The sequence below is a fragment of the Thermoplasmata archaeon genome (assembly GCA_015063285.1).
In the GTDB taxonomy this organism is placed as follows: Archaea; Thermoplasmatota; Thermoplasmata; order Methanomassiliicoccales; family Methanomethylophilaceae; genus Methanoprimaticola.
In genome coordinates this window covers 12,006-69,042 of the sequence record SUST01000007.1, presented here as the reverse complement: position 1 = coordinate 69,042, position 57,037 = coordinate 12,006, and the positions used below count along the sequence as shown (strand labels likewise).

Annotated in this window: 61 protein-coding genes, 1 tRNA gene and 2 pseudogenes (2 of these 64 only partly in view); 28 read left to right on the top strand and 36 right to left on the bottom strand. The window is 52.6% G+C overall.

Features of this window, described 5'->3' with window-relative positions:
• From E7Z62_05705 to larC, 4 genes are all read left to right on the top strand, one after another.
• Positions 1-919, top strand: the 3' portion of a protein-coding gene (locus tag E7Z62_05705) for a leucine-rich repeat domain-containing protein (protein ID MBE6522603.1). 71 nt of this gene lie to the left of the window's left edge; 919 of the gene's 990 nt are visible here — the last part of the coding sequence; its start codon lies beyond the left edge, outside the window; its stop codon occupies positions 917-919.
• A gap of 170 nt (positions 920-1,089) precedes the next feature.
• Positions 1,090-1,851 carry an ATP-dependent sacrificial sulfur transferase LarE gene (gene larE, locus E7Z62_05700; protein MBE6522602.1) on the top strand — a complete coding sequence of 254 codons (762 nt, stop codon included), beginning with the start codon at positions 1,090-1,092 and terminating at the stop codon, positions 1,849-1,851.
• Positions 1,848-2,597 (top strand): nickel pincer cofactor biosynthesis protein LarB, encoded by a 750-nt coding sequence (gene larB, locus E7Z62_05695; GenBank protein ID MBE6522601.1) that lies wholly within the window; start codon positions 1,848-1,850, stop codon positions 2,595-2,597. Before larE ends, larB begins: the two co-directional genes overlap by 4 nt.
• The gene (gene larC, locus E7Z62_05690) at positions 2,597-3,781 is read left to right on the top strand and encodes a nickel pincer cofactor biosynthesis protein LarC (GenBank protein MBE6522600.1); all 1,185 of its coding nucleotides are present in this window, start codon (positions 2,597-2,599) and stop codon (positions 3,779-3,781) included. The genes larB and larC overlap by 1 nt, the downstream gene beginning before the upstream one ends.
• 37 nt (positions 3,782-3,818) lie before the next feature.
• On the opposite strand, the gene E7Z62_05685 is transcribed toward larC, so the two are convergent.
• Positions 3,819-4,244 (bottom strand): hypothetical protein, encoded by a 426-nt coding sequence (locus E7Z62_05685; protein ID MBE6522599.1) that lies wholly within the window; start codon positions 4,242-4,244, stop codon positions 3,819-3,821.
• A 60-nt stretch (positions 4,245-4,304) separates the two neighbouring features.
• Between E7Z62_05685 and E7Z62_05680 the strand changes: the two genes are divergently transcribed.
• A complete protein-coding gene (locus E7Z62_05680; protein ID MBE6522598.1) occupies positions 4,305-5,090 on the top strand; it encodes a hypothetical protein in 786 nt (261 codons plus the stop codon).
• Here E7Z62_05680 and E7Z62_05675 read toward each other — a convergent pair whose 3' ends face one another.
• Together E7Z62_05675 and ychF are read right to left on the bottom strand one after the other, a co-directional pair.
• Entirely contained in the window at positions 5,091-7,493 is a 2,403-nt protein-coding gene (locus E7Z62_05675; GenBank protein MBE6522597.1) for a DNA polymerase II, read from the bottom strand.
• Positions 7,494-7,497: 4 nt separating this feature from the next.
• Positions 7,498-8,685, bottom strand: a complete 1,188-nt coding sequence (gene ychF / locus E7Z62_05670) for a redox-regulated ATPase YchF (protein MBE6522596.1) — start codon at positions 8,683-8,685, stop codon at positions 7,498-7,500.
• A gap of 31 nt (positions 8,686-8,716) precedes the next feature.
• Here ychF and E7Z62_05665 point away from each other — a divergent pair, with 31 nt between their 5' ends.
• Positions 8,717-9,844 (top strand): haloacid dehalogenase-like hydrolase, encoded by a 1,128-nt coding sequence (locus tag E7Z62_05665; protein ID MBE6522595.1) that lies wholly within the window; start codon positions 8,717-8,719, stop codon positions 9,842-9,844.
• A 4-nt stretch (positions 9,845-9,848) separates the two neighbouring features.
• Here E7Z62_05665 and rsmA read toward each other — a convergent pair whose 3' ends face one another.
• The 8 genes from rsmA to eif1A are packed head-to-tail and all read right to left on the bottom strand — an operon-like array spanning position 9,849 to position 14,779.
• Positions 9,849-10,631 (bottom strand): ribosomal RNA small subunit methyltransferase A, encoded by a 783-nt coding sequence (rsmA, locus tag E7Z62_05660; GenBank protein MBE6522594.1) that lies wholly within the window; start codon positions 10,629-10,631, stop codon positions 9,849-9,851.
• Positions 10,628-11,179 (bottom strand): DUF655 domain-containing protein, encoded by a 552-nt coding sequence (locus E7Z62_05655; protein MBE6522593.1) that lies wholly within the window; start codon positions 11,177-11,179, stop codon positions 10,628-10,630. The genes rsmA and E7Z62_05655 overlap by 4 nt, the downstream gene beginning before the upstream one ends.
• Before the next feature lie 16 nt (positions 11,180-11,195).
• Entirely contained in the window at positions 11,196-11,546 is a 351-nt protein-coding gene (locus E7Z62_05650; protein ID MBE6522592.1) for an RNA polymerase, read from the bottom strand.
• Positions 11,547-11,556: 10 nt separating this feature from the next.
• Entirely contained in the window at positions 11,557-11,853 is a 297-nt protein-coding gene (locus E7Z62_05645; GenBank protein MBE6522591.1) for a 50S ribosomal protein L21e, read from the bottom strand.
• Positions 11,854-11,864: 11 nt separating this feature from the next.
• A complete protein-coding gene (locus tag E7Z62_05640) occupies positions 11,865-13,091 on the bottom strand; it encodes a tRNA pseudouridine(54/55) synthase Pus10 (GenBank protein ID MBE6522590.1) in 1,227 nt (408 codons plus the stop codon).
• 9 nt (positions 13,092-13,100) lie between these two features.
• The gene (locus E7Z62_05635; GenBank protein ID MBE6522589.1) at positions 13,101-13,649 is read right to left on the bottom strand and encodes an RNA-processing protein; all 549 of its coding nucleotides are present in this window, start codon (positions 13,647-13,649) and stop codon (positions 13,101-13,103) included.
• On the bottom strand, positions 13,646-14,434 hold the full coding sequence (locus E7Z62_05630; protein MBE6522588.1) for a serine protein kinase RIO: 789 nt from the start codon (positions 14,432-14,434) through the stop codon (positions 13,646-13,648). The genes E7Z62_05635 and E7Z62_05630 overlap by 4 nt, the downstream gene beginning before the upstream one ends.
• Positions 14,435-14,449: 15 nt before the next feature.
• Positions 14,450-14,779 (bottom strand): translation initiation factor eIF-1A, encoded by a 330-nt coding sequence (eif1A, locus tag E7Z62_05625; protein MBE6522587.1) that lies wholly within the window; start codon positions 14,777-14,779, stop codon positions 14,450-14,452.
• A gap of 121 nt (positions 14,780-14,900) precedes the next feature.
• On the opposite strand from eif1A, the gene E7Z62_05620 reads away from it, so the two are divergent.
• A tRNA-Glu gene (locus E7Z62_05620) sits at positions 14,901-14,973 on the top strand.
• Between the two features lie 276 nt (positions 14,974-15,249).
• Here the strand turns inward: E7Z62_05620 and E7Z62_05615 are convergent.
• Positions 15,250-16,188 carry a hypothetical protein gene (locus E7Z62_05615; protein ID MBE6522586.1) on the bottom strand — a complete coding sequence of 313 codons (939 nt, stop codon included), beginning with the start codon at positions 16,186-16,188 and terminating at the stop codon, positions 15,250-15,252.
• Between the two features lie 225 nt (positions 16,189-16,413).
• Between E7Z62_05615 and E7Z62_05610 the strand changes: the two genes are divergently transcribed.
• The 4 genes from E7Z62_05610 to E7Z62_05595 all read left to right on the top strand — a co-directional run bounded on the left by E7Z62_05610 (position 16,414) and on the right by E7Z62_05595 (position 18,803).
• A complete protein-coding gene (locus tag E7Z62_05610; GenBank protein ID MBE6522585.1) occupies positions 16,414-16,731 on the top strand; it encodes a hypothetical protein in 318 nt (105 codons plus the stop codon).
• A 199-nt stretch (positions 16,732-16,930) separates the two neighbouring features.
• On the top strand, positions 16,931-17,443 hold the full coding sequence (locus tag E7Z62_05605; protein ID MBE6522584.1) for a hypothetical protein: 513 nt from the start codon (positions 16,931-16,933) through the stop codon (positions 17,441-17,443).
• Between the two features lie 433 nt (positions 17,444-17,876).
• Complete coding sequence (locus E7Z62_05600; GenBank protein MBE6522583.1) at positions 17,877-18,431, top strand: hypothetical protein; 555 nt, start codon at positions 17,877-17,879, stop codon at positions 18,429-18,431.
• 171 nt (positions 18,432-18,602) lie between these two features.
• A complete protein-coding gene (locus E7Z62_05595) occupies positions 18,603-18,803 on the top strand; it encodes a hypothetical protein (GenBank protein ID MBE6522582.1) in 201 nt (66 codons plus the stop codon).
• Between the two features lie 181 nt (positions 18,804-18,984).
• Here the strand turns inward: E7Z62_05595 and E7Z62_05590 are convergent, their stop codons facing one another.
• On the bottom strand, positions 18,985-20,595 hold the full coding sequence (locus E7Z62_05590) for a hypothetical protein (GenBank protein MBE6522581.1): 1,611 nt from the start codon (positions 20,593-20,595) through the stop codon (positions 18,985-18,987).
• 494 nt (positions 20,596-21,089) lie between these two features.
• On the opposite strand from E7Z62_05590, the gene E7Z62_05585 reads away from it, so the two are divergent.
• The 13 genes and pseudogenes from E7Z62_05585 to E7Z62_05525 all read left to right on the top strand — a co-directional run bounded on the left by E7Z62_05585 (position 21,090) and on the right by E7Z62_05525 (position 34,025).
• Complete coding sequence (locus tag E7Z62_05585; GenBank protein ID MBE6522580.1) at positions 21,090-21,398, top strand: hypothetical protein; 309 nt, start codon at positions 21,090-21,092, stop codon at positions 21,396-21,398.
• Complete coding sequence (locus E7Z62_05580; GenBank protein ID MBE6522579.1) at positions 21,398-21,694, top strand: hypothetical protein; 297 nt, start codon at positions 21,398-21,400, stop codon at positions 21,692-21,694. The genes E7Z62_05585 and E7Z62_05580 overlap by 1 nt, the downstream gene beginning before the upstream one ends.
• Positions 21,695-21,991, top strand: coding sequence for a hypothetical protein (locus E7Z62_05575; GenBank protein MBE6522578.1), 297 nt, complete (start codon positions 21,695-21,697; stop codon positions 21,989-21,991).
• Entirely contained in the window at positions 21,991-22,698 is a 708-nt protein-coding gene (locus E7Z62_05570; protein ID MBE6522577.1) for a hypothetical protein, read from the top strand. The genes E7Z62_05575 and E7Z62_05570 overlap by 1 nt, the downstream gene beginning before the upstream one ends.
• A 23-nt stretch (positions 22,699-22,721) precedes the next feature.
• Positions 22,722-22,991: pseudogene (locus tag E7Z62_05565) on the top strand (plasmid related protein).
• A gap of 768 nt (positions 22,992-23,759) precedes the next feature.
• A complete protein-coding gene (locus E7Z62_05560) occupies positions 23,760-24,806 on the top strand; it encodes a hypothetical protein (GenBank protein MBE6522576.1) in 1,047 nt (348 codons plus the stop codon).
• Between the two features lie 2 nt (positions 24,807-24,808).
• Positions 24,809-27,424, top strand: a complete 2,616-nt coding sequence (locus E7Z62_05555; GenBank protein ID MBE6522575.1) for a hypothetical protein — start codon at positions 24,809-24,811, stop codon at positions 27,422-27,424.
• A gap of 77 nt (positions 27,425-27,501) precedes the next feature.
• Positions 27,502-29,070, top strand: coding sequence for a hypothetical protein (locus tag E7Z62_05550; protein MBE6522574.1), 1,569 nt, complete (start codon positions 27,502-27,504; stop codon positions 29,068-29,070).
• A 9-nt stretch (positions 29,071-29,079) separates the two neighbouring features.
• Entirely contained in the window at positions 29,080-29,970 is an 891-nt protein-coding gene (locus E7Z62_05545) for a hypothetical protein (GenBank protein ID MBE6522573.1), read from the top strand.
• A gap of 31 nt (positions 29,971-30,001) precedes the next feature.
• The gene (locus tag E7Z62_05540) at positions 30,002-32,476 is read left to right on the top strand and encodes a hypothetical protein (protein MBE6522572.1); all 2,475 of its coding nucleotides are present in this window, start codon (positions 30,002-30,004) and stop codon (positions 32,474-32,476) included.
• A 5-nt stretch (positions 32,477-32,481) separates the two neighbouring features.
• On the top strand, positions 32,482-33,138 hold the full coding sequence (locus E7Z62_05535) for a hypothetical protein (protein MBE6522571.1): 657 nt from the start codon (positions 32,482-32,484) through the stop codon (positions 33,136-33,138).
• 147 nt (positions 33,139-33,285) lie between these two features.
• The gene (locus E7Z62_05530; protein MBE6522570.1) at positions 33,286-33,696 is read left to right on the top strand and encodes a hypothetical protein; all 411 of its coding nucleotides are present in this window, start codon (positions 33,286-33,288) and stop codon (positions 33,694-33,696) included.
• Complete coding sequence (locus tag E7Z62_05525) at positions 33,693-34,025, top strand: hypothetical protein (protein ID MBE6522569.1); 333 nt, start codon at positions 33,693-33,695, stop codon at positions 34,023-34,025. The genes E7Z62_05530 and E7Z62_05525 overlap by 4 nt, the downstream gene beginning before the upstream one ends.
• A 257-nt stretch (positions 34,026-34,282) precedes the next feature.
• On the opposite strand, the gene E7Z62_05520 is transcribed toward E7Z62_05525, so the two are convergent.
• Together E7Z62_05520 and E7Z62_05515 are read right to left on the bottom strand one after the other, a co-directional pair.
• The gene (locus E7Z62_05520) at positions 34,283-34,534 is read right to left on the bottom strand and encodes a hypothetical protein (GenBank protein ID MBE6522568.1); all 252 of its coding nucleotides are present in this window, start codon (positions 34,532-34,534) and stop codon (positions 34,283-34,285) included.
• Positions 34,477-35,583 (bottom strand): hypothetical protein, encoded by a 1,107-nt coding sequence (locus E7Z62_05515; protein MBE6522567.1) that lies wholly within the window; start codon positions 35,581-35,583, stop codon positions 34,477-34,479. Before E7Z62_05515 ends, E7Z62_05520 begins: the two co-directional genes overlap by 58 nt.
• Positions 35,584-35,850: 267 nt before the next feature.
• Here E7Z62_05515 and E7Z62_05510 point away from each other — a divergent pair, with 267 nt between their 5' ends.
• The 3 genes from E7Z62_05510 (at position 35,851) to E7Z62_05500 (ending at position 38,624) form a co-directional block, all read left to right on the top strand.
• The gene (locus tag E7Z62_05510) at positions 35,851-36,528 is read left to right on the top strand and encodes a hypothetical protein (GenBank protein MBE6522566.1); all 678 of its coding nucleotides are present in this window, start codon (positions 35,851-35,853) and stop codon (positions 36,526-36,528) included.
• Between the two features lie 237 nt (positions 36,529-36,765).
• Positions 36,766-38,061, top strand: coding sequence for a hypothetical protein (locus tag E7Z62_05505; protein ID MBE6522565.1), 1,296 nt, complete (start codon positions 36,766-36,768; stop codon positions 38,059-38,061).
• Complete coding sequence (locus E7Z62_05500) at positions 38,058-38,624, top strand: hypothetical protein (protein MBE6522564.1); 567 nt, start codon at positions 38,058-38,060, stop codon at positions 38,622-38,624. Before E7Z62_05505 ends, E7Z62_05500 begins: the two co-directional genes overlap by 4 nt.
• A 51-nt stretch (positions 38,625-38,675) precedes the next feature.
• Here the strand turns inward: E7Z62_05500 and E7Z62_05495 are convergent, their stop codons facing one another.
• The 4 genes from E7Z62_05495 to E7Z62_05480 form a co-directional block, all read right to left on the bottom strand.
• Positions 38,676-39,488 (bottom strand): hypothetical protein, encoded by an 813-nt coding sequence (locus E7Z62_05495; protein ID MBE6522563.1) that lies wholly within the window; start codon positions 39,486-39,488, stop codon positions 38,676-38,678.
• A gap of 368 nt (positions 39,489-39,856) precedes the next feature.
• Positions 39,857-40,129: an AbrB/MazE/SpoVT family DNA-binding domain-containing protein gene (locus tag E7Z62_05490; protein MBE6522562.1), complete on the bottom strand. Its 273-nt coding sequence runs from the start codon at positions 40,127-40,129 to the stop codon at positions 39,857-39,859.
• Positions 40,116-40,559 carry an AbrB/MazE/SpoVT family DNA-binding domain-containing protein gene (locus E7Z62_05485; GenBank protein ID MBE6522561.1) on the bottom strand — a complete coding sequence of 148 codons (444 nt, stop codon included), beginning with the start codon at positions 40,557-40,559 and terminating at the stop codon, positions 40,116-40,118. The genes E7Z62_05490 and E7Z62_05485 overlap by 14 nt, the downstream gene beginning before the upstream one ends.
• 13 nt (positions 40,560-40,572) lie before the next feature.
• Complete coding sequence (locus E7Z62_05480; GenBank protein MBE6522560.1) at positions 40,573-40,962, bottom strand: hypothetical protein; 390 nt, start codon at positions 40,960-40,962, stop codon at positions 40,573-40,575.
• Here E7Z62_05480 and E7Z62_05475 point away from each other — a divergent pair.
• Positions 40,940-41,698: a hypothetical protein gene (locus E7Z62_05475; protein MBE6522559.1), complete on the top strand. Its 759-nt coding sequence runs from the start codon at positions 40,940-40,942 to the stop codon at positions 41,696-41,698. The genes E7Z62_05480 and E7Z62_05475 overlap by 23 nt on opposite strands.
• A 353-nt stretch (positions 41,699-42,051) precedes the next feature.
• On the opposite strand, the gene E7Z62_05470 is transcribed toward E7Z62_05475, so the two are convergent.
• The 17 genes and pseudogenes from E7Z62_05470 to E7Z62_05390 all read right to left on the bottom strand — a co-directional run.
• On the bottom strand, positions 42,052-42,771 hold the full coding sequence (locus E7Z62_05470; GenBank protein ID MBE6522558.1) for a hypothetical protein: 720 nt from the start codon (positions 42,769-42,771) through the stop codon (positions 42,052-42,054).
• A gap of 63 nt (positions 42,772-42,834) precedes the next feature.
• Entirely contained in the window at positions 42,835-44,340 is a 1,506-nt protein-coding gene (locus E7Z62_05465) for a hypothetical protein (GenBank protein MBE6522557.1), read from the bottom strand.
• Between the two features lie 262 nt (positions 44,341-44,602).
• Positions 44,603-44,989 carry a hypothetical protein gene (locus E7Z62_05460; protein ID MBE6522556.1) on the bottom strand — a complete coding sequence of 129 codons (387 nt, stop codon included), beginning with the start codon at positions 44,987-44,989 and terminating at the stop codon, positions 44,603-44,605.
• Positions 44,986-45,600: a hypothetical protein gene (locus E7Z62_05455; protein MBE6522555.1), complete on the bottom strand. Its 615-nt coding sequence runs from the start codon at positions 45,598-45,600 to the stop codon at positions 44,986-44,988. The genes E7Z62_05460 and E7Z62_05455 overlap by 4 nt, the downstream gene beginning before the upstream one ends.
• Positions 45,533-46,351: a hypothetical protein gene (locus E7Z62_05450; GenBank protein ID MBE6522554.1), complete on the bottom strand. Its 819-nt coding sequence runs from the start codon at positions 46,349-46,351 to the stop codon at positions 45,533-45,535. The genes E7Z62_05455 and E7Z62_05450 overlap by 68 nt, the downstream gene beginning before the upstream one ends.
• 75 nt (positions 46,352-46,426) lie before the next feature.
• On the bottom strand, positions 46,427-46,618 hold the full coding sequence (locus E7Z62_05445; GenBank protein ID MBE6522553.1) for a hypothetical protein: 192 nt from the start codon (positions 46,616-46,618) through the stop codon (positions 46,427-46,429).
• A 1-nt stretch (position 46,619) separates the two neighbouring features.
• Positions 46,620-46,958: a hypothetical protein gene (locus E7Z62_05440; protein ID MBE6522552.1), complete on the bottom strand. Its 339-nt coding sequence runs from the start codon at positions 46,956-46,958 to the stop codon at positions 46,620-46,622.
• Entirely contained in the window at positions 46,943-47,347 is a 405-nt protein-coding gene (locus E7Z62_05435; protein ID MBE6522551.1) for a hypothetical protein, read from the bottom strand. The genes E7Z62_05440 and E7Z62_05435 overlap by 16 nt, the downstream gene beginning before the upstream one ends.
• Positions 47,348-47,349: 2 nt before the next feature.
• A complete protein-coding gene (locus E7Z62_05430) occupies positions 47,350-48,696 on the bottom strand; it encodes a PKD domain-containing protein (GenBank protein ID MBE6522550.1) in 1,347 nt (448 codons plus the stop codon).
• A complete protein-coding gene (locus tag E7Z62_05425; GenBank protein MBE6522549.1) occupies positions 48,686-50,467 on the bottom strand; it encodes a hypothetical protein in 1,782 nt (593 codons plus the stop codon). Before E7Z62_05425 ends, E7Z62_05430 begins: the two co-directional genes overlap by 11 nt.
• 4 nt (positions 50,468-50,471) lie before the next feature.
• Positions 50,472-51,932 (bottom strand): hypothetical protein, encoded by a 1,461-nt coding sequence (locus tag E7Z62_05420; GenBank protein MBE6522548.1) that lies wholly within the window; start codon positions 51,930-51,932, stop codon positions 50,472-50,474.
• Between the two features lie 26 nt (positions 51,933-51,958).
• Positions 51,959-52,198 carry a hypothetical protein gene (locus E7Z62_05415; protein ID MBE6522547.1) on the bottom strand — a complete coding sequence of 80 codons (240 nt, stop codon included), beginning with the start codon at positions 52,196-52,198 and terminating at the stop codon, positions 51,959-51,961.
• Positions 52,199-52,340: 142 nt separating this feature from the next.
• The gene (locus E7Z62_05410) at positions 52,341-54,614 is read right to left on the bottom strand and encodes a hypothetical protein (GenBank protein MBE6522546.1); all 2,274 of its coding nucleotides are present in this window, start codon (positions 54,612-54,614) and stop codon (positions 52,341-52,343) included.
• Between the two features lie 4 nt (positions 54,615-54,618).
• A complete protein-coding gene (locus E7Z62_05405) occupies positions 54,619-55,809 on the bottom strand; it encodes a hypothetical protein (protein MBE6522545.1) in 1,191 nt (396 codons plus the stop codon).
• Positions 55,810-55,937: 128 nt separating this feature from the next.
• Entirely contained in the window at positions 55,938-56,156 is a 219-nt protein-coding gene (locus tag E7Z62_05400; protein MBE6522544.1) for a hypothetical protein, read from the bottom strand.
• Complete coding sequence (locus E7Z62_05395) at positions 56,153-56,539, bottom strand: hypothetical protein (protein MBE6522543.1); 387 nt, start codon at positions 56,537-56,539, stop codon at positions 56,153-56,155. The genes E7Z62_05400 and E7Z62_05395 overlap by 4 nt, the downstream gene beginning before the upstream one ends.
• Positions 56,540-56,839: 300 nt before the next feature.
• Positions 56,840-57,037: pseudogene (locus E7Z62_05390) on the bottom strand (hypothetical protein) (it continues 1,086 nt past the right edge of the window).

Here is a 57,037-nt window from a genome sequence, read left to right as displayed (position 1 = left end):
AGCTGTCATGATGGTGGTTGCGTTGGTACCTCTTTTTGCAGACGGCCTTATTGCTGAGGAGACGGTCGAAGAGGGCAATGATGGTGACGTCCATTGGGTGATCTCAGGCGACACAATGACGATCACTCCGAAGGAAGGCAAAGACAAAGCGGATATGGATGACTACGATGACGCCGGCGAGGAACCGAATTGGAGGAAGGCTGCAGGATGGCCCAACGTGAAGAATCTCGAGATCAAGGACGGAGTAACCTGTGTCGGTAAGAGGGCATTTGCTTGGGTCGATGATGAGGAAGGAGCAAAACTTGAAACGGTGACCTTCGATGGTTCCGTCAAGAAGATCAAGGAGTGCGCATTTATCAACCAGTACATTCAAACAATCAATTTCTCGGAGGGTCTGGAAGAAATCGGTCCTACCGCATTCGGCTATTGCTCTCCAGCTTCCCTCACCTTACCTGCCTCTTTGAAGGAAATAGGGGACAATGGATTCTTTTTGAGCGGGGCTTTGCACGATCTAGTTCTCCCCGAGACTTTGGAATACGTGGGGTGGGAGTCATTCGGAGGCATTGGATCATTGAAGAAACTGACTATTTCATGCAAAGAGGTGGGCGGAGAAGCCTTCGCGATGGTCGGTCCCGAGTATTTGGAGATCAGCAGCAATGTGAAAAAAATCGGTGAAAATGCATTCACATGCATATTCGTCGTCGACGGACAAGAACACGACTTCAACGACCTTGATATTGACCAATTGAGAGGGACTGTATGGACGGGCAACGGGGATTATTACCTGTATCTCCAGAACAGTGCCGGGGATCAATCAAACGATAATCTCCTGCTTTATGTCGCGATAGGGGTTTGCGCCGTCATAGCCATCGCGGCCATAGCTTACTACCTCCATAAGAAACAGCAAAGCTCTGTCTGATTTCAGATAAAACGGAAGAGGGGCCACCCCTCTTCCACCTTGTTCCTTGATTATGATATCCGCACCCTAAGAGCAGCAATAGGATTGCGATTCTATCAATCTGCGGTCAGTCTAGTTTCGCACGCGATGTCTAAAATAAGAGAGGTAGCGATACAAGTGAGAGTGCTAGAATGGAAACGATACCTGACAATTTGGTGAAATTCTTCGAGGACAACCCCAAGCCAGCCTTGGCATTCTCCGGCGGGGTGGATTCGACTTACCTGATGTACGTCTGCAGGAGGCTGGACGTGGACATGATCCCCGTATTCTACACTGGAGGATTCCAGACCGTCGCCCAGCTGGTCAATGTCGAGAATCTCTGCCAGCGCTTCAATTTCAATCCTGAGTTCATTGAGGACGACATATTCGAATGCAAGGATATCGCTGCGAATGGGCCAGATAGATGCTATCTCTGCAAGAAGAGGATGGCTACCATCATGTGGAAGAGGGTGAAGAAGTTCGGATCCAAGTACATGATGGACGGGACCAATGCATCGGACGATCCCGCCACCAGACCCGGCATGAAGGTTCTGGACGAACTAGGTATACGTTCTCCCCTCAGGGAATGCGGTCTGACGAAGGAAGACATCCGCAGGCTGTCTAAAGAGGCTGGACTCCCAACCTGGGATCTGCCTTCGGATTCATGTTTGGCCACCCGTATCCCTACAGGAACTCCGGTCACAAGGGAGAACACACAGCGTGTGAACTATGTCGAGAAGGAGATCAGGGTCATGGGCTTCAAGGACATTAGGGTCCGCGACATAGACGGCTGTGCCCATTTGGAAACGCTGCCTTCACAGAAGGACCTTCTGGAGGAGATGAAACCCGAAATCGAGGAAGTCCTTCTCAAGCAGTACAAGTCAGTTACATACGGAGAGAGGAAGCCGCAATGACCGGAAGGGAGATCCTGGAGGCTGTCAGGGACGGCAAGATGTCGGTGGAGGATGCAGAGCGTATGCTTCGCTCCAGACCTTTCGTGGATCTCGGTTTCGCCAAAGTGGATACTCAGAGGAAGTCGAGGCAGGGTGCTTCAGAGGTCATATACGGCGCCAGCAAGACTCCTGAGCAGTCGATCAAAATTGCGGAGACGCTATTGGAGAACGGTTCCGAATGCGTCATGGTGACGAGATGCGGTAAGGAGACCTGCGATCTTGCCGTATCCAAAGGTCTGAAGGCCGAATACAGGCAGGATGCCAGGATATGCATCGTAGGAGATATTCCCGAAAAGAAGAGGGCCAGTTATATCTGTGTGGTGTGTGCAGGAACGAGCGACATCCCGGTCGCTGAGGAGGCTGCGGTCACGGCAGAGGTGCTGGGTTGCAACGTGAAGCGGTCGTATGATGCTGGAGTGGCAGGTATACATCGTCTGCTTTCAGATGCCGATACAATCATGGGTGCGACCGCAGTCGTCGTTGCCGCAGGAATGGAAGGCGCTCTGCCCAGTGTCGTTGGCGGATTGGTCAGCGTACCAGTCATAGCGGTCCCGACATCAGTCGGTTATGGGGCATCATTCGAAGGATTGACGGCATTGCTGGCCATGATGAATTCATGTGCGTCCACAGTTAGTGTTGTAAACATTGACAACGGCTTCGGCGCAGGTTATATCGCATCGCTCATCGATAAGAGAGGAGAGATCTAATGAGGACGCTTTATTTGGAATGCAACGCAGGGGTCTCCGGCGATATGCTACTCGGAGCATTATCGGGTCTCTTGGACGATCCTTCGAAGATCAAGATCATGCTCGAATCGGCGGGCATACCAGATGTCGAGATCATGGTGCACCCCAAGGAGATAAACCATATCCAAGGTAACAAGGTAGAGGTCCTGGTCCATGGTCAGCCTGAAGGCCATCACCACGACCATTCTCATCCCCATAGGACTCTGGTGGAAGTACTTGACATAATCAACGGGCTGAAGATCCCTGATCCAGTCAAGCATCATGCGATGAAGATCTACGAGGATATCGCAAAGGCCGAATCAGAGGTGCACGGAACATCTGTAGGAGAGGTCCATTTTCATGAGGTGGGCATGTTAGACGCTATTGCGGATATCGTAGGGGCTTGTTTGCTTATTCATGAATTGGCTCCGGATACGATAGTGTCTTCACCGTTGCGTACTGGATACGGTTACGTGGACTGTGCCCACGGAAAGCTTCCAATACCTGCTCCCGCCACCGCATTGCTGCTCAGGAATGTTCCCAATTATGCTGGCGATCTAGAGGGAGAGTTCACCACCCCCACAGGTGCTGCCATCATCGGACATTTTGCGGAGGATTTCGGGCAGCGTCCCCGCATGACCATTCAGAGGATAGGCATGGGTATGGGTGACCGTGAATTCTCCATACCGAACATGGTCAGGGCATTCATCGGTGATTCTAGCGAAGGGCTATTCGAGATCTATGAGATTAATTGTAACATCGACGATATGACGCCCGAAGACCTTGGCCCCATGATCGACCGGCTTCTTGAAGAGGGCGCGCGCGATGCCACCCTTACGCCTATGATTATGAAGAAGGGCAGACCGGGTTACAGGCTCACCTGCCTGTGCCGTCAGGCGGACAAGGAGAAGCTGGCGAAGCTCATACTTGCGAACACCTCTACCATCGGTCTTAGGATCTGGAAGGCGGAAAGGTTCGAGATGTCCTCTCGTATCGAGAATTGTCACACTGAATACGGTGACGTCCGTATTAAGGTCTCGGAAGGATACGGCATCACGAAATGGAAACCCGAGCATGATGACCTTGTGAAGGCATCAGAGAAACACGGTGTTTCAATCAGAAAAGTCAGGGAATCGATACGCTTCGAACCCAAATCAAAAGAATGAACCGACCGCCCTTTTGGGCAGTCGGTCAGAAAACAGATCAGTATCTGAACTTTCCGTCGACGAATTCGACTTCGGCCCTCACGCCGTCAGGCCAAGTGTGGTATCCTACGCCCTGTGCCTTTCCGTACTTGAAATCTGCCTCGTCCTTCTCGCCGTTGGCGTATGTGATGACGCCCTTCCCGTGATACATGTTCTCTCTGAACTGTCCCTCGTACTTGTCGCCAGTTGCTTTGATGTAGATCCCGTATCCTTCGAACATGTTGTTCACGAACTCACCGGTGTAACGGTCACCGTCCGCACAGACGTAGACCCCTTTGCCGTTGAACATACCGTTCCTGAATTGGCCTTCGTATCTGGCTCCGGACGCGAATGTGTAGATCCCATGTCCTTCGAAGTTACCGTATGCGACCTCTCCCGCATAGGTATCGCCATTGGGCATGTTGATTTGCTTCAATTCTCCCATTCTTATTCCTCTGAGGATTGAACCTCATTCATGATATAAACAATGTCGATGCAAATATGAATGGATTATATGTCCAAAATGATGTTCGATAATTGTGATGTTATGGGCGACCTAGTCAAATTGCTGAAACTGAAGTACAATCCGATTGCCATCTACCATCTCGATGAGATCCCGGACTACGCTGGAGAACCCGGAGAAGGGGGATGCATCGTCAGAAGTCTACTCCTTCCGGCCATGGAAGGAAAAACTGTCGCTGCCAAGAAGGAGCGCATCGGATGCAAGGGCGCATGGGACGGACTCGGAATGGGTGGTGAGGATTCGGAATGTAGGAAGGCAATGGCCAACAGATACTCTTCGGGGATGGACGGTAAGGAGGGAAGACACTATTTTTGCTGTCCGGAGATGGCTGAGAATAATTATCTGAGTAAGGTGCCCGTTTATGGTAAAGGGAATGATTGCGTTGTATTCCAGCCTATCGACGAAGCTGAGGGTATCAGGGCACCGATCGAGACTGTCGTATTGATGGTGGATGCAGTCGAGTATTCAGCCATGATCACATTGGCCAGTTTCTCCCGTAAGGTCGAAGATTCCGTAATACGTTCAGCTTTCGGACTTGGATGTGAACAGCTGTATGCGATGCCTAGGCAGGAAGGTGAAAGAGAGGTACCTCGCATGGTCCTCGGACTGACGGAGTTCTTCACCAGGCGTTTCATCGATCCCGGGAGAATGGCATTGTCCATGCCATATAAACTGTACAAGCAGCTCGATGAGGACAGCGGATTCTCATTCCTCAAGGACAATGCTTGGAGGGAATCGACAAAACCAAAGTGCGAGCATTGCTGCTGATCAGAAGAAGTCGTCAAGGCTCTTCATTTTGGCCTTAGGCTTCTCGTCGGCGGGTTTCTTCTTCTTGGGAGCGTCGCCGGAATCGAACCTTCCGCCGAACAATGTGGCCTGCTGGTTGCCCATCAGCAGGTCCTTTTCCTCCCATCCGAAAACCTCAGTGATCCTTGATGCGGTCTGGGAGAGACGTTCCGCGTAGTACTTGTAGTCTGGTTTGCCCTTGAATTCCACACCGCTCACGTAGGGTTCGACGGTCTGAGGAGATGATTTGGAATCGGTGACTATCCATGATACCTTCATTCCGGGAATGAAATCGTACCCCATATCTATGAGCTTCTTCGCAGCCTGCACATTGGCCATCCTGTCGGGATTCTCGTAGGCGTCCAGCCCTTTGCATGATTTGGAGATCACAAGTTCGGAGATGTCCACGTTTCCGTTCTTGACATCCTGTATGGTGGTCTTCACCATCGTCAGGGCTTCGTCGTTCTTCTCTTCGAGTATCATCTCGAACAGTTCGGTCAGCATCTTGCTCTGTAGGTCGAATGAATCGGAACGCCTGATCTCATAACCTCTAACGAGCAGTTCATCCGTTGCCTGCGGCCAGACTATCTTGCCGACGTATCTTTTCTTCATCCCGTGTGTGAACATCGGCTCAAGAAGCTTCTCGAACTCCAGTGTTCCTCCGTCCACGGAGAATCTCTCGGCCATCTTCTCTCCGAATGCAACCGATCCCTCCAGATTGTTCTCCGGAGACTGCATGAATATTGAATCAGTATCTGAATAGATCACATGGATACCTTCGGATTCGACCTGATTGATGATGCCTATGGTGTTAGCCCTCGCGAACGCTGTGATGGCAGCACCGATGCTCTTGTCGGTGAATCTGTAGAATGTGGATGCGAACACCCCGTAGAAGGTGTTCATCAGGACCTTGACCGCAGCCTGAAGACCGTCCAGATAGTTGTGCTCGTGGGGGTCCGTGGTCTGTTTCATCTGCTTCTTGATCCTGTCCCTCTCGGCCATGAGGTCCTCGAGGATCCTGGGGAGGAGTCCTTCCCTCCGTTCCTTGGACATGAAGCGTGCCCCGGAAGGGCTGATAATCTCCCCATCCTCGCAGAGCGTTGTGAAACAGATGTTCTTCGCAATGATCAGCGAAGGATACATGGATTTGAAGTCCTCCACGCAGACCCAATGGTAGAGTCCGGGCGTCATGCTGTGAACATATCCTCCTTCAATCTGGTCGGCGCCGGCTACCCTGGCGCCCATCATCGGGACGGCGACCTTGTTCCTGTCAGCGGCACGGATGAGCAATGAGTCCGACAGCTGGGAGGAACCCGATGTCATGACGTCCTCGATAGTCAGTTTGGACACCGCTGCCAGATCCATATCCTTACGGACTGTGTCGACTTCCAGGAGTATGCGGAGAGCGAGTTCGGAATCCTTGAAGCAGTATTCTATGACCTTCTCCCTGTTGTTGGCCCATTCGGAGTCCATGTACTTCGGGTCCACGTCCAATTTCTGTTCTCCAAGGAGCATCATGGAGACGGCATTGAGTGTCTCCTGCTTGGGGCGGAGCTGCTTCTTCACCGCCCACCACGCGTCGCAGACAAGACGTCCCTTTACCCTCCAGAAACGGTCGCTGATGAGCTTGGGCTGGCTGCCGTCCCTTCCCCAGGGCAGCGCATCCTTCATGCGTCTGGCCTTGGACCTTTCCATTATCTTGCGGATATCATAGTTGTCTATGTTGTACCCTGTGATCACGTCGGGGTCCTCTTCCCTGATAAGTTTGGCGAAACCGTCGATGATTTCTGTTTCGTTCCCTGATATGGCGGGACCGTTACGCATCTCGTCCCCGTCCTTGATGGTCGAGCAGATGACGTAGATGAACTCATGTTCGACCGAGTTCTCGATATCGAACGAGAGGATCTTGAGGCCAGGGTCGAACGGGTCGATGTTCTCGAACGAGTCCATCTTGATCACAAGGTCGGTGTAGTACGGTCTGTCGATGGGCTCTCCGGTTACCCTTATGCATGCGCCCATATCCTTGTCATAGAAGAAACGGTGCTGGAAGGATATGTCCGCTGAGAGGACCTTGTAGCCTTTCCTCTGGAATCTGTTCTTGAATTCGGATATCTTCCAGGGGCTCTTGATGGTGACCTTCAGGACGTCATGCATCTCGGATTTGTACAGCAGGGTATCGTGCTCGGCCGAGATGACCTCGGGATCGTCCTTCATCTGCTGGTCGAGATCCGGTTTGGGATCTACGGCGAAGAGATACGGTCTGAAACCGTAGGCCAGGATGGTGATCGATTTCCTGTCGCGGGTCTTCCCGAACAGTTCGATCACAGGCTCATCCCCGTCCTGCGACGAGGATGCGCTGATTATCCTGACGTCCCAAGTCCCCATCGTATCACTTGTTGGCTACAATCCTTATGACGTCCCCGTCCTCAAGGATGTAATCCGCACCCACGGTGCGCTTGGTCTTCGCATTGACTGCTCTGATGAACTTGTCTCCCAGGTCGGAGTGGACCTTGTACGCAAGGTCCTTGGCCGTGGAACCGCGAGGTAGTAGGAATGCATCCGGCAATACGCGTCCGAAGTGGTCCGTGAACTTGTTCTCGTCTTCCACGGGGTAGACGGTGATGAGGTCCAGCATCTTGAAAGCGGCATCCTCGATGCACTTCTGCACACCGGTACCGCCGTACTTCTCCATGTTGGCCTTCATGTAGTCAAGGGCTTTCCTCTGGCCTTCATTGAGGGTCACTCCCTCTTTAATCGTGAATGTCGGGTCCCCTGCGGTGTATTCGATAAGTCCCGCCGCAGCCGCCTTCTTCAGGGCCAGTTCTGTCTCAGCCATGGTGACGACGCAGATGTCGTTTATCGCTTCGACCTTCTCGATGTTCCCTGCTGGTGCGATGTCCGCCTTGTTCATGGCCGCGATCATCGGTTTGGACTGCTCTCTGATGTTGACACACAGCTTCAGAAGATCGTCATCGGTCCAGTTCACTATGTCCGGTGGCATCTCGACCGAGAGTAAGGCCTTTTTTATCTGAGCTTCTGTGACGTTCAGTCCTGCGAGCCTGTCCTGGATGATCTGCTCCGGCTTCTGACCGGTCATCCTGGCAGCCCTTGCCATCTTGTTGAATCCGTTCTTTAGGATCTCCCTCATCCAGTATTCGATCTCCTTTCTAAGGAAGGTTATGTCCTCTGTCGGGTCGTGGGATCCCACATCGCCGGGCACTCCCTCGATATCGGTGGATCCGCTCACATCGATCACATTGATCAGGGCGTCCGCCTGTCTGAGGTCGTCCAGGAATTGGTTCCCCAGTCCTTTGCCCTGCCATGCGTCGGGGACCAGCCCCGCTACATCCAGGAGCTCTACGGGAACCATTCTGGTCCCGTTTATGCACAATGAGTTATGGGGCGTACATGTGACCCCCAGCTCCTTGCAGGGACAGGGTGTGCGCACATGAGCGACTCCCTTGTTGGGTTCGATGGTAGTGAAGGGATAGTTAGCGATCTCGACGGGCGCCATGGTGGCCGCTCCGAAAAATGTCGATTTACCAACGTTCGGTTTCCCTACAATTCCTATCTGCATGCTATCGGCCAGAGAATGACTTTACGGATAAATGTGCTTTGGGTGGACAGCCCCCCTAAAATATTATCATCTGTATGTCGAGACGAGTTCCATGGATGAAGTTGGAAGATGGAAGGCGGTATCCGCAGTTGCGGTATGCCTGTTGTTGATTGTTAGCGGATTGTATGCGTTCAATGCGATGTCTGATGATAAGGGGCATGGCTATGTGGATCCGGATATGTCCCTGTGGGTGGACGGTTCCGAATCGAAGGAGGCCTTCGTCTCTTATCTGAAAGCGGTGACCGATGAGAAGAGCAAGGACTTCATCCCGGTGGAGGATCGTATAGCCGTCTTCGATATGGATGGGACGCTGATCTGCGAGAGGGATACGCATTATTTTGACCTCAGCATGATGATCTACCGTATCCTGGAGGATCCTGATTATAAGGACAAAGCATCGGAATTCGAAAGGCAGGTGGCCTTGGACCAGCAGGCCGCACCGTCACCCGGAGTCCTTGACGACAGGTTGGAGACAGCAAGGGCGATGGCTTTCAAAGGCCTGACCCTGGAAGAGATGGACAAGTATGTTAAAGACTATGCAAAGAATCCGTCACCCGGATACATCGGAATGCTCCGCGGCGACGCCTTCTTCAAACCGATGCTCCAGATGGTGGATGCACTCCAGGAGAATGATTTCACGGTATACGTCATCAGCGGTACGGATAGGCTCACAGTACGTGCACTGCTGGACGATTCTCCCATTCAGCTGCCTAACGACCAGATCAAGGGATCGGACAAGTTGCTGGTGGCGACCGGTCAGGACAAGGACGGTTCGAAATACGTCTATCAGGAAGATGACGAGATCATATACGGCGGAGAGCATGTCATTAAGACTCTGAATTTCAACAAGATCGTTTCCATAGTGCAGGAGATCGGCAAGCAGCCCGTGCTCGCATTCGGCAACTCCTCTTCGGATTCCAGTATGGCCAACTATGCCCTCTTTGACAACAAGTACAAGGCTATGGCGTTCATGCTGTGCTGCGACGACCTCGAGAGGGAGTACGGCAACATGGATGCGGCGAACAAGATGTACAAGCTGTGCGAGGAGAACGATTGGGTGCCCATCTCTATGAAGAACGATTGGACCACCATATACGGCGACGGGGTCAAGAAGAAGTGAGGGCTCAGTGCTTCAGCCTGAATACGGCATCGGCTATCTCGCCGATCTGTTCAGGCCTGAGCCTCTCCACTCTGTCGTCTATATAAGGCACATCGTCACCCGGCTCCATCATGCGGGCCGATTTCAGCGATGTGCCTATCTTCTTCCTGCGATGATTGAACGTGACCTCTACCACTTTGAAGAACGTCCTCTCGTCAAGGACTTTGAAGAGGGGCGCCCTGGGGGTAATCCTGACGAGTGCGGAATCCACCTTGGGGCGGGGATTGAATCTCGATGCCGGCACGGTCTCCAGGATCTCGCAGTCGGCCCTGTATGAAAGATTGACGGTCAGCCTTGAATATTCCGGGCTCCCGACCATGGCGACCATGCGGTCCGCGAATTCCTTCTGCACCATCACGACAGCCGTTCTGAAATTATACTCCAGGAGCTTGAATATTATGGGCGTGGACACGCTGTACGGGAGATTGCTGACGAACACGTCGAAGTCCGGGAACGGTTCCTTCACCGCATCCGCGTGGATGAGCCTAAGCGAACTCCCGTACGTATCCGATATGTAATCTGCAAGGATATCATCGATCTCGATGCACGTGACATTGTCCGAGGCTTGGATGAGCCTTTTCGTAAGGATGCCCAGGCCTGGGCCGACTTCTAGGATCCTATCCGTGCTTTTGATCCCGGCGTATCCGATGTGCCTGTCGGCCACACGGTCGTCTATGAGGAAATTCTGTCCCTTGCTCTTTTTGGGAACGATGCCCGTATCGGCTATGAGTCTGCCGGTATCGTTCATCTCTGCACGAAGAGGTAGTGCTTCCTTTCGGAATCCTCGATCTCCAGTACGATGCGTGCCACGACGAGCTTCTCGGGGGACTTGATGCCGGTCCTGGCAGCAAGGTCTCCGAAGTCCTTGAAGAGGCCCTTCTTCCTCTCTTCCAAGATGATGTTCATGGACTTCTTTCCCAGACCGGGGAGCTCCTCCAGCGAGTGCTTGCGCATGCTGATGGCTTCGGCCTTGTTGATGAAATCGATGAACTTCGCCTGGTTGGACATGACTATGTCGTTGACTGCGAAATCGAGCTCCGAGATTGCATTGCTGGTGAGGTCGTTGTATGTGATCCTCCTCTTGACGTGATCGATCACATCACGCTTTTGGGTCTCGGAATCCTTTCCGATGAACGTCTTCTGTCCGACGGTGATCTGGGCGTTGGGCTTCGCGATCAGTTCGAAGAGCTTGAACTCCTCGGAACCGAGTGCGTAGCAGATAGGCTCCTTCTTACCGAAACCAGAATTCGGCGCACCCTGAGGCAGATAATCAAGAATGTAAGCGTATTCTTCCATGGGAAAACCACCCCAATCAGATGTACTTACCAACGATCTCGATGATCTGGTTTATCTGGTCATTGCTGAGTGTGACCCTCTCCTTGGAGAAGATTGCACGGACGTCCTCCGGGTACTTGGGGAGGATGTCCGCGATTTTCACAGCAATGGCATCCGTAACATCCTCGATTTGGCTAACTTCTTCGATGATCTTGTTAGCGTCCTCGAGGGATATGTTTGAGACTTTCTGCGCATGGTCCAATGCTGATTTCTGTGATGCGAGGAGAACGTCCTCGTCCTCGAGCTCTCCGGCTGTGCCTTTCCTGCTCTCTGCGACCTCTTCGAGGAGGTCCCTTACTTCTGCCAGTGTGACGTAGCGCTCAGTCATTTCTATACCTTCAGTTGTCGATGTTCCTTACCAGGTGCTCGGGGCGTGCGACGACCATCTTGGTCTTGTTTCCGTCCTTGACGGAGACTTCGTACGCTGCTCCCCTCTCTCCGACGACGACTCCGGTGAGTCCGTGGAATCTGGAGAAGGGCATTCCCTTGTGTACGCTGGGGTCGATTACGATGTTGACTTTCTCTCCGGTCTCGAAGATCTGGAAACCTTTCGTGATGGGTGAGAGCCCGCGTGCCCTTACTGACTTCTTGAGCTTGTTGCGGGTCTTTGTCCTTGTTCCGCTGGATGCCTGCATTGCTTATCCCTTCAGTGTTCTTCGAATTTGATCGCCAATACATCGAGGGTCTCGACTTTGCATTGTATCCCGAGCCTCTCAGAGAAGCTCGGTACGCTTCTGCCCTCGTCGCCGGACACGAATTCCTTCACGTACGTCCCCGAATCGGTCTCGAGTTCGAGATCGAAGGAATCGTCGGAAGCCCATTCCGCCTGGCACCAGTGGATCTTTCTCTTCCTCACAAGGTCCGCACGTCTGTGCTCGACCCTGCGTGGAGTCCTCTGGTCTATATTGACGTCCTTGAACGATAGGGCAACCTTAACTAACTCCTCTTTATTAACTTTGCCCTCTGCCTTAACGTGCACGTGATATACTTTATCAGATGCGGCGGCCTTGTAGCGTTCCACCGCTTCGCGCTGTACGAACTTGAGGCTGTTGAATGCTGCCATGTCCGTCTGGTTCGCTCTGCGCTCCAATTCATCCAGGTCGATGTACCTGTGTTTGGGCTGACTTATCTCCAGGACGAACGGCCTTCCGTCGCCGAGCATGCAGGCGTCGATGTCCTCCCTGCCCATACCGTGGAAGAAGTGCTCCTGTCCGTCAGCCATCTCGAGTGCGATGTCGCCTATGATCTCCTGGACCGATGTAGGGTACATCTTTCCGGCCCCGTGGCAGTGGTCGCAGCCCTTTCCGTGGCATACCCTGCAGGGCCAGATGGTCTGCGGGATCTCTCTACTGTACTTGTTGTAACGTCCGGCTATGAAGACTGGTGCGATATCCAAAGTCACATCTGCGAAACGGGTGTCGACGAGTGCTACGACCTGAGGGTTCTTGAACTCCACGGGACGGTGTATCATGGGAAGTGCCAGCTTTCCGATCTCGCGGTTGAGTTCCGCTTTTATTGTCTCGGAGTTCTCGAGGGCATACTTCTCTTTGATCTCCTTCTCCCTCTGTGTGATCTCGGGTTCGATCCTCGATCCTATGAGGAAGTTGTCGGAATCCACTTCGTTGATCTTCTCTGCTGCCGCCTCCGCGAATCTTCCGAGCATGTCGAAGACATTCTCGCACAGCGGACAGAAATCCTCTGCCGGAGCGTCGATGCCCTGTTCTTTCAGAGCATCACGGATCATCCTTCCGCGGAGATCGTTGGTCATTCCGGTCCCGAGCTTTCCGAACATGCGTCCCAGGCAATGGTCGCACAGGCCTGATTCGGCCAGTGCCTTGGCTGTATCGATGTTGTCGGCGATCCAATCTTCCATGGTATCACTTCAGAGGTCGAATCCCATCTCGGTGATCCTGAGCATGGGGCGTTGGCTTTCCAGATAGTGGTAAACTGTCGCGTGCTCGCTGCCGTTGATAAGCAGTTCGCAGGCATGCTTTGCCACCGGGAGACTGACGGAGTTTCCGATGAGTCCCACTGTGTTGCCGTAGATGACCATGTCGCATCCTGTGAGCTCCTCGATAAGCTTGCGGGTCTTTCCGTTCTTACCGATGAGGCGTCCCCTGACACGGGGCATCTGGCTGGAGCGGTCTCCGATAGCTTCCTTCACATCTATGAGCTCGAAGTACTCATCATCGTCGAAGAGCCTCATGGCCTTGTCGGGATTGAATCCCCTGCCCACGGCTTTCACGATATCCATGAGCTTGAGCGGCATGAGGGGGTCTTCCAATTCCCCGTCATCGTGGATGATGACCTCTCCTTCCTCCGTATCGATGTCGATCTTGATGCCGGATATATCTTGGAGCACCTTCTTGGTCTCCCCGTTCTTACCGATGAGCGTTCCTACCCTGTCCTGGGGTATCCTGATGGATCTCATTCCTCTTCATCTCCGTTATCGTTGAGTGTCTCTTCCAGGACCTCGGCGTCAGTCCAGACGTCCGCGTCCCTTCTCTTGAAGAAGCTGTTTATGTTATGGATGTCCCTCTCCAGGAGCTCCTTTGCATTGTAATGGTCCCTGGTCATGGCCTGGCCTACATCGATCATGATCGGTTCGCCGTCCATCATCAGTATGTTGTATTCGCTGAGGTCCCCGTGGACCAGATGGGCCTCCTGCCATCCGTCGATTATGAACGAAAGGACCTGCTCGTAGGTTTCGTCCGGATCATCTAGGACAACATCCTTGAGTTGCGGTGCGGGTCCGGTCTCGTCGCCGATGTACTCCATCAGCAGGCAGTTCTGTGCGAACGTTATGGGTTCGGGAACCGGTATTCCTGCCTCCATGTATCTGTCCAGGTTCTTGAATTCCTTGTTGACCCATGCGTAGATGAGCTTCCAGCGGTTACCGGTCACTCCTCTGAATCTTGGATCACCTTCTACGTATTTGGCCACTCTTTTGAAGGTTGATGTGGAGGTCCTGAAGATCTTCAGGGCCATGGGTTCTTCCTCATCATCGGTGGCGTAGAAGACGTTGCCCTCCTTGCCGGTGGATATGGGGTAGTGGACGGAGTCGATGTAACCGTCCTTCATGAACTCGTAGATGGTCATTAGGGTCTTCTTGTCGAAGACCTCGGCCTCGGTCTCCTTCTCGTCGCCGGTCTTGTTGGTCTTCAGGGCATCTACGCGACGCTCGAGGTACGCGTATGCCTCCTCGTATGAGGGCATTTAAAGATCTCCCGATCAGAAAATATCCAAGTTTTTGGGGATCTTGCCCCTCTTGCTGAGGTTGACGGCCTGTGTCTTTGTGTACCTGAACCTGACGTCGCATTTGTCAGGCTGGAAATCCCATACGGATATGATCAGCAGGTCGCCTTCCCTGATCCACATCCTTTTCTTAATCTTTCCAGGGATGCGTCCTACGCGGGATACTCCGTCCTCGCACATGACTTTGATCTTGGATGCGCCGAGCAGCTGATCCGCTATCCCGAACATCTCTGCTTCCTTGATGTTTGGCAGACGTACACGGGTTACGTCCTCATCAGGCATTTCAAGCGGTTCATTGTCGCTCATATTATCCTCTAATAACTCCTTATAAGAGGGCTTTATAAAAGGGTATGGTCGATTTTTACCGTTCCGAATCCAAATTTATCAGGATAATCGTTATAAAGGAGTTTGCGATGGTCTTCCTTAAGCTCCAGTAGTGTAGCGGCCAATCATTCAGCCCTTTCGAGGCTGACACACGGGTTCGAATCCCGTCTGGAGCACTAAATTTTCCTCACCCAGATCAAAAAAGTAGTGCTCCTGCTCAGGAGCAAAACTATTGACCATAGTTTCGGAAGGGATGAAGTGCCCCTTTTTATCCGAAATCGAAGAGATAGAAATAGCATTATTGCAAAACTGTATTTTAGGTATGAGTGTGTCCGGAACGGGTCCGGAAAGGTCGACCTGAGGTGACTTCGGATCGGAGAGAGCCGCAGCTGGAATGGGGTAGCTTATTGCCGTAATGGCAAGCTTTGCAACGGTTCCCTCGGACATCTTAATCACCAGAGCTTCCTTGCACCGTCTATCGCGTCGTTCTCCGATACGCCGCAGTAGTACAGCTCGGTGACGCGTGTGGAGCTGTGACCCATGAGCCTGGAGATCTTCTCCATCTCTAGACCGCGGTCCTTGTATGTCTGACCGAATGCCCTGCGGCAGTCGCGGAGCTCGAACTTGTGTCCGATCTGATCCTCCACCTTCTGTTTGATCTTCCTGATGGAGTTCGACGACAGCGTCGAGCACTCGCCGCCGAGCTGGAAGAACAGCATCTCGGAGGTCTTGTCGTGTGCCGCGAGCCATACGTCCCTGTGGTACAGGTACTCGGACATCATGGGACGGATCTCCTCGGGGATGGGGACGTTCCTCGGTCTCCCGTAGGTGTCCTCGCCCTTGACGTGGGTGAAATGGATCAGCCACGACTTGTCGTTGAGCTCGTCCCTCCTGCAGAAGCGGATCTCCTTGTTCCTGGCCCCGGTGCCTATGTACAGCAGAACCATCGCATAGGCGCGGACGGTCGGGAAGTCCCCGTAGTCTATCTCCTTGGACCTGGCCAGGATGGTGCGGTAGATCTCCATCGGAAGCGGGTCCAGACGCTGATGGGAGTTGTCCTTCGGCTTGAGGCCCGTGTTCTTCTGGAGGCATACCTGCACCGCGTAGTTCCCCGAATAGGTGAGGAACTGCTCCAGGAGTGTGATGTCGTGGCTTAGGTCCGAGGCCCCCACCTTCTTCGCCTTGCGGAAGAGGATGAAGGTCTTGACGTCCTCCGGAGTCATCTTCGAAGGAGCCATGGTACTTATCATACCCTGCTCCTTCAAGGCGATCAACTCGCGGTCCATCCGTCTCAGTCTGCGGTCCTGGTTGGCCCAGGTCACATCCGAGATCACGCCTTTCCTGGTCAGGAGGTATTCTCCTATCTTGTCCCTGAACGGATAAACGCTCATATCTTTCTCTCCTTTTTCTTTCGTTCCAATCCTAAAGGACTTCGCCTCATAGAATTGCAAACAACATAAAACTATGAGAGTATAAATAGATTAGCAAAAGTGCAAATCGCCGATATCGGGGATGTATGAGCTCTTTAAAATGCTGGAATACTTACCAATCAAGGTTAAATAAAGATACAGATTATGCATAATCACAAACTGTTTTCCATAGAACGAGTGATCTAGATGGACAGGGACACGGCCTTGGAGTTACTGGATTCGCCCTATACGGTGGCGATATTAATCGATGTTCTCAGGAATCCCGGTATCTCCAAGAGCGAGCTCCTCAATCTGAGGACCAGGGGGAACCGCACCAGGTTCAACCGTATACAGGAGCTGATAGCCGTCGGGCTGATCGGTGTGAAACCGTCCCGTCACAACACCATGCACCTGTACCTGACGATGGAGGGGCAGTCCATCGCTGTGCTGTTGGAGAAGGCGGTCGGCGAGCTGGCCGAGGTGCAGCCGCCCGAGAATCCTTCGGATCCGGAAAAGGATCTTTGAAAACCTTATCCTATTTTTATCATGGAACGATGCGATATGCCGCATCGCTGCACATATTGACTGCAACATCCAGTTTTTTAATACTCAACGTGAGGATCATTCTCCCGCGAACGTTGCTACAGATTTCCGGAGACCTTGCTGCTCTGTGACCGTAGTGACGGACGCATCCCAAGAACGAAACACAAGGAGAATGAGAGATATGTGTGATTACACTGCAGGATTGGGGATCGATTTCGAGATATGCATGTTTGAGGAACTAAGCAGATTCTGCGTTCCTCTGCATGGAGTCAGGACCCGCGAGGAGAGGAGATGGGAGTACGGGAACCAATGCGTCAAACCCGATCTTACTTTCAGATACGATGGAAGGGTGTTCCATGTGGACTGCCATTACAGGCAACGCATCACGGGGACAGCATTGGAACTGGACAATCCGGGGGTCTACAGATTCAAGGAGAGATGCTTCGAGAACGTGAGAGGGGAGATCTTCGAGGCGTATGCTATAGGCGGTACGCCATACGATCCGGAGCATATGATATTCGTGCCGAAGAAGACCATCCTCGGAAACAGGATACCTCTGAGGAGGTTCGCGAGGATGGAGTCCGACCTGGAGAGAATGGGATTGGAAGGGCTGGTCTACATGTATATGGGATCGGGAACGGACATGTTCAGCAACGGCTGGAAATATCCGGGGGCATCGATGGCGGCCGATTGAACCCAGGGCGAAGGATAACAGCTAGCAGTGATCATGGTCGGAACGGGCCCTCCTCGCCCCTTGCGTGCATCAGACCGTATCATCGGGCTTCCCACTGTCATAGGAAGCTTCGTGCATCCGGTCTTTTTAATCGCATGCTTGGGTCTCGGAGAGGCCCTATGATCCTCATGAAAGGAGATATGGATAAAATGAAAATGAAAAGAGAAACTTTAAAACCGAACGGGTGCTTGATACCTTCAAGGAGGTCCTGAGATGGCAACGGAATCATTCTACGAGGATATGATCATCGATACGCCCGAGGCGTTGGAGAATTTCTTGGCGTTCCTGGAAGAGGAACCGCATGCGAAGATCGATCACAATGTGAAGTTCGTATACGCCGACGAGGAATCCATGAAGAGATTCGTGGAGAAGCACTCGAAGAGGGACTGATATTTTGGACGGAGTCGACTACGAGATCATCCCGCTGACAGAACTTATCATAAGATTCGGAGAGGAGAAGGTCGCCCAGAGTCTGAAAAGATACAAGGGCGTGTTCGATTCGGCCACCGAATCGTATCTGCACAACAAAGCGATCGAGATGGAGAAAAGGGACATCTCCAGAACGTACATCGCAGTGGATACGGACATGAACATACTCGGTTATGTCACGATCGGGATCAAATGTGCCATGTCCGACAGCGATGACGATAGCACCAAAGAGATAAGCGAGAAGATACGGCACAGGATGAACATCGACATGAAGAACGATGTCGCGCAGTCGTATCTTTTGGGACAACTGTCAAGATCCCCGGACGCACCGAAGGGATTCGGCGAGACATTGGTAGGGATGGCGATAAGGGAGTTGCTTGAGTCCAAGAGGATAGTCGGATGCAGGATGGTCCGTCTGGACTGCCATGACGAACTCATCCCGTATTATGAGAGGTTGGGATTCAAGTACATCCGGAAGAACGCCGATGGAACCCTGAACCAGATGGTCACGTTCATCTGATGAACCCAAAGAGGGCCATACGGCCCTCGTATGGGTGACAGATGAGGAATCACAAGTTTTGTCTCGAAAAAGACGCACTCCACCTGGGCTGTACGACCCTTCGCTTGAACTTGCAGGGGCCTATCGGTCTTGCGCTTCACCCGCTTTTTTGATATCATCCTGCAAGCGCGAATGCAGGATTGGCAGATCGCTGTACTGAACAGCGAGAATTTGCATACGAGGAGGATGACCAGGAGCAGGTTCCTGAAGCTGGACAGGAAGCTGTCGCAGCTGTCCTTTTACAATATAATATATCAATACAGGATGAGGGAGACTGGTTTCACTGAGAGCAGAAGGTGGTCAACAGAAGATGGTGGAGAGGCTGCCGTCTGAGCCAACTCGCCTCTAAGAATCGTTGAGATAGCGGACCGTTTGATCGGATTCCACACTCTTCGGTGTGTAAGCTGCTACCTGCAATCATTTGGATTCATGACCCGGGAAAGAAGATAATCATAGATCCGATGAGAAAAGGGGTGATGAAAGAGCCCGTGCTTTCCAACACGGGCAAAATGTTTCAATGTCTCCTGAGGTAAACGGCTGCTGCCCCTATTATGACGATTGCTGCTATCGCGATTCCCGCTGCGATCGGGATCATGCTGTCGATGTCACTTCCGCTTACTTCGGACCCGTCATCCGAGATCGTCGTGTCCCCATTCTCAACAAGGTTCGGTTCAGGAATAGGTCCAGGGGTGGGTTCTGGTGTTGAATTGGACGGAGTGGGGGACACACGCTCCTTGCTGGTGAAGACGTTGACATTGTCTGTTCCACCGTTGCCTTGCTGTCCATAGTATCCGGATCCGCACCCGTACAGTTCCCCGTCAGATGTGACGAACCATGTAGTATAATTAGAACTGGCGACACTTGCGATGGTGAGATCGGGCATGCGCTGAGTGAACACATTCACATCGGATGTGCCACCGCTACCCTGCTGTCCACATATTCCATATCCGCACCCGTACAGCTTCCCATCCGTTGTGACGAACCAGGTAGCACGGTTGGAGCAGTAAACGCTCTTAACGGTGAGATCAGGCATGCGCGGGGTGAATCTCTTCACAGGGCCCGTATTTCCGTTACCCTGCTGTCCATAAGTTCCATCTCCGCACCCGTACAGCTTCCCGTCTGTCGTGATGATCCATGTCGTAGACTTGGAGCAATAGACACTTTCAACATTCTCTATCGGATTTTTGCCTTCTGAATCATAATACCATTGCGCGAACCTATTCTTGCTCGAACTAGTCGCGGTACCCTGATTGTCACCGCAACCGTACAATACCCCGTCGGTCGTCACGCACCATGTCGTGTAAGAGGAACAAGCAACACTCTTTGCATTCTTGATCGTATTAAACACGCCGCTATAGGGATTATAGGATTTTCTGGTGAACATCTCTACCCACCGTCCAAGATCATCGTTGTCTCCCTGCTGTCCAAACCCGTTTGATCCGCATCCGTACAGATACCCATCGGTCGTGACGAACCATGTCGTGTCTGAGGAACACGAGAAGCTTACTATCCCGGATATCGGATTGTTCTTCGCATCGGGATCATAGAATTTCTGGGTGAACGTTGACTCCTTGACATCGTTCTTACCATTACCCTGCTGCCCAGCATCATCGGATCCGCATCCGTACAGTTTCCCTTCGGTGGTGATGAACCACGTTGTTTTATTGGAACAATAAACGCTTGCGATGGTGAGCCCGGGCATGCGCTGGGTGAACACATTCACATCGGATGTGTCACCGCTACCCTGCTGTCCATCATTTCCATATCCGCATCCGTACAGTTTCCCTTCGGTGGTGATGAACCACGTTGTTTTATTGGAACAATAAACGCTTGCGATGGTGAGCCCGGGCATGCGCTGGGTGAACACATTCACATCGGATGTGTCACCGCTACCCTGCTGCCCATATTGGTTGTGGCCGCACCCGTACAGTCTACCGTCCTTGGTCAGTAACCATGTGGTCTCACTGCTGGAATATACGCCGGATTGTATGGGAAGAGGAACGCTGGCCCCTTCGGTCTCTTCGGTATCGACTATCGATACGGCCATGGTCATCAACATCAGCACAGCTATCGCTATCGTGATGTTCTTGACCTTGTGACCCTTCACATATTCCCTCGAGCGCATATGAGTACACTTCTCCGATCCTATCTGTACATACCGTTTCACATGCAGGATGCTTGTCCGATTGGATTTCCGATACTCCTCAGATGGTGCGAGGCTCGTACGGAGATATGAAACGGTCAGCTTTACGTTCCATCTAAAATTTGAAGGTATATAATAACGACCGCTCGATAGCCAAGATGATCGGAATCGTAGTAAATGAAACCGATCCGTCCAGGTGAATCTGAAAGGGTTTGGAACTGTTTGTTTGGAAAACCATTGACTTTTCCTTGATGTGATAAAGTGATAAGGGAATATGAGAGGACTGATAATGACTGTAAAAGAAGATGACCCCGTGCTTTTTCTTCTCCACCCTTCGTCCATCTTGCCCTGCGGGATTGTTCTTTCGCTCCCTTCTTCCTGTTTGAGCTGAAATCACATCTCCGCAGGTCTTCGGTCACTCTGCCTTGGGTTTCGAAGAAAAGCCCAGGGTTGAATAGAAGATGTTCAGAGAGAACATGCCCGGAAACAAGATAAACTCCTTAGGAAACGGCTTCGGAAACGATTTGAAGGTCCTCAAAGGGGAGGCGAACATAGAGAGGCTCCTGCTCGAGGACATCCTGGAGATCGTGGAGTACGGATGGGACAGGAACGATCTTCAGAGGATGCTCGATGCCCAGGATTACGGTGGCATCGGGTACCTTGCGGCATGGATCAGGGAGTGCGGCAACTCCGCACACGGGATGATGGTCGAGGATGATCCGTACTGGTATCCCCTCGACGAGGACGGGAACTACAGGGCAGGAGCATTCGGGAGGTGCTGCTGATGACGACCAGACAGGAACAGATCCTCGTACATCTGTACGGGTACCTCGGGACCGGGAACGTATACCAGATGCCCTTTGGGACCAATCAGGACGGGATCGCCGAAGCGATAGGGATCAGGAGGGCCCAAGTGGCGATCGAGCTGCAGAAGCTGGAGAGGAAGAACCTGATCTACTATGAGAGGAAGCACTCGTACAGGGAGGACCATCCGATCAGGCAGCTCAGGAGATGCTACTTCCTGGAGCCTGCGGGGATCAGGAAGGCCCAGGAACTCATCAAAATGAAGGAGGCGGCCTGAATGCAGGATTGGCAGATCGCTGTCCTGAACAGCGAGAACATCAGGGTCGATCAGGACCAGTACACCGGATACAGGCTGGTCATCAGGAAGACCGATGGAAAGAACAGGATGTCCGTGCCTGAGATCGTCGCCACCATAAGGCATTCCAAGAGGAAGCCTGTGATCATGTGTCCGGACGAGCCCTTCAGAGGGATGTTCGCAGACAGAAGAGAAGTGCTGGACATACTGATGAGCACTTCTGAGTATGAAGAGTACACGGTGTGGATGGCCGAAGCCAAGATGTCGGGGGTGATCTGATGGGGAACCGCGCAGTGATCACCACCGAGAAGGACATGGCCAGGGAAGGCCTCGGGATCTATCTCCACTGGAGCGGAGGAGCGGATTCAGTAGGGGCGTTCCTCGAATACTGCGATCTGAGAGGATTCGCAGCTCCGGACAGGAGCGACTACGGGTACTCCAGACTCTGCCAGGTGATCGGGAACTTCATGGGAGCGGACGGGAACTCCCTGGGGATCGGGAAGCTGGAAGAACTGGACTGCGACAATTGGGATAACGGGATGTACATCCTTAACGGTTGGAAGGTCGTCGCCAGGAAGTACTTCAAAGGACAGGAACAGAACTGCTATGACAGATGGGAATTCCTGAAAGAACTTGATGCCTGCCAGCCGGAGGCACAGCAGCTGGGAACGGATATGATGGAAGCTCTCAGATTCCATGGGAAGAGGATCACCGACATCTCATGGAACTACCATTACGAGATATCGAAGAGGAAGGAGAATGGCATTGCTGCAAGGCCTTTCGAGATAGGGAAGTTCTACACCGATTGCAAGAACAGACCTTACAACATCGTTAAGATCGTGGACAAACCGTACATGGAGGCAATCATCGAGAGGGATTGCGAGGAGATCACCGTACCGAGATTCACTTGGAAGGACGGGTCGGAATCGATAATTCTGCCCGAGAACGGAAGAACGATCGTTTCAACGGAGGAGGTGAGCTCGTGAGCCTCTTCGAGACCGGACCGATAATGATGACCGAAGGCATCAGGGAATTGATATGCCTGGATCAAACGGCGGCCGATACCGTCCGGAATTGTCTGGAAAAGCATATGAGTGGAAATTGGGGAGATCTCTGCGACGAGGACAAGCAGATGAACGACGATGCTCTGGAGACGGAGAGATAGGAAGGCGTCTCCGACAGGCTGTTCAGTTCATACGACACCGATTTCGGGAAGATATACATCATAACCGAGTACGACAGATCCGTGACGACCATCCTCCGTCCCGAGGACTACTGACATGGAAAAGGGGCCGAAAGGCCCCGGTGATCGGGCGATATCGGAGGGTGGTAGAATGTGAATGACAACTCTCGGAAAACATGGCTACGTCATCGACCGTCTAATCAGCGAGGACGGAAAGGAGTTGGTGGGAGAGGATGTACTTCCGTTAAATGATTCTAAGAACAATTAAATATGAAGATGACTTAACGGTTGGTAAGGCCCAAGTACCTTCCCTCAGTATATTTTATGCCGAACGGGGGGACGGAAGTCCGAAGGGATAGGAATGGATGTTCGCGAGTTTGCCGTACCCTTTATGGGGGGGGGGGACTGCCCTCCTTGCAGTGATGTCGCTCTGACAGCCGACGGTAGATTCGCAAAGATCTCCCCGAACTTGTATGAGGGGGGGGGGGGCGGAGCATCCTTAAAGACTCCGATAGGGTTTTATCGTAACACTGGCAGTGACGGCTCAGGTCCTTCCGAATCCGTGCCCACGGGTTTGGGTCCGGATTGCCTCATCGTCGGTGGCAACTACAACAACAGCTCCAGAGACGGGCTGTCCGCCTGGAACTCCAACAACGCTGTGAGCAATTCGAACGACAATCGTGGTGCCCGCCTGGCGTATCCCTCGAAGACTCAATACAATGAACATGACATCCCTATCGGATTGGACCTTGCCACTTGGCAAAAGATAAAGAAAAACCATAGTCGCTTGTTTGGTAGGTGGGGAAACGGTCCGCAGCCGAAGAACAGGTTCGAGGTTCATAGGTCTGTTAGGGGGGTACGCCTTTGATTCGTATCGGGGATCTTTTTGACAGGATCGTCTCGATGGACAATCTCCGCGAAGCGGCTAAGAAAGCCTGTTCGACGAGAAAGAACAGAACGGAGGTCCAGGAATTCTTAGAGGATTCCGAGAACAATCTGAAGAAACTCAGGGACTCTTTGATCGACGGTACTTACAAGTCATCGGAATACAGGATGTTCAACATCCTTGAAAGAGGTAAACAGCGTTTCGTGGCCGATCTGCCGCTGAATCCAGACCGTATCCTGCATTGGGCCATCTGTCTGGTAGCAGAAGAGCCTTTGAACAACAAGCTCATCGATCAGTCCTATGGCTCCCGTCCGGGGATGGGATACCATGATGCTGTGAAGAAAGTCCATTCGTATATTCAGAAAGACGCGAAGATAAGATACGCGCTGATTGTTGATGTGAAGAAGTTCTTCGCATCCATCGACAAGGAGATTCTCAAGAAGAAGATGCTCCGTGTGTTCAAGGACAGGAGATTCCTAGACCTTATGTTCAAGCTGATTGACGAATACTCGTATCCGGGGATCCCCATAGGGAACAGGTATTCGCCGATGCTGGCGAACTTGTATCTGTCGGACATGGACCACAAGCTGAAGGAAAGGCATCATGTGCACTATCTTGTGAGCTTCATGGATGACAGATGCATCCTTGGTTATACCAAGAAATGGTTGAGAAGGATACTAGGGATCATAAAGGACGAATTATCGGCCATTGGTCTTGAACTCAAAGGGAATTATCAGATTTTCCCTATAGATTCCAGAGGGATTCCTTTCCTGGGATACAGGATATTCTCCGATCACATACTGCTTAAAAAGCCGACTAAGAAAAGGATGAAAGGATCCGTCAAAAGGATATCCAATAGACAATCGAAGGATCCGGATTACCGCTTGGATGATAGAGACCTTGGGGTCCTGAATTCTTATAGCGGTGTATTGAAACATTGCGATGGTAAACATCTGAGATCCGTTACAATCGTACCCGTCCTCATAGAGGACAGAAGAAGAGAGAAGAAGGGAGTGACACAATGAGAATGAGAAGAGATGAAAAGAAGAGAACAGTCCTCTTCGCGACCTTTGCGGTCGTGCTGATGATGGCCTCCTCTGTAGCGATCATACCGGTATCGGAATCGGATGCGACAGAGGCCATGCACACGGTTCCTGCAGGAAGCGATTACGGCTATGTCCTGAAGGTATCCTCCACAGGTATGACTGTAGCGGATGTTGAGGTGTGGACGGGTTCGGTATATGAGTCGAAGGTTTACTCCGGTGATAGGCCCGGCGTCAATTCATTCTGGACCTTCACAGACGGTTTGGGCCCATTCAATTGTTTCTATGCAGCGATAAACACCACCAGTAACACGACAGATGATGCCAAAGAGAGGAGGATATCCAATGATATCGGGAAGATCGCCTACGTGCTGGATCCATACGATCTCCAGAAGACCATAGGCGGTACGACCTACACATCGAGCATTTACAATATCATGCTGGTCATTCCTACGGTGTATTGGTATTCCATAACCGCAAGCAACGGAACGACGACATACAACTATACGTTCATGAGCAACAATCCTGACTTCTTCGATTCCTCCAAGAGCGGTCACGCATTCACGGACGGTGAATACATATCTTCTGTGACATCCTCGGAGATGGTGGCATACGCGCATATGTTCGCATCTTCCGGTGGCAAGGACTGGGACAACTCGGAAGGGAACACCACCACATACCCATATATCGCATTGGGATACTACGAGGCGTACAAGGATACATCGACATCCCTGCTCTCGCAGACCGGCAAGACCCCGACGAACAACACCACCATCGCGGCCTTCAGGACTGCCGCACAGGGGAACAACTCGAGCGTGGTTCAAGACCCCACATCTTCCTACAAGGTCGGGATATACGGTCTATGGAACTACTATGGATGGACGCTGTACAAGCTTATGTCCATAACGATAATGGATCAAATGGATTCTCAATACGCGATAGGAGCCGGTAAGTCCTCCGGATCAGCGCCCAATGCCACCGGAACGGCACTGAATGATTCCAAACAACAATGGCTGGTCACCACATCGACGTCAGCGACAACAGATTCGGTATCACTTCTTCTCGAGAATGCGTGGGGTTCGCTGTGGGAGAATGTCGATGATGTTGTGGTAAATACTAACAATGAAGTGTACACCAACAACTATCTGTCCCCGACCGCTCTCTCTACGTCTGCTCAGACAACGACGGGAAAGACCGTAATCGGCAAGACTGGAAGTTATTCGCAAACGAAGATCACAGGACTGTATACAGATCCGGAAGTCTGGGGCATGCCTTCTGCCAGTAGTGGTACGAGCGTCACACCCGCTTCGGACGGTTCGGGGGTGAATGACGATGCTTGGACTTCGGATGCACAGGTAGGTTGCCTCATCGTCGGTGGCTCCTACGCCGACAGCTCCAGGGGCGGGCTGTCCGCCTGGTACTCCTACGCTGTGAGCTCTTCGCCCGACCGTCGTGGTGCCCGCCTGGCCTATGTAATGACGGCCGATGCGGCCGTCCCCGAGTACACCGTAACGGTGAATTCCGCCGAAGGCGGGAGCGCTTCATCGAGCAGTTCCGAGTCCGTCGCTGGTCAAACGATCACGATAACCGCGACCCCGACCAGCACCAGCTACAGGCTCAGCTCCCTCACCGGCGTCTATGGTACATCGTCCGAATCATTGACATTCCTTACCAAGACCCTAACCACCAGCACCTTCTCCATGCCCTCCGGGGATGTGACGATAACCCCTGCATTCGAATCGGTATATTCCATCGCAGTGGCATCGGAAAATGCTAGCAAAGGTTCCGTATCCATCTCGGGAGCGTATACCTCGACGCCTATCTATGTGACCACATCGGCCACATACACTGTCGTGGGACGGGCCATGACGATATCGGATACGATCCTGGGGTCAACGGCATACACATGCATAGTCGCCATACCGGAATCAGGGTTCAGCTACGACGTCTTCAAGGACCAATTATCATACGAGATGTCCACCGGATCCCTGAGTTCTGTCACCAGCATTACGGCATATTTCATCGTGGGCGGAAGCCAGTATTCGGTGATATTCTACGAATCGGCCTCGCGGAGCACATCAGTGGCCGTGGACAAGGGTTACAGCGTCATGCTGCCTGATGTGATGCCAGTCTCTGGCATGGAATTCCAAGGATGGTATTCAGATGCCGAGACCACATCCTACGTAGGTCCCGCCAACTCGTACTACACACCCACGGGATCCACCTTAGCCATAACGCTGTACGCCAAATTCGAAGAATCGGCCGACGCTGGAATAGGTAGCTTCAGGATCGCAGCCCTGACAAACGGGAACTCAGGTGCCCTCGTGGTTCTGGAAGCTGCTAACTCCAGTGGTCTTCTGTCCGGGACCCTCGCCCTCCAGGGTGTGTACTATACCACGGCAGGTGACGGCATCCGTACGTACGGTTCCATCGGTACGCTGTCGCTTACCCAGTCGGTTACCGCAGGTACCGCCAAGGTCAGCTGGAATCCGAACATCTCCACAAAGTCGATCTACTGCGTGTACGCCACATACACGTACACCCTGAATGGAGAGAACACCGTGACCTGCGACAGGCTGAACGGACTTCCCGCGTTATGACGTTCACCAGCAATGAGACAAACGGCCTTCGGGCCATTTCCCAAACATATTGAACAGAAAGAAAGAGAGGTTAGAATATGAAGACAAAAGCAATAGTGGTCATGGCCGTACTGGCCATGGCCTTCGCGGGGCTGGCGTTCCTCATGCCGTCCGACCAGTCGGACGCTGCAACAGGAGATTATCAGCCCGTCGCATACATCAAAGACACGACCAAAGGAATGAGAGCCGTTCTCTACGAGGATAAGGTCCTGATGTTGGACCTCAACGATATGACGACCGTAGCTCAGTACAATCTCTATCAGGTCAAGTTGGCTCCAGCATCGAGTACCACACCCGCAATCGTCAACGAGGTTGCTGCCGTCAACGGCAAGATCTATCTGGACGTCTCCGGTACTGACATGGGCGGTACCGCTCTCGTCACCAATGGGGCCAACCTTACGATCACCTTGCTCGAGGTCACTGGTGTTACCCAGTTGGCACAGGCCACCATGGTGTGCTCCACTTCGGCACTTGCCCTGACCCTCAAGTCAGGACAGACAGGCGATTTCGCCACCGCCGTCAACCTCAGGGGGGCTACAACATCTATTGAGGGAGCTTCTATCGCTGCTCAGACCCTATCGGACAGAAACACCGCTCAGGATCTCAGATCCAGCATCGACGCAACCAATCTTGTTGATGACAACAAATACCTCTATACTCTTGCCGGATGGGCAGAGCCCAGCAGCAGCGATGTTATCCTCGACCCTGTCAACACATACACTATTGAGGAGATCATCTATGCTCTCGACGATGCCAGCGGATTTACACAGGCCGATGGAATAGTCTTGTGGGCAGTCTATGACATCGCCTCCTACGATGTGCTGATCCAAAGCCAAGGTGCAGCGTCTGCATCATATACTGCATCCAACGCATACCTTGCTCTTAATGGAACTCTGCAGGCAACGCAGGTTGCTTCCGCATCAGTTACCGACACTATATCTTGTGATTCCTTCGGAGTGCTCAGGATACAGCAGTTCTCTGACGATTCCAACAATGCATACACTTACACAATCGTAGCATATGCTACAGAAGCCAATGCAACAGCGAAGTCCAGCCCTCTGACCAATGGAACGGAATACACGCTGACCACCCTTGCCAACGGTATATACAAGATTTCCGGTCTGAGGCAGGACACCTGGCTCGTGGTGACCGCAGCTGTATCCACGACGATCGATTCCTCCGGATACGATTTCGCCCTCGACTATGTGAAGAACAATACCTATGGAAAGGCTTCGCTGTCCCTGGACCTGTTCGACTACAAGACCACCGCTTCATCGCAGATCAAGATCGACGGTACATACTATCTGATCAATGCTAATGACAGTGTTCGCACATACGGGTCCATATCGACATACAACACATTTGCCAAGGCGACCAACTACAACGCATATGTGGATGGTGCTCTCGACAACAACAAGCTCGATACATACAACACCAGCTACACCAAAGGTATCATGACTCTGACTGCGGCGAACCAGATGTTCGACCTGATGCTCGTCATGCCTGACAACTACTACATCTACGCCGCACAGGGTATTTGGGATTCCAACGGATTCTCCACGGCAGACGGTACAGTTATCGAGACCCCCTGGGGACTCATCGCCTGAGGTGATAGGGTGAGAGGAAAGATCATACCGCTCCTGCTCCTGGCAACGCTTCTGGCGGTGCCTTTGGCCGCGCCCGTCTCTGACGGGGCTGTCGGGGGCGAGGGACACGGGGATGGGATCGATGTGATCTATTCCTCGGAGGGCATCGAGGCCGGTATGGGCATCCTGTATGTCCATCTGACCAAGGTGCCCTCCAAAGACATCTCCGTATATCTGATGTCAGTCAGCGACCATCAGGATGTCGAGCATTTTCCGCCTTCGGAGAACTTCAACATAACCGTTTCCCCTCTGGTGTCCGAGACATATCTAGTCATGGTGACGCTGGCGGAGACAAAGGAAAAGATTGCGGAGTGCGAGCTGACCGTGGGGTCGTGCCTCACCGTGACCTTCTCCGCCGGGGACGGTACCGGATTCATGTCCCCTATGGGCGTGGAACCCGGCGGGACCCTGATCGTGCCCAGATGCACATATACGGCTCCAGCAGGGAAATACTTCATCGGATGGTCCGCGAGTTCGGATCCGGAGCATACTTTCAGCCCTGGCGACGAGCTTACCGTATGGGACAACATGACCGTCACGGCCCTATGGCAGGCGTCAGAGTACACGCTGAACTTCCTCCCTGGAGAGGGTTCCGGGACCATGCAATCGGTCAAGGCATTCTATGGGGACACAGTGAAGCTCCCGGATTGTACCTTCACCGCACCCGACGGCAAGGAGTTCTCCGGTTGGAAGCTGGGAGATGAATCATTCGGCTCCGGAGATGAGTACAAGGTCACGAGGGATGTTGCTTTCACGGCAGAATGGTCCGATCCGTTACCGATGACACTGATCGCAGTCATAATCGCAGTGCTGATCGTAGTCATCTTGGCGATCGTTCTGATCTTCAGGAGAAGGCACTGAGACACAGGACCGCTGTCTTCCTTGACGTGATATGATGATGAGATCAACCCTCTGTACCTTGCTGCTGGCCTATGTGCTTATCGTATGCTGCGCACCGTTAGGACAGGCCTCTGCATCACAAATGATAGGCATAGGATATGATTCGGAGAGCCCTTCCGGCGATTACACACTGACCCTGCAGTATTACGACGACGATATCATCTCGCTGCAGACGTCATATTCCGGAGAACCGGAACAATCCGAGATGCATCGCTCCGTGTTCATCCAATTGTACACGGACGAGGACTCATTGATCGGTCAATCTTCCGTCATCAGTCTCGACGAGTCGCTGTCATATCTGGACATCGCAGGCACGACACTCTCGGACGGGATATACCTGGTCAAGGTCTTGAACACCTCGATGGAACTCATCGTGCAATCCAAACTGGCCGTAGGTATCGTCTCCTTTACGGTGGATGAACCTTCGGAAGGCTCGATAAGTCCCGGAACGGGTATATTCTACATACCCTCAGGAAGTGTCCTCACGGCAGATGACGATATCCTTTACGTGACATTCGATGATACTGTTCTATATACATTCACAGCGGAGCCTCCCGAAGGAAAGGTCTTGGACGGATGGTACTCCGAAGGTTCGAAGATATCGTCGAAAACGATCATTGTCGATACCGAGGTCGAGGTCAGATGGTCGTCCTCTTCGGTGACGTACACCCTTGCGTACGATGCCAATGGTGGTACCGGCGAACCCGATACACAGACGTACACCGGGACGGAGAGCTCACATATGTTCACGATTTCTGGGAGCAAACCTGTGCGCTCGGGATATATTTTCAAAGGATGGTCCGATACAGCGACAGGTGCCGTGGCACACTTGCCCGGAGGCAGCATCACGCTGCAAGCATCATCGCCCTCAAAAACGATATATGCCGTCTGGGAAACGAACCCCGGGCCGGGACCCGAGCCGTCCTATTACACTTACACACTCAAATTCGATGCGAACGGGGGCGAAGGAGTTCCCGACACCATTACAAAGACATCCTCATCATCATCGTATACATTCACGATACCATCAGGGATCCCGACCCGTGCGGGATACGATTTCCAGGGATGGGGTGATACAGGATCTTTACCTGTATATCAACCCGGTTCAAAGATAACATTGACATCATCCTTCCCCTCCAAGACCTTGTTCGCGGTGTGGAAGGAAACTGCGATACCTGATGTGAAGGATTTCAGCATGGATGTAGACGTGATCTCCATACCTGAAGGGTCCTCGGTGACGATACCGTATACGGTGGATCCGCCGGAGGCCGCACCAGGTATAGTCTGGACGTCCTCGGACGAGACAGTTGCCATCGTCGAGGACGGCATCGTCACCGCCGTGGGGACGGGGAATGCGGTGATCACCGCATACGACAGTCACGGTAACAAGCTTGGTTCCGTCTCTATACATGTCGCGTCGTCATCCGAGAAAGAGGTGATTGAGACGATATACACCTCGGACGGAGGCTCGGTAATCCTCGTTTATGATTTGGACGATGCGGGAGAGATGATCCCGTCCAACCCCGTGACCATCGTTCCAGGAACTTCACACATGGTGACCGAGGACCAATTGGATGTGGTCCTGCCGTTCATCGATGCGTTGCTGCAGACTGGAAGGGATCCGCATGTCGTCATCCCTACAGACTCGCCTGTGTCGGTACCGTCCGAACTGCTTGCCGCTATCGTTGACGGCAACGGATCGCTGACCATCATAGAAGGGGATGTCACGCTGTACTTCCCTTGGGAGGTATTGGATGCCATCGGATGCGATGACGATCTAGAGTTCGTAATCCTACCGGTAGAGGTGAAGGAATCCGAGAGTACGGACATCGATGTAAGCGGTCTCGACAACGTCAAAGTTTATGACATATACATTCTGAAGAACGGTGTCAAGGTCGCGATGACCTTCCCCACGGCGGTCACCGTCACGATAGACTATCAGATGAAGGAAGGCTGGACCCCAGACAGGCTGTCTGTATGGTATCTCGATGTAGAGCCCAGGGTATCGGTGCAGTTCGAATACGTCGAAGGAGAAGGCGTTGTTTTCGGTGTGATGCACTTCAGTCATTACGCCGTGAGCTACGATGAGGGAAAGACTCCTGCAGACGATTGCTGTGTCTGGTGCTGGATCCTGATTATCGCGGTCATAGTTCTGATTCTGTTCCTGATTTGGTTCTTCCTATGGAAGAGATTCAAGCTGACGTTGACCAACGAGGGCGGCAGGATCGTTTCCGTCCCGGAGGGCTGGAAGCGCGAATCCGATTCGTCGATATCGATCAGGATGCGTAGGAAGCAGGAGATCGTGATTCCTGAGATCGAGGCGGAATCTCCCGAAGGTTCCCATGGGATGAGGATCATCGGATGGAATCCAAGTCCTCCTGAGAAGATAACACACTCTATGGAACTGCGTGCGGTTTGGTCCGACGGACCGGTGGAAATGATAGGCCCGCAGTCAGACCAGGAGTGATCAGCATGACCGATGACAGCAAAATCTATGGGAACAACAAGAAAGACGACCTTCCTCGGGAGATTACATTCGAATCCTTGGAATCGATATCCGCCAGATTGCCTGTCAGAAGAGCAATGCACTCAAACATCTATGACCAGGCCGATACCCATCGCAGCTATGTACGCGATGGTATCGGCGACGGTCCGTCACCGGAACTCATAGAGCAATCCCTGCACAGAATGGCCGAGCGCGGAACCGTGCCATCCATCGATCAGGATGGGAGCATCTGCGAGAGAACGGTCTATGTTGCTTCTGTAGATCAGGAGTCCCTCGAATTGATAGGATTATTTACGGGGACAGTTGCGATTCCAGAGGGCGACCTCATAGCCGTCTATGCTGATGACGGACTGGATGTGATTCCCGGATCGCATGATGTATTCGAACTGATCAATGATCTGGAGGGCTTGTTCATCAAGATAATCGCGTTATCTTTACAGGATGCAGGATACTTCGATCCCGATGAAGAATCCATCATATTCCTTGAGAAGAGATGCAACAATGATGCAGAGGATAAGCCTTCAAAACTCAGTATAGAAGTGCAAGAACTCCTAAAGAAGGGTAGCCGGAACGATGATACGAGTTTGAAGATGCGGACGGAATCCAATAGCAGCATAAGTTGAACATTGTATCCCAGGATGTCGATTAAGCGTATCATGAATGACAACGAGAAAAACGGTTCATAAAAATCAGTAACAGATATCCAAACGACTTATCCAATCTCCCGAATAAGGAGCCCGTTGATCCTGACCGGCAGAGGTACGAAGGTCATGTCTAACAGAAAGATAAAGAAGGACAGACAGAAGAAAAGCGTACTGAGCAGATTAATCAGATTCATATCTGACATTATTAAGGATTGGAAGAACGATAGTTACAAGCAAATAAGAGATTCTTTCAGTTTCGATCTGGTATTGACAGCGATTGCAATAATCAACGATGATCTGAAAATAAGAGTAACGGTCCTTGTCATAGCTATTCTGATCACGTTCTTGATACCCCGTTTAACCGGCCCCATATACAGCTGGTGGTACAGCAAGAGGCCTGAAGGGATAATCATCGAAAGCAAATCCCAGGAACTTACTCTTACGGAGAAAGGCAGATCGGAAGTGTACGGCCATATACATAACGAATACAGGATCAAAGGCAACCCAAAGAAGAACACGGAATTCCCTTCCACGTGATAGTAGAAGATTTCAACGATACCGGACTTGCGGCCATGAGAATTAAGCTCGACGACAAGGAAATCCCCCTTACGAATATCAAGGTGAGTCGTGAGAGAATAACCCGCAAGGGAAGGAGGATGTACGATTACACATACCGTGTCCCGATCGAATTCACCGGAGCCGAAGAACCTATCCTTACTGTCGAATATGAAACGTATGAATTCAAAGACATCATGGAGAAAGAGAGCCTCACCATGAACATCAGAGATCAGACCAGGATGATGAGCATGACGGTTCGCCTGGATGAGGAATTATGTAAGAGGTATGTCCTCAAAAAAGAAAAATGAAGCCGGCAACCCTTATCTGATCACGAATGTCAACGGTGCGACCGACGATCATCTGATGAGAACGATAAGACAGAAACCTAAGATAAGCAACAACTGCTAGATCGAATGGAGTATCAACGCACCTAGCGTTAACAGAAGATACACTATCTATTTCAATCTCCAGAGGAAAGGTTCCAATAAGAAACGCAACAGAGGATGAACATATCCATATTGGCTGAACAACCGATATCCGACAGGGATACCGACCAATAGAAATCTCATCGACAGCGTCCTTTGCCACTGAAGATCCTGAGGAGGTCGGATTCCTGCTCGGATATCCTTCCGGTCTCGATGACGAACTCGCCTTGCCATTCGCTGAACGGTCTGAGTCCGCGGGATTCCAGTTGGAAGATCACTGCGAGACGGTGTGAGATCTCCGCCGCTTCATCGGTATCAGAAGCCAATGCCCTTATCAGGGCCTCGACCGCCTCGATCTTCTGATCCTTCGATAAGGAAGTGTCCGATGACATCGTCGGTCCACCTCGCAGTAGTCGATGATGCTGCCGTCGAGACGTTCGAGAAATCCGGTTATGCATAGGCTCTCCGAAATGCGCCTCAGCTTCCTTATGGAACGATCGTCGATGATGAAGGATCCGAGTTTAGAAGCGGTCTTGAAGAAGCCGATGAGCTCCATTGCCTCGGATTCTTCCCTGAAGGGGCCGAAAAGGATCGGATCGTGGGCAAGACCGTCGGTCTGATCCGAGATGTGACTTTGGAGATTCGAACGGGCATCGGCTATGAAGGCCGAATCGCTGAACAGCCTGAAAACGGGGGTCTGACAGTATGCGCCGTTCTCATCCCTTGCGCAATCGATGGTGAAGTACCATGCCTTCGGAGAATGGCGTTCGGCCAGCATGGCGGCCCTTTCGCAGTTGAGCTCTTCGACTTTGGGATCGACGGTCTCCTCGGAGAGGGGACCGACGAGTCTGTCGTCCTCCATAAACCTGAGATCGTTCTGGACATCCTTGACGGCCAGTTTCAGATCGGAAAGGGACGACAGTCCGAGTTCCGAGAAGGAAGGATCCTCGAGCATGCGGGAGATGTAATCCATGACGTACCTCTTCCTGTGATGCTCGCCAACGATATCCCTCTCTATGCTTTCAGGATCGAAATACAGGACGAAACTGCCGAGCTTATCCGAGTAATATGCGCAGTCCCTGGGAAGCAATGCGCGGGTCATTATGAAACCCCCTTCTATGAGAAAGCGCCAGGCATCGAGGCGGTCCATGGTCTCCGCCATATCCGCCGGATTAAGATAGTCGGTCTTGTCCGATATGGGGTCGCCGTTCTCGTTGAGGTCGCCTGCCTGGAGCCATCTGCTGTTCCTGTAGAAATTCCTGGGATCGGCCACCAGTATGGCGAGATGGCGGATGTGCTCGTCATCCGGCCCTGACGGGCCGAAGGTCACCATGACTTCATCCCCCTTGTCCAGGCCGAGCTGCCTGAGCTCTCTGGTGGCGTTGATGGTGAGCGAATCGCCCGAAGATTTGACGGTCTTCCTGACGGTCACATTCTTCATGGATTATGCATCCGACTTATATTATATAAATATTATATTTTATAAAAAAATATTATTTTAATAATATATAGAGGCGGTAGAAAGGATGAAACGACGGTGAATACTCCTACCGGTCCCACAGCCCTTCATTCCGTACCGTCACGGCGCATATCGTGTCTTCCATTCCGCTCCTTGTTCTTTCTGCATCGCTGCATGCGAAGCCGCGTAAGGCCGTTCCTCAAGTCCTCCATTACCGGGCCGTGAGACCCGGAAAAGGAGTTGTAAGAAATGACAACCGATACGGAACTGAACGAGATATTCGAAAGAGTATCCAAACACTTTAACTACAGAACAGCGACAGCAGCCTTCGAACCCTACAGGGATCTGAAGATCCGCTGGGCCAGGACATTCGAACACGCTGACTTCCATGTCAGCGACTACCTGAGACGGGCACCCACGGAGGTCGTCGAGGACATCGCCGAGACCATATTCAGCAAGATCATGGGAGAGGACCGCGGATATACCGATGGGACCATCGGATGGCTCACGTCATCCGATTTCTACGAGAAGGCGCAGCCCGAATACCTGAAAAGGGACAAGAGGATCAGACGCGAGGAAGGCGAGGCCAAGGATCTCTGGGAATCCGTCAGGAGGCTGCAGGGAATGGGCTTGGTGGATAAAGTGCCAGAAGGCCTGAGGATCCTCTGGTCATGCCCTGGAGAGGATCGTGAGGCCGCGAGATCATCCCTGCTGATGAGGGTCATCGTCATCAATGAGATTCTGGATTCGGAAGAGGTGCCCGATGCTGCCCTTGACCTCTGTCTGCTGAAACAACTGATCCACGTGACCTCCGATTTCGGGAAGGTACCGATGATTGACACAGAGGAAATGGACAGGAGGATCCTTGCATTCCCGAACAGCGAGGAGATCCTGGAGTGGTTCAAGGACCACGGCATCGAATTCTGAAACCAAGGGCCGGAAGGCCCTTTACCATCAGCGAAGCCTCGAAGCAAATGGAAACGATGGTGTCCGGGAACAGGATCAATCCTTACATGAAATCAATCCTTGATGCATTAAAATGATGACATCAAAGAGACTTCTGATGTGTACTCTAAGGAACATAATCAGAAAAATAAAAAGAAATAGATACAAAATGTATCAAAAATAATTTTATATTTAAAAGAAAATAGAGGATTAGAGAAAATGTTCAGAAATATAAGATTGAAGAACTTCCTTTCGTTCAAAGATATCGATGTCTCGTTCGGACATCCGAACGGCCACCCTTTGAATTACGCATTGTTCTACGGAGAGAACGGAGCAGGAAAGACAAACCTGATCCAATCCGTATCATTCCTTAGGGAAAGCATCTTCACATTAAAGGCAAACGATATCTTACATAACAATCCCGATGAAAGAATAAGACCGATAGACATACCGGACCTATCGGGGTTATGTAAGATGGCCAGGACCAAAGGGAGCGAGGACAATATGCTGACCTGTTACACGATGATGATATCGGGCAGCAAGGCAGTATACGAGATGGAATTCTCCAAGGACAGACTCGTGCGCGAGAAACTATCGCTCAAACTCGATAAGAAATCCGGGACCCTGTTCGAGATGACCCAGGGAGAGAACGGTATCCGCAGATACATGTGGGACGGGTTCGTAACCGATGAGAATCTGAAGAAAGATATCAACAGCAATATGGATCGCTACTGGGGTATGAACAGCCTTCTGGCAATCATCAATCTCATACGCACTCACAACAACCGTGATTTCATGAGAAAAAACCTGCACAAGGTGGAGGAAGTCATAGATTACATCGAGTCGATCCGTATACATGTCCAACCGATATACGGGCAACTCACCGTGAACCGCTATTCATTCCTGACGAGCACGGAATACGGTGTCATGAGAGAGGACGAAGAAAAGGCACTGAACGCATACGAGAAGGCCCTCAAGAGATTCTTCCGTCGCATATATCACAATGTTGATGATGTCTTCTACGATAAGAGACCAGTCGATAAAGGTATCAGATACGAACTGATGTTCAGACGCAAACTGGATGGGGAACAGATAGACATCCCGTCAATCCGGGAGTCCAACGGTACCCGCAAACTGGTCAATCTGTTCCAGACGCTCGTCGCAAGTGCCTCGGGCCAAGTTGCGTTCATCGATGAGATGGACAGCGGAATACACGATAAGATGGTGTACGATCTGCTCCTTCAGCTGCTGCCGGAGATAAACGGGCAACTGGTCATAACGACGCACAACACAGGACTGCTGAAGAAGGTCTCGCCCAAGAATGTATACATCATAGATGTGGATTCGCTGGGATATAAGCACATAGAGAACTTCAGCGACAAGATCAAGACATCTTCCAACAACAACAATCAGATCCGCTATCTTAACAATGCCGTCGGAGGGGTCCCGTACATCGGAGAGGTGGATTTCAGATCGATAGCCGAGGAACTCATAGATGAGCTGGAGGACGCATGAGCGAACCCCGCATACTGACGATAGACCATGGCCGTTGCGAGGACATATTGGTAGGATGGGTGAGGGTAAGGCTGAATATGGGTATCGAATCCTATTCCAAAAACAAAGGGCGCGAAGCGATCCGTATAGAGAATCTGCCCTCTCTGTTCAGGAGCAGATGGCTGAGCAGCGAACCTGAACTGCATCGCAAATACCCGGATCTTGAATATTCGGCGAAAGAGAGACTGAGGATGCCGAAACTGAAGATATTCACGATCATGGATACCGAAAGGGACCTGGCCCACTCGGACAGATCATATATGACCGGGAACATGTTCGCCAAAAGCTGTTTCAACGACCGGGTGGTACCGATATACAACATACCCGACCTCGATACAGTCTTTCATGAAGCCGGAATAGGTAAGGTGACGTCCGATAAACCATCGTCGTACTCCGACATACTGGACGGATACGATGTGATCGAGATCTACGAGATGGTGAAAGGAAGAGAGGATACCAACCTGTCCGAGTTCCTGAAATATTGTCTTAAGACGAGGCCGGAATACCAAGGAAGGGAATTCTGACCGATGGGGGACGCTAGGAATAAACCAATCAGATAAGACATCTGTGAGTGATCAATCACCATCTTCAGAATCCCTGCAACGATAATATTCATCAGGAAAAGACGAGAACTTGACATCACCCGCAAAAGTTGATGAGATCATGAAATCCGTTACACGGTCGGATCTGATAAGATTGATATTCGAAGGAGGATCGAACGGTAGGAAAAGATAATCGTCGCCTGGACGGAAGTCAAAAGCGGTATCGATGAGACGCCCGTTATGATTGGTTTTGATACTCTTGGGAATTACAGACTCAAGATCCGGACGATCATGGAGGTCAGTGGGAACGAAGACTATGACACGGACCTCCGCCTCATCTTCAAAGAAACTATCCTTAATGAACAGACGATGGATGGCCAGGGTCTGTCTCATATAGAGTACCACCCTGTCGATATCCGGTTGGTGCTCATGAGCACATCTGAGTGCGGAGCGGATGCAATCCTTTACGTGGTCCGTACCGTAGATGACCCTGACAAGATGAACATCGAGATGATCCCCGATGATTTCGTTGCGCTTGCCGATATCCGGAAAGCTCTGAAGATCCTCCATCTTGATAGTGATATCACTGGAATATCTGTCTCTGAGGATGTCGCTGGATTCTTTGAGGGTGAAACAGGAAACATAAGGTATGGCATCTTCCGAACCATGGAAATAATTGAAACTTGCCCTGAAAGATTCATCTGATGAGACCGTCTTCAAAGCTTCATAAAGGTCGTCACCCAATTCGGATCTCAACTCTTCACACACATCTGCGAACAGAGAATAGACATAATTGCCCTCGGTCTCATCGTTGCGCATCCTGTCGTACCTTGTGAATCTGAACATGCGGCCCTCGATGATAGGACTTAAAGCGCTGAGTGTAGTGTGATGGAATGCGATCCGATCTTGGCTTTTCCTCCTAACAAAGGAACTAGAAATGGATTCGAAAGAAGGTATTATATTCAAATCTAGATAAAAAGACGAATCAATCAACCAATCTTCAGGAGCCTATTTACCCATATCTTGATGGATGGTCGCTGATAATATAAAAGATAATTTGGTAATTACTTAAGACAGGATACGGTTCTATCTAGATCGAGAACAAATGGATACGATCATGTCTACACAAGGATATGGAAATAAAAGCGGGCAGCGAGGTGAGAACTGCCCGCCCGGAGGTGATGAGTAAAATGTGTATGTGGGGATAGAACACATCAGACCCTGATTATCACCTCGGTCTTGAGAGGCCGGGATTGAGGTGTGATGGGATCTGCTTGCTCGTAATCCCTGAGCCTCTGCTCTATGTCTTCACAGCCCTCGATGGGGCCCGAGAGCTGCTTGCTGACCTTCCTTATGATTATCTCCCCGTCCTCTACAACCCAGAAGAGACGGTCCTTGCCGGGGACGAGTCCGAGTGCGTCGGAGATCTCGTTGGGGACGTGGACCCTCCTGGATTTGTCGTAGAGTACGGATTTAGCTATCCTCACAGGACATCGCCTTCTTGAGAACATCCTTCGCCTTCTGATAATTGTCACGTGCGGGCTCGATGCGTATCGTCCTGTGATTGGAGCGTTTCGCATCCTTCTCCGCCCTGAGCTTGGATCTCCGTTCACGATCGACCACATATCTGTCGAAGGCCAACTTCCTGAGTTCCTCGGGGGACATGCCTTTGACGGATTCGGAATCGCTATTGAGGATCCCGGATTCGAACATGCGGATGTTGGACTCTATATCCTCCGCTTCGGGATCGTAACCATAGTAGCTCCTGGTGACCTTACGGAGGATGATCTTCCCATCCTCCACGGCCCAATAGACGCGATCGAAACCCTTGTCGATCTGCATGAGCTCGAGGATCTTCGGGGGAACGGAGACCCTGCCCGCATGATCGACCTTCTTTATCTGACTGATCTGTACCATCTTATCCGTCCTTTCATGATTTTTCTCTGATTCTCGTATGATGAGCTTCTGTCCTTTGAGCAGCAGGTAATGACACTCGGGAGTGGAGTGCCTTGAACCGTGCGAAGAACCCTGCTTCCGCGCCTGCGTTCCTGTGCTTCGCCCAATCGTTGAAGTCGGGATTGTCGGTGCATTCGCAGAAGGGGATGAACTTCTCCGGATGGGATAGGACGTAGTCGATGACCGCCCTCCTGTTGCGGTATGATGTCCTGGGATTGTCCAGCACCTTCCTGACGTAGTTCTGGTTGCACGATATCGTGTTGAATCTGTTCATGCGCGTGTTCAGGTATCCCTCGGTCATGACAATCTTTGAATACTTGGGTGAACGCGCGAACACGACCATGGATTCGGATCTGTCCGTCATCGGGACTCACCTTGATGTCGATCACCACCCTGTTGGGGCAGTCGTCCTTGCACCCTGTGCAGCAATCCTTCTCCAGGAGTTCCGGTCCGATGTGGCGGCAGACCTGCCTGTCGAAGTCCGGTCTGCAGGAATAGCCGCTGAGGGCCTTGAGAATCTCGATGGAGTCCTCGTCGGGGACGGACTCGGGATCGATGTCGTCACGACCGGTCTTCTCGAGGATGTCGTGACAACGCTCCAGTTTCTCCATGAGCTCCTCCGGATGGAGAGTCTCCATGTGGGAGTATATCGCATCGTACGGATCGTCGATGATCTCGATCTCATCCTGGAAGATGGGGTGGTCGGTTATCGGGAGGAGATCGTGCTCGTAATCGTGATGGCCGCCGTCCTCATATGTCTCCAGGTTCTCCAGCATGCATTGGACGGTCGTGTCGGGATAGTCCCCGAAGAGACCGTATGCGCTGTCGCGGATGAGATTGGTGAATTGCTCCACGCAGTCCTCCAGGGAGCCGTCGTCGTTGTGTTCGTAATAGTTGAGAAGGAAGGCGTGGGCGAGGGAATCCGCTGTGATTACATCCCCATCGCCGAAGCGGTCGTTGAGTTCATAGGTGAGTGCGGCCGCCTGGCCTACGCGCCAGGCGTATTCGGCGCGGAGATGATGCTCCGCACCCTGGACCGCACGACGGAAGTCTTTCTGATTATCGTTGTTAGTCATTGTGTTTCCTCTTTTCAGGGATGATCCCTGTGAATGGTTGGTCTATCCGGCCGTACCATGTGGCGTTCCGTCGGCCGGATGTTCATACGGTCATCGCGGATACCGATCTCTCTCGGGTGATCCCCCGTATGCATTTTCTTCGGATCTCTTCGATTTCGGATGGGAAAAGGTTTGGTGCCAAGTGATATATGGGCAAAGTAGAATTGCAAAAAGAGTATATGTATTTTTACAAAACTAAAAAACTCAATTAATGATTAAATGAAACAGTCCAGATAGTAAACTTATCATTATGGCTGATTGTAAGAAATGCAAAATAGATGTATAATATTGAAAAAAAATAATCAGAACGAAGAATAGATTTCCGGGATTCATAAAGATCAAGATCGCTTGAAATAGGACAGTAGCGAAGGAAGATCATCATCGTCTTCGCCGAAGCTTTTCGATTCAATTGGACTCCAGAACCTCGGGTCCGGAGTGTAATAAGGATTCCACCAAAAAGGGAACATGGTGTCGAAGGAGTTCAGACCAAATTCAGAGAGTTTGGAATCGAAGAAGCTGCCTTTGACGGGCCAGATCTCGCCGTCCTCCAGCATCATGCAGACTATCTCATCAAGACGGGGAATACCAGTATCGGATCCAGAGACGGGCTCGCCCTTGAACATGCCCTGCTGGGCGTTCATGTCGTGGACATCCCTGAGCTGTTCGGGAGATAGGTTGCATACCTTGTCCTTGTATCTGAGCTGGACGAAACCGTTGTCTAGGTCGGTGCAGTAGGGTTCTATCATGAGACCTATGTGATAATACTGGACGGTGTCGCTGAAGGTCTCCCGGCAAACATAATCGTACCATTTCCGAAAATATCTGTCGATCCTCTCGGCCAGATCGGGATCCTTGCATACTATGTGGAGGAACCCATCAGTATCGAAATAGACCGAGACCTCGTCCTGTCTGCGGAAAACTGAGAAATCCGTGTTGTATTTCTCGAGGTCGTTGACGAAACTCTTCTTCCAGAACTCGACATAATATCTCTTGGGATCGTACCTGTTGGGCCAGGGTTTCAGGCCTCTGTGAATGATCGTGTCGAGATCTGCCCTCATGGGTAGTGAATTGTCGATGAGAGGTATAGCGGTTACGATGAGACGGAATGTGGAAGATAGTGTTCACTGAGAGTACGTCTCGAAGTCATCCTCCTTCTGTCTCCTGAGGAAGAACTCGTCGGGTTCCTCGAAGGGATCCTTCATTACCAGGTCCTTGTTCTGGGGCATGAATTCCAGAGTTGAGACTGCGAACGGTATCATGGACGCAAAGTCCGACAGGGAGAGGTCGGCATCCTTGAGCTTCGCTTTGTACTTCAGATACGTGGAGTTGACCAATGAGAGCTGATGCGCGAAGCAGTAGACGTAGTTGTCCTGGATGTATCTCACGTAACTGCCGATGGAGTCGTTCGGACCGTCGTAGACCCTGAGGATCTCGCCGCATTCCTTGCAGACTCTGATCTTGTACTGTCTGTCGAAGCCGACCAATCTGAACTTGTTGCGTGCTACACCGCCCCAGTACCTGATCTTCATGGTACCGGTGAGGCGCTGAATGGTCCATTCCTCCCAGTCGATCTGGGAGAGGTCCCCTGCCATGCGTCCCTTTCCTTCGCTCAGAAGCTCGTAATCCTGCTCCGAGTACTTCGCCTTCTTGGATTTAATCCCGGGAATCAGATAATCGATGATGTCCAGGTCCCAATCGATATCGTCCGGATCCTTCTCGTAGAGTCCGAGGCCCATGTGGGTGAAGAGATAGGCCGCGGTGTGTCTGATGGAACGTATCTTCTGTTTGGGATGGACCTTCTTGATAATCCAATCCGGGTTGTCTTTCAGGAACTGCTTGGTGTTTATACGACCGAACAGCAGCGAATGGAAGTGCGGCGATGCCACCCATCCCTTCTGCTGCTGTCTCCAGGGATGGAATATGGTGACCCCTGCGTGGGCACCGTACTTCTGGAGCGAGTCGCACACGTAACTGTACAGCTCGTTGAATTCATCATAGGATTGCATCAGGGATTTCGCCATCTCCTGCGGTGGGGAGACGACCCAATGCCCTACGTCGGAGCACGGGAGGTCCTGCTTTTGCAGGAGGGTCTTGTACTTCATCAGTTGTTTTTCCACCTCGACACCGTGGTCGAGAGCGGTGTCGTTCATGCAATCAGGACAGCCGAGATCCCAGCAGTGGTTGCGCTTACCCTTGCAGAAATGCTCCGGATGATCGGGGCACATGCTGTAGACCATGCCTCCTGAGCTACCGCGGATGAAACCGCATCTGCAACGCTTCGGACGTTCGATATCGTGGGCGGGCATCTGCCATTCGATGAACCTGTGGTATTCGGGTCTGTAAAAGACGGGGTCTCCTGACCTGTCCATGAAACAGGTCGTTCCCTCCTGAATTTGATCGTAGATGTCGGAAATCGAGTCCCCTGTTGCGCTTGCAAGTCTAAGGTACTCTATGGCAGGATACAAAGCGGACTCCACTGGTAAGTGTTTGACATAATCGACGACAGGATGGGCCTTGAGGGCGGCCTGTTCAGCCATGCCCATGATCATCTCCTTCTCCATCTGGCGCTGGAGTTGTATGAGCATGTGCTCATCGTGTACTGCATCGAACTGCTCCAGTGTGGACATAGTAATGATCTATGAGGCGTTGGATGAGAGGGTGCCTCGGACCCTCATGTGTTTGAACGTGAATCCGTACCGTCAGGGGCGGGAAGCGGCGACGTTGTCGCCGTTGGAAGGCGGCCGGCGGTCGCCCGGGCTGTCGCCCTTGTCGGCGCCCGCTCGGCCTGTATTGTCGCCCGCACCCTTCGCTCGCTAAGGCTCGCTCCGGGTGCGCGACGTCCGCTCACGCGTCCGTCGGGCGACATGATGTGGACAGGGTGGGGGTCCGTCAGTGGAACGGACGGGCGGCGTTGCCGCCCTGAGGGGACCCTGCCCTGCGGGCATCGGAGGCCCGCCCCCGACCGCTGTCGCGCGTCAGGTCCTCTATCACCACGGCCTCGTTCCCCAACCAGGCACCGTAGTGCGATATCCTGTCCAGGTGGTCGGACCTGGCCAGAGCTCTCGACATCATGGTGTCGATGATCCTTTCTTCAAGCAGACGGACCAGGGGATGGTCCGCCATGCCATAGGCCTCGTAGAACTTGGCCAGTCTGAAGAAGTCCGGGGACATCCTCGGATCGGCCAGGGCGATCTCCGGGGGCAGAGGGATCTGCGACGATACCCTCATGCTCAGGAGTCTGTCCGTTTCCGGATCAGACGTGACACGGATGCTCATATGACCACATCCCTGAGCATGTGGCTGTTGCGATAGGTCCACCAGCCAACCTTGGGGATGGCGATGCACTCGTTGAACCTGGGGAAGAAGCACCAGGCCCTGCGGTCCGTCTCCGGATTGTGGGCGTTGGCGATGTCGATCCAACGGTTGGCCACAGCCTGTTCCAGTCTGTATTCTGGACGCTCGAACTGGAGGTCCTCCTGATGCATGTACTTGTGAAGAAGCACGGCATCCTGCGACCTGACGAATGCGATGTCAGTATCGGCCATGTTCTGAGTCGTGATGCAGACCACGTTACTCTTATGGCTGATGATGGACAGCCATCCCTGGATGTTCGTGTTCTTGGAGGAACCCCTGGACTGGAAGATCCTGTTCACATCCTCGATGACCGCTACCGCTCCCACAGGGATGTCGCAGGTCCTCTTGACCTTGTAATATCCGGGGAACATGCTGACATCGTAATCCAACGGGTCCAGCATGTACACCGGGCGCTTGGGCCAGCAGTAGGCTATCAGCGAATGGACGCTGCAGCTCTTTCCCTGCTTACCGGAGCCGACGGCTATGATCAGGCCGTGCTCCATACCCTTGATGTAATCGATGGTCTCGCTCATGCTCGCCACCATTATCGTCGGGGTACGGATCGGAGTACGACGTGTCGGGCCTGAAGTCCCTGCTGGTGAGTCCGAGGGCATCGGCCAGGAGGTCGAACTGCTCGCGCATCGTTTTCCTGGTATAGCCGAGGGCTATGGCGTAGGGGTATCCCTTGATCTGGAGGTTCTCCTTCAGGAGCTCGACGGTCATCCCGGAGAAGTTCTCGAAGAACTCCTCCCTTGTCATGACCGTTAGTGCGTCGAGGTCGTGAATCCAGCTGTACTGGATGTCGCCTGATTCGGTGTCGATCCTCTCGGCCACATACACGGGCATGCCCAAGGGGCTGTGGTACAGCACATTATTGCCGGCCTGGTCGAAGAACCTGAACATGGGGTCGGGGATGAATACCGCCCTGAACACATGTGTCTCGGGGTCCAGACAGATCACGACCTTCCCGGAGGGACGGTATAACATACGCACAGCCCATCTCCCGAGGATCCAGCCCGCCACGGGTGCTATCATGACGGGCCAGTACTCCTCCAGGAAACCGATGATGGCCTCCGGGCCGAAGATGTGGTAGCAAGCTACGACCAGAATGGCCAGAAGCAGTATCGAGATCGCTATCCAGACGAGCATCCTCCTGCGCTGACGGGCGTAGAACTCCTGGAGCTCCAGCTCCTGCTGCAGCCTCTGCTGTTCGAGGATGGGGTTCTGCGAAGGATCCATCTCGGGGATCTGCTGATCCGGATCATCCAGTGGATCAGAAGACATCCTTCACCTCTGTATCCATGAGCATCTTGTACCTCACGAAGGCCTTCCTGAAGAACAGGAAAGCGACGATGAGCATCAGTATTGGTACGAGAACCTGCATGATCTCACTCCCGCGTAGAAGATGATACCTCCGGCGAAGCTCAGTATCCCACCGACGGTCAGGAAGGCCAGGGTCTCCGGGATTCCGAGGGATTCAGAGATGAACGGGGACAGCCACGAGGAGGCTGCGAAGAGGACGATGCCGACAACCATTCTCACGATATCCATGTCAGTTCCCTCCCCAGAGCTTACCGTACGGTTTTCCCAGATTCAAGTTAGATTCCCTGCACTTTTCGCATTCGGAAACGTCGGAGTAGAATGCGATGTAGATCACCAGGCATTCCAGTGCGCATACGAAGAACAGGATGAAGCCGGATAGCATCCAGAACACCGTGGGATCCGTCGGGATGTTGTCCACTATCGCCTTCGCTACTGTGTTCCCGGTGGCGTCGCTCAGGAGACTTCCAAGAGAGTCCCCAGAAGCCAAGGTCACGACCAGATCCAGGATGAAGGATGCGTTCAGTAGTCCTGCCAGAAGCGGCACCCAGAAGATCATCTTCTTTCCCATCTGCGTGCCTCCTCGTTGTAATGCAGTCTTCCTACATTCTGGATGATCGGGGTCTCGAAATAGTCCTGGTCGAGATTGAATCTTCCCCTGACGTAGTTGATGACGAACTTCGTTATCAGGATCATTAGGACCACGAATCCGAAGATGATCAGGATCTGGGCGGCATCCTGTCCTATCCCTAAGGTGGAAGCAACCACGTTTGAAGCTCCGCCGTTGAGGAACAGATAGGTGAACCCTCCGGCTATCGCTACCTTGAAGGCGTTGCCCCAGGTCAGTACGGTCCTGGTACCGGCCTGGATAGCCTCGGATGCCACCTTGGTGGTGGAAGCTGCTGTTCCTCCTTTGAAGAGGTTGGACAGGAACTTCGTAAGACTGCTCCAGGCAGGCATGTTCAGAACCTCCTCGAACGGATGGCCATCGCCAGCACTATGAGTCCAAGGACCAGCATGATCAGAACGGCCACTCCGAAAGGTTCGGTGACGAAATCCTTCAGGAATGTACCGAAATCCTTCTGTTCGGGCTCGTCAGCAGAATTCTGGATCCAGATTGCCTTCGCCGTGACGTCACCGGAAAGGGTGACAGAGGAACCGGGCTGGTAGGTGAGCATACCGATGGCCCAGCCTCCGAACCTGTGGCCTTCTTTCACCCCGTTGTAACTTGGCAGAGTAACGGAAGTTCCGGATTTGACTGTCTGAGCTGACACCGATATCGAACCACCGTCGACATTGAACGTTATCGTGACGTTCTGATTGACGGGTGTGGGGGCATCAGAGATCCACAAGGCCTTGAAGGTCATGTCGCTTGATACGATGACGGTGTTCCCGGGCTGGTAGGTCAGATTGCTGTAGGTCCAGCCGCCGAAGGTGAATCCCTGCTTAGAGCCGTCATAGGACGGTAATGTGAGGAAAGAACCGTTGTTGACGGTCCTTGCAGCTACTGCTGACGAACCACCATCGACATCGAATGTGATGTGGTGGGTGATGACGGGCTGAACGTTCTCTGTCCATGAAGCTACGAGAGTGATGTTCGATGTGACCGGTGTAGCGAAGTCGTAGGCCTGACCGTTGAGCTTCCATTCGCTGAAGACGAATCCCGATCTTGTGGGTTTGACGGGGACCGTGGCGGTGGAACCGGACTGGACCGTCTGGGAGGGGACGGAGGATCCCCCGTTGCTGTCGAACGTCACGGTGTATGTGGTTACAGGAGCGGAGACCGGGATCCATTTGGCATAGAGGGTCATAGACCTGTTGACGCCTGCATCCCAATTGACGGGGTTGGTGAACTCAGGTTCGTAGAACCAACCGTCGAAGGAGTTGTTCGCTTTGGTAGGGTCTGCTGGTTTCGCTGCGGGTACGTTGTAGGCGGTCTGCTCTATTTGAGCTACCGCCGAACCGCCGTTGGATTCAAAGGTGATGACCGGGAATCCCATGATCTGCACCTTGTAAACCTCGACCGTGGATCCCTTGGGGTTGCTGGTTGTTTGGGTTATGTAGTATGTTCCCTTTGTGGCATATGTGTGCCTGGGGTTCCATTCCGTGCTGTGCTCGGAACCGTCGCCGAAGTCCCAGTCGATGGTCTGGGCGTCGGATCCGTCGAATACGAACTGCAGGGTGTATGAGTAGAACTCCCCGTAGTCCTTGTCGTATGCCTCGTCGGCATTCGCTTCGCTGATCGCGAAAGGCACCGCCATGAAGATGGCGGCGATTATGATTGCTGTTGTTCTGATATCATATTGCATAGATGATCGCACCTCCTGCGGGAGATGATGTGAATTCGAGGGACGAGATGACAGTGACTGTGAAGGTCTTGGTCGCAGACGTGTATCCGGACTTGGAGAAGGTCAGGGTGATGTCGTAGGTCCCTGTCTGGGTGGGTGTTCCCGATACCGTGGTTCCCGTAGACGAGAGCCATGATGCTCCGCTGATTGATACGGAGCATCCGCTGACGCTGACCGTCGGGGAGAACGACCAGTAGTTGCCAGCTACGGCGTACTGGTCGGGGGTACCGGATACGATTATGGTCAACTGTTTCCAAACAGCGTACAGCTGGGTGGTCCCGTAATCGAAGGAGTACGAGGATCCTGCGCTGTATGTCGCGGTGGTGGCTGAACTGGACTTGGACCATCCGAGGAACTGATATCCCGATCTCGTCGGTGTGGTTGACGAGAGCTGGATGGTCTTCGTTGCCGATGAATCGGTATAAGTTTGGTTTCCGGGAGCTCCGGAACCGCCGTTGGCGTTGTACTTGACCGTGTAACTGTACGTGTACACGGTATCCGATGTCATCTGGACCGCGGGATAGTAGGAGGCCTTTTTGGTCACGGTGACGGAGTCTCCGAGACTCGATCCATAGAGGGAGGAGGCCATGTTGTAGTTGCTTGAGGAGTAGGTGGTAGTGTATGTGTAATTGGATCCGGAACCGTTCTCCGTCGCCTTCCCGTACCAATCGACGTCGATGGAGGTTCCGGAAGCGATGGTGTAGGTCTTGCTGTTCGAGGTGACCTTGTCGTTGTCAACCCCGAGCAGCTTGAAGCTGTCCCAATTACCCTTGTAGATGGTGATCTGATAGTTCGTGACGTTCTGCTGCCATACCGCATACAGGGTCTTGGATCCGTTGTATGAGACGGATATGGAATCCCCTGCAGTGTAGGTTGCTGAAGTCGCAGAGCTCGAAGTGGACCATCCGAGGAAGGTGTATCCGGATCTGGATGGTTGCGTAGACGATACGGTAAAGGTGTGACTGCTAGTACTGGTGCCGGTGTAGGATTGGGTGCTGGGTGCGCCCGAACCGTTATTCGCATCGTAATATAGATAGCAGGTATAGTTCGTGGTCTGGGCCGATCTGGTGAAACTGGCGGTTATCGACTTCGCGGATGTAATCGTTCCCGATGTGCTGGACCATTTGGAGAACGAGTATGTGTAGGACGATGTGGCGGAAGAAGGAGTCGCCGTCACGGACTGACCGTCGCTGAACGTGATCTTGTTCCCGTTGGCGGTGTATGTGGTGCCTGAAGCGACGGATACGCTGGTCTTGCTGACGGAACCGTAGCTAGATGGGCTCGCAGAGAAGGATACGGTGTACTTGGTGGTGGATGCCGCCTTGACGGTGACACCATATAGGAGGTCCTCGAGCTCATCTACCCCTCCCTCGTCCATGATGACCAGACGCATGTAGTATTTGCCCGGGGACAATGTGGATTTGGCAGTAAGTACGAGACCGTTGGCATTCGGTTCCAGATCGTATTTTGAAGACTGGACCCAAGTCCCCCATGTGGTACTAGTAGCCAATCCGCATGAGTAGTTTCCACCGGCCGCCTGGATCAGATCCCACCAGTCCTCATGGAGGTCGTCGACCCAGTAGAAGGTCTTGGTCTCGCCCACGTTTATGGTGAGATCGTCTTCCACGATGTCCACTGCATTGGAATCATCCGAATCAAGGACGATATGAGTGACGGCAGCCAGCAGGATGGCCGAGGCGATGACGATCATGAGCTTGTGCTTGAAGTCCATGCTATCACACGGCGTAGATGATCGCACCGGCTGTCGGTACACTGCTGAACACCAGCTGGTTAAAGACGTTGACGTCCACGTCGACGGTGACTGTCTGACCTGCTGCGGATGTGACCATTACAATAGCGGTGAGGTCCTGTTCGGCGGAGTTGTCGATGGCATAGAGCTTGCCGTCAGCTATTCTTACTGAAAGGCCTGCGGCTTCAGTGGATGCCGTCATGACGTTCCCGGAACCTCCGGTGACCGTGAATGCTACGGTTGAACCTTCGGTACCTGCCAGGAGGTTGAGTGTCGTGTCCCCGGAGATGGCTAGAGTATCCTCCACATCCACTTCGATATCGACCGTTGCGGTCTGTCCGTATACTGTTGAGCAAGTGACAGTGATGATCTGATCCATTCCTATGGTAGTGGGATTCACTACCACGAGCGTTCCGTTGTCAACGGAAGCTCCGTTGAACTCGGATACGGACCAAGTCTTGGCCGAGGATTCGGAGGATGTTATGGACACGGATATTTCGGAAGCATTGTTCTTGTAGGTTAGGATGGAGTCGTCGCAGCTCAGGGTTAGAGCGGGTTCCGACTGGATGGTGATCTGCTTGGTCGCAGACTGGGAAGGTCCGTGGGAAGATGTTCCCGTGATGGTAATGGTGGAGGACTGGACTGCAACGGATCTTCCGGAGACGACTCCCGTATCGGAATTCAGAGAGAATCCCTCGGGGAGGGTACCGCTGGTGACCGCCCAGGTGACCCCGATATCCGATCCGTTGGCGATTACATCGGAGGATACCGTTGTGTTGTAGGACCTGATTGTCTGGACTTCGCCTCCGACGATCTTGGAGTATACCGTGAAGGATACTTCCAGATCCTTGGACTGGCCGTTGGCGGTCGCTGTCAGGTAGACAGTCTGGAGTCCGATCTCGGTGGGGATACCGGAGACTTGACCGTTGGAGAATGTGAGTCCTGCAGGCAATATTTTCCCGGGTGTGACAGCCCAGGAGACGGCTCCCATGTCGGAAGTTCCGGTGGGCGTGAAGCTGATGTTGCTTCCCTTGACGATGTCGTTGATGGTTCCGGATACGTTCAATCCGTTGACCACGGTGAACGTGACGTACTGATAGGCTGTCTGGGCTATCGGGGAAGTCATGCTGGCCTTGATCACGATATTGTAGACGGTGCCTACTGTTGCTGAGGTGGGGATGTTCACGGTGATCGTCTTGTTGGAGACGGAACCGATGTTCCCGTCGTTGACCTGAAGTGATACGGTCAGATACTGTGTGAGATCGCTCGGGAATTCGGGTGTGTAGGTCCACCTGTATCCGGGAGCGATGTTGATGTTCGTCGCTTCACCGTATGTAGTGCTCAGGTCTTCACCGATGGCGTCGGATTCCTCCGAGAACACGAAGGATCCCGCCAGGAGCATGGCGAGGACCGCGAAGGCGGCGATGAGTTTCTTGTCGTTTAACATGTTTTCAACTCGTTTGATTGGGAGGTTTAGATACGGACCTCCCGACCGTTGTTCGATTGCTTTGGAATGGCGAGGTAGACCGCAGTGAGGATCAGCAGGGAATACAGGAGAACCGGCAGCCAGTAGATCCCCAGGAAGGACTGGAAATCCAGCCCGGAGACGTACTCCACGCCGGAATCGTCCTGTGTAAGCCAGGAAATGCCCAGATCTATGCCGATCCAGGCGAGCATCGAGGCTATCGCGGGGATTATCGCAGGGAGGGGCAAGAGCAGCACCTCCTTCCGATACGGCGTCTGATCATCAGCGCTATCGTTAGAAGTCCAAGGACGGAGATCAACCAGAAATCCGGGTCATCAAGAGCATTGGCCATGACGTCCCATACCGTTGTCACGGGAACGACGATTTCCGTCATCGGTATCCTCTCCTGTTGTGGAACCTGTTCAGCAGCCTTTTCAGACAGGTTTTGTTACTTCCTGCGGTCACAGGATGCATGTCGCGGAGGACGAACAGAGAGATGGCGATCACGGCGATGATGAAGAACACGGCCATGACCACCAAGTAATCATGGTTCTGCTCCTCCAGATCTTGGATGTCGGTACCCCTGATGGTGAGCTTCAATGTCTTGGAATCCGACGTACCGTTGTCGTGGTGGACTTTGACCGTAAGCTCGAAGATGCCCTTCTCCTTGGGTTCAACCCTCAGGACGTTGTCCTTCACCGTCACGAAATCGGATGCCGAACCGGAGACTGTGATTATCTCTCCGGATCTGAGCGACAGGATGATGTCCTGCTTCTCGCCCAGCAGCATCTCGAAATCCGTCAGCCGGAGGACGTCGGTCCTCTCGGAGGGCGCGATGTCGATGGAGACGGTCTTCGAGCATGAGGTCTCTGAGACGTTGTTCACAGCCTTGCATACTATTGTGTACCTGCCTTCGGCCGCGTAGGTGAATCCGTTGCCCTGTTCCGGTATACCGTCGCCTGTGAAATCATAGGTGTAGAACGATGCGTTCTGTCCTTTGAACAATGCCACGACGGTATGACCGTCATCTCCGACCTCGACGTCGAAATCCGCTACGGGAGCCGATGTCTCCGCCTGGTAGACGGTGATAGTCCAGGATTCCGATCCCGCGGTTACCTGATATGAACTGCCGACATCGTAGCGGTCAGGGGTGCCGTAGATCACGGTGTATTCCTTGTCCCCCACGGTCTCGTTCCTCACGGAGAACGGAGAACCGCTCTGAACCGAAGCGTCGATGCGTCCGTCGATCACGTAGGAATATTCGATACCGGACCATGCGGCTTCCCTGTAGTAGTTATCCAGACAGATGATGTCCACCGTGGATGAGACGAAAGATCCGTCCTGACCGGCTATGGTGCAGGTGACCGTGAATGCTCCGGATGTCGGGAACTCGTACAATGCTGTGGCCGACGATGTGGCGAACACCCTCTGGTCGATGGACCAGATGATGTTGCCGGCGTTGGCGTATCCTGAAAGGACGAAGTCGTAGACCCTAGGCTCGGTTGCCCTTGGCGTTGCCGTTATGGTTCCCATGACGGGAGCGGGGGCCGATGCCTGTCTTTCGTTCACTTTCACGAATACGGTGTTGCTCACGTCAACGTATCCTTCCATCGATGCGGTATAGGTCACGGCGTATGTCCCGACGGAGGAGAGCGTTCCGGTTATGGTCCTGTCCTCGACCCTCAGACCTGCGGATCCGCTGACCTGGTTGCCGTCAAGGGTGACGGAGACCAATGAAATGGAAGCATTGGTGGGATTGGTGACAGGGGTGTAGGAGAACAGATCCCCTTCACTCAGGACGTATTCTATAGGTTTGACGATGGTGATCGGGACGTTGATTGTGATCTCCGCTTCGCCGGAGATGTATCCGGTGTAGGATGCCTCTATGAGAACATGATATGTCCCCGGGAGGACATCGGTCATGTCCAGTTCGATGTCGTGACCGTCTATCGTCACATTCTTCTGGGAAAGACCTCCGTACGAGGATACCGACAGCATCGCATCTGCTGGATCGGAATGCATCGGCAAGGATGCGGTCTGACCGCTGGTGACGGTGGCTGTGGAGTCAGAGATCTGGACGGTGTTCCTCTCCCAGACGGCATAGAGGGTCACATTTTCGGTAGCCTTGTACGAAGAGAGGGCGTCAACTGAGGTGGCGGATACCGCCCACCCCTTGAAGGTGTATGCTCCGGAGGAGTGGGTGGCTTGAGGCAACGATGCGTATGAACCTTTGCTAATGGTCTCCGACCATGTCGTATTGCCGTTCACGAGACCGATTCCTGCGTCATAGGTCACGGTGCACTCGCCGGCGTAGACGAGCACGGTGAACCTGTAAAAGTTGGAATCGTCCGAAAGCATGAAGGAGTATGTCCCCTGCTGCGCCGCCAAGGTTCCGCGGATGTATGTGTTGTACTTCCAACCGTACCAGGTCTTCTCGACCTGATCCATATCCAACCGCAGTCCGTCCGGGAGGGAACCGCTGTATAAGAACAGTCCTTCCCGTCCGGTGATCTCCGTGATGTCGGTCTCGACCTGCTGGCCTACCTCGTATTCCAGATTGTAGGTGTTGATGTAGGCGTCGGAACCATCCGCGGGGATGATGGCCGGGGCCATGACCATGAGCAAGGCCATAGCTATCATTGAGACGCGTATGATCCCGTTCATGACATCACTCCGGGAGCTGTCTCCTGAGGGGTCTGGGGTTCTTGAAGAACAGCAACGGGTTCTCCCTCACGACCTCTACCATGGCTTTTCTATCGGAGGTGTTCGTCTCCGGATCGGTGATGACCCTGAGTGAGAACGCAGTGTTCTTCGCACGGTTATTCCTGTTGACCGCTCCGACGAAGAACTTCTTCTTCGCGGGGGACATCTGATCGAACTCCTCTTGGGGCTTCCAGAACCTGGATCTCAGGGAATCCCTGTGCGGAGCATTCGCCACTTCCTCCGCCGAAGCGAAGAGCTCCGGGTGCTGGTCCTTGAAAGCGATGAGGTTATCCACCGTCTCGACGTTGGAGTTGGGGTTGTTCACGACCTTGTCGAAGTACCTGGTCCTGGAGATGTTGTCCCTCAGATGCGTGACCGTGTTCGCGATCTCGTTGGGGGAACGGGCCTGATCGACGGGCTTGTGCTGGAAGTTGAAGAACCTCCTCCTCTGATTCCTCTGAGCACCGGACTTCTTCGGTCCGAGCATCATGTAGGCAGCGAACTGTTCGTCGTTGGCCACCAACGCTGAGTTGGAATTAAGGAAATACTTCGCATTCTCCACGGTCTGCGGATTGGATTCGGAGTTGTTGACGATCTTCTCCAGGAACAGCCTTCCGCGGATCGGGTTGCCGAATCCCTTTAGGATCGCACCGAGTTCGTCTATGGATCTAGCTTCGGATATCGGCTTCTTCCTTCTGAAAAGTCCGTTGCCCTTGGCGTAGGTGTCCTGTCTGGGCCTGAACGTCGTCAGCCTTCCGCCGTCATGCCACTCGCCGACGGGGTTGCCGGAGGGATCGTACGAATTGCCGTATGCGTCGTAGCTGTAGCCGTCAGAGTAGACGCGTCCGTTGGATCTGTTGCGATAGCCGCCGGAGAATCCCCTCTCGGCCACCCAGGAGCCCTGGGATCTCCTGAACTGATTGTCGTTCTGTCCCTTGCGCCTGGTGGCCTTCATCTGTTCGTCCGAAAGGAACCTGTTGGGGTTCTGCGCCCTGAACTGCCTTAGGAGGCTGAGGTTCGCGTCAGGGGTGTTCGGATTCGTCATGCACTTGTTGTAGTACCTCGTGGCCTGCAGCGGCGACATCCCGCCGAATATGCGGGTCACCTCCGAAGGGCTGAGGTCCTGTGGTCTTCCTAAATCGTTTGTTGAAACCATTTCGTTCACCTGATCGGTGTGTAGCCCGGATTTGGCTCCCTCCGGGCGGGGGAAGTTCTCGGGGGACGGCGAACTGTTACTTTTAGGGGGTTGAATGTCTACATGCCGATGTACCGTCCCCTTTCCTCTCACGTCATACCCTTGGAATTCCAGACCTTGAGGACGGTCCGATTCCCGAGTGTGTCCACCTGTACCACTTTGACGAGGGATGTGTTGTCCAGCTCCATGAGCTTCTCAGCCCTGGAGTAGGCCTCATCCCTGTCCTCGGAGTGCAGCTTCTTCGTTCTGATCTCCGAGTGGTTCAGGAAGTACGTGTGGACGATGACGTATTCCTTGACCTCTGTCATGCGCCCCTGAACTGGGCCATAAGCTCCTTTCCTGTAGCGGCATCACCGCTGCTGGTGACGGATTCGATGTCCACGCCTTCGAGGATTACGGCCATGTCGTTGGCGAAATCCGCGAACTCCTTCCACCACTTCCCCTTGAGAGGGAGGTCGAGGAACTCGTTTCCGAACTTAGCGGTGAGCCTGGGTACGGCGGGGGAGCGGGCACCGGTCCTCTCATCGAACTTGCTCGAGAGCTTGAGTCCGATGTAGATCGATCCAGAACTGAAGGACCTCACGGGGGTCTTGATCTCCTCCTTGTTGTCCGTCATGTTCACAGATCCGAACTGTGTCTTGAGGTCGTTTGCAATACTGTTCTTTGCTTCGTTCTTGACTGTATCAGCCATGTCGTTTTTCTCTCCTTTCGAGTTGTTTTCCCGCAAAATTGCGGTAAGTAGTTTGAACAGTTCTGCAATACTAATTTCATAATCTCCGATTGTGCGGTTGCACTACAATCCGGCATGTTCAAGGTTGCTCCTGAATAGAGGCAAACCCTTTCAGAATCACGTCCTAGAACGGATATTTCCGAAATGCTGGCTAGGGGGGTTGTGACTCCCGTCTGGAGCACTCATTATTTTACACACTGATTCTGGACAAGCGTATGGCTGCCAAGTCTACGGAGATGATCCGAGCCAGAGTTTCTCTTTTCAGCCGATAATACTCTTGCGGTAAGCATCGCTCCTCTTGGAGATTTCCTCTACATTTTTATCCGTAACCAGATGGACCTCTGGAAGGTCGTCCGGGTGCTCCCTGAGGAACGTCTCTAGGAGCGCCTGGTCGGAGAAGTCCATGTTCTTGAGGTAATTCCTGCTCCAGTTCTCCGCTATGAGCGATGCGGAGTAAGC

Excerpts from the sequence above, each read along its gene's own strand:
- larE (MBE6522602.1), top strand. The coding sequence starts at position 1,090 with ATGGAAACGATACCTGACAATTTGGTGAAATTCTTCGAGGACAACCCC.
- larB (MBE6522601.1), top strand. The coding sequence starts at position 1,848 with ATGACCGGAAGGGAGATCCTGGAGGCTGTCAGGGACGGCAAGATGTCG.
- larC (MBE6522600.1), top strand. The coding sequence starts at position 2,597 with ATGAGGACGCTTTATTTGGAATGCAACGCAGGGGTCTCCGGCGATATG.
- E7Z62_05685 (MBE6522599.1), bottom strand. The coding sequence starts at position 4,244 with ATGGGAGAATTGAAGCAAATCAACATGCCCAATGGCGATACCTATGCG.
- E7Z62_05680 (MBE6522598.1), top strand. The coding sequence starts at position 4,305 with ATGGATTATATGTCCAAAATGATGTTCGATAATTGTGATGTTATGGGC.
- E7Z62_05675 (MBE6522597.1), bottom strand. The coding sequence starts at position 7,493 with ATGGGGACTTGGGACGTCAGGATAATCAGCGCATCCTCGTCGCAGGAC.
- ychF (MBE6522596.1), bottom strand. The coding sequence starts at position 8,685 with ATGCAGATAGGAATTGTAGGGAAACCGAACGTTGGTAAATCGACATTT.
- E7Z62_05665 (MBE6522595.1), top strand. The coding sequence starts at position 8,717 with ATGTGCTTTGGGTGGACAGCCCCCCTAAAATATTATCATCTGTATGTC.
- rsmA (MBE6522594.1), bottom strand. The coding sequence starts at position 10,631 with ATGAACGATACCGGCAGACTCATAGCCGATACGGGCATCGTTCCCAAA.
- E7Z62_05655 (MBE6522593.1), bottom strand. The coding sequence starts at position 11,179 with ATGGAAGAATACGCTTACATTCTTGATTATCTGCCTCAGGGTGCGCCG.
- E7Z62_05650 (MBE6522592.1), bottom strand. The coding sequence starts at position 11,546 with ATGACTGAGCGCTACGTCACACTGGCAGAAGTAAGGGACCTCCTCGAA.
- E7Z62_05645 (MBE6522591.1), bottom strand. The coding sequence starts at position 11,853 with ATGCAGGCATCCAGCGGAACAAGGACAAAGACCCGCAACAAGCTCAAG.
- E7Z62_05640 (MBE6522590.1), bottom strand. The coding sequence starts at position 13,091 with ATGGAAGATTGGATCGCCGACAACATCGATACAGCCAAGGCACTGGCC.
- E7Z62_05635 (MBE6522589.1), bottom strand. The coding sequence starts at position 13,649 with ATGAGATCCATCAGGATACCCCAGGACAGGGTAGGAACGCTCATCGGT.
- E7Z62_05630 (MBE6522588.1), bottom strand. The coding sequence starts at position 14,434 with ATGCCCTCATACGAGGAGGCATACGCGTACCTCGAGCGTCGCGTAGAT.
- eif1A (MBE6522587.1), bottom strand. The coding sequence starts at position 14,779 with ATGAGCGACAATGAACCGCTTGAAATGCCTGATGAGGACGTAACCCGT.
- E7Z62_05615 (MBE6522586.1), bottom strand. The coding sequence starts at position 16,188 with ATGAGCGTTTATCCGTTCAGGGACAAGATAGGAGAATACCTCCTGACC.
- E7Z62_05610 (MBE6522585.1), top strand. The coding sequence starts at position 16,414 with ATGGACAGGGACACGGCCTTGGAGTTACTGGATTCGCCCTATACGGTG.
- E7Z62_05605 (MBE6522584.1), top strand. The coding sequence starts at position 16,931 with ATGTGTGATTACACTGCAGGATTGGGGATCGATTTCGAGATATGCATG.
- E7Z62_05595 (MBE6522582.1), top strand. The coding sequence starts at position 18,603 with ATGCAGGATTGGCAGATCGCTGTACTGAACAGCGAGAATTTGCATACG.
- E7Z62_05590 (MBE6522581.1), bottom strand. The coding sequence starts at position 20,595 with ATGCGCTCGAGGGAATATGTGAAGGGTCACAAGGTCAAGAACATCACG.
- E7Z62_05585 (MBE6522580.1), top strand. The coding sequence starts at position 21,090 with ATGCCCGGAAACAAGATAAACTCCTTAGGAAACGGCTTCGGAAACGAT.
- E7Z62_05580 (MBE6522579.1), top strand. The coding sequence starts at position 21,398 with ATGACGACCAGACAGGAACAGATCCTCGTACATCTGTACGGGTACCTC.
- E7Z62_05575 (MBE6522578.1), top strand. The coding sequence starts at position 21,695 with ATGCAGGATTGGCAGATCGCTGTCCTGAACAGCGAGAACATCAGGGTC.
- E7Z62_05570 (MBE6522577.1), top strand. The coding sequence starts at position 21,991 with ATGGGGAACCGCGCAGTGATCACCACCGAGAAGGACATGGCCAGGGAA.
- E7Z62_05555 (MBE6522575.1), top strand. The coding sequence starts at position 24,809 with ATGAGAAGAGATGAAAAGAAGAGAACAGTCCTCTTCGCGACCTTTGCG.
- E7Z62_05550 (MBE6522574.1), top strand. The coding sequence starts at position 27,502 with ATGAAGACAAAAGCAATAGTGGTCATGGCCGTACTGGCCATGGCCTTC.
- E7Z62_05540 (MBE6522572.1), top strand. The coding sequence starts at position 30,002 with ATGATGATGAGATCAACCCTCTGTACCTTGCTGCTGGCCTATGTGCTT.
- E7Z62_05535 (MBE6522571.1), top strand. The coding sequence starts at position 32,482 with ATGACCGATGACAGCAAAATCTATGGGAACAACAAGAAAGACGACCTT.
- E7Z62_05530 (MBE6522570.1), top strand. The coding sequence starts at position 33,286 with ATGTCTAACAGAAAGATAAAGAAGGACAGACAGAAGAAAAGCGTACTG.
- E7Z62_05520 (MBE6522568.1), bottom strand. The coding sequence starts at position 34,534 with ATGTCATCGGACACTTCCTTATCGAAGGATCAGAAGATCGAGGCGGTC.
- E7Z62_05515 (MBE6522567.1), bottom strand. The coding sequence starts at position 35,583 with ATGAAGAATGTGACCGTCAGGAAGACCGTCAAATCTTCGGGCGATTCG.
- E7Z62_05510 (MBE6522566.1), top strand. The coding sequence starts at position 35,851 with ATGACAACCGATACGGAACTGAACGAGATATTCGAAAGAGTATCCAAA.
- E7Z62_05505 (MBE6522565.1), top strand. The coding sequence starts at position 36,766 with ATGTTCAGAAATATAAGATTGAAGAACTTCCTTTCGTTCAAAGATATC.
- E7Z62_05500 (MBE6522564.1), top strand. The coding sequence starts at position 38,058 with ATGAGCGAACCCCGCATACTGACGATAGACCATGGCCGTTGCGAGGAC.
- E7Z62_05495 (MBE6522563.1), bottom strand. The coding sequence starts at position 39,488 with ATGTTCAGATTCACAAGGTACGACAGGATGCGCAACGATGAGACCGAG.
- E7Z62_05485 (MBE6522561.1), bottom strand. The coding sequence starts at position 40,559 with ATGGTACAGATCAGTCAGATAAAGAAGGTCGATCATGCGGGCAGGGTC.
- E7Z62_05475 (MBE6522559.1), top strand. The coding sequence starts at position 40,940 with ATGGATTCGGATCTGTCCGTCATCGGGACTCACCTTGATGTCGATCAC.
- E7Z62_05480 (MBE6522560.1), bottom strand. The coding sequence starts at position 40,962 with ATGACGGACAGATCCGAATCCATGGTCGTGTTCGCGCGTTCACCCAAG.
- E7Z62_05470 (MBE6522558.1), bottom strand. The coding sequence starts at position 42,771 with ATGAGGGCAGATCTCGACACGATCATTCACAGAGGCCTGAAACCCTGG.
- E7Z62_05465 (MBE6522557.1), bottom strand. The coding sequence starts at position 44,340 with ATGTCCACACTGGAGCAGTTCGATGCAGTACACGATGAGCACATGCTC.
- E7Z62_05460 (MBE6522556.1), bottom strand. The coding sequence starts at position 44,989 with ATGAGCATCCGTGTCACGTCTGATCCGGAAACGGACAGACTCCTGAGC.
- E7Z62_05455 (MBE6522555.1), bottom strand. The coding sequence starts at position 45,600 with ATGAGCGAGACCATCGATTACATCAAGGGTATGGAGCACGGCCTGATC.
- E7Z62_05450 (MBE6522554.1), bottom strand. The coding sequence starts at position 46,351 with ATGTCTTCTGATCCACTGGATGATCCGGATCAGCAGATCCCCGAGATG.
- E7Z62_05445 (MBE6522553.1), bottom strand. The coding sequence starts at position 46,618 with ATGGATATCGTGAGAATGGTTGTCGGCATCGTCCTCTTCGCAGCCTCC.
- E7Z62_05440 (MBE6522552.1), bottom strand. The coding sequence starts at position 46,958 with ATGGGAAAGAAGATGATCTTCTGGGTGCCGCTTCTGGCAGGACTACTG.
- E7Z62_05435 (MBE6522551.1), bottom strand. The coding sequence starts at position 47,347 with ATGCCTGCCTGGAGCAGTCTTACGAAGTTCCTGTCCAACCTCTTCAAA.
- E7Z62_05430 (MBE6522550.1), bottom strand. The coding sequence starts at position 48,696 with ATGCAATATGATATCAGAACAACAGCAATCATAATCGCCGCCATCTTC.
- E7Z62_05425 (MBE6522549.1), bottom strand. The coding sequence starts at position 50,467 with ATGGACTTCAAGCACAAGCTCATGATCGTCATCGCCTCGGCCATCCTG.
- E7Z62_05420 (MBE6522548.1), bottom strand. The coding sequence starts at position 51,932 with ATGTTAAACGACAAGAAACTCATCGCCGCCTTCGCGGTCCTCGCCATG.
- E7Z62_05410 (MBE6522546.1), bottom strand. The coding sequence starts at position 54,614 with ATGAACGGGATCATACGCGTCTCAATGATAGCTATGGCCTTGCTCATG.
- E7Z62_05405 (MBE6522545.1), bottom strand. The coding sequence starts at position 55,809 with ATGGTTTCAACAAACGATTTAGGAAGACCACAGGACCTCAGCCCTTCG.
- E7Z62_05400 (MBE6522544.1), bottom strand. The coding sequence starts at position 56,156 with ATGACAGAGGTCAAGGAATACGTCATCGTCCACACGTACTTCCTGAAC.
- E7Z62_05395 (MBE6522543.1), bottom strand. The coding sequence starts at position 56,539 with ATGGCTGATACAGTCAAGAACGAAGCAAAGAACAGTATTGCAAACGAC.